Genomic DNA, 56,673 nt, shown 5'->3' with positions numbered 1-56,673 from the left:
GACGCAGGCCCGCCATGACGGTGTCGGCGAGCGAACATGCACCGGTGCTGCCGACAGACGGACACACGCCCGCCCTGCCGACAGACGGACACAGGCCCACGCGGCCGGCGAGCCGACGCAGGCCCGCCATGACGGTGTCGGCGAGCGAACATGCACCGGTGCTGCCGACAGACGGACACACGCCCGCCCTGCCGACAGACGGACACAGGCCCACGCGGCCGGCGGGGCGACACGGGCCCGTCGGCGGCGCGGGCCGGTGCGGTCATCGTTTCGCCTCGGTCCGCCAGGACGGCGCGGGCGCCGGAACACGGTCCCGGTCGCGGGGCTCGTCGGCGGTCACCGCCGGGTGCCAGCCGTCACGGTGCAGGGCGCGGACCAGCGCGGCGACCATCCGGGGGTCGAACTGCGCCCCGGCGCACCGCCGGAGCTCCTCCAGCGCGACCTCGACGGGGCGTGCCCGGCGGTAGGAGCGGGTGGACGTCATCGCGTCGAAGGCGTCCGCGACGGCGACGACCCGCGCGGACTCCGGTATCTGGCTGCCGGCGAGCCCGTAGGGGTAGCCGCTGCCGTCCAGCCGTTCGTGATGGTGGAGCACGGCGGCGCGGGCCTCGCCGAGGAAGGAGATGCCCCGCACCATCTCGTGCCCGTACTCGGGGTGCAGCTCGATCACCCGGCGCTCCTCGGGCGTGAGGGGCCCGTCCTTGCGCAGCAGCCGGGTCGGGACGCCGAGCTTGCCGACGTCGTGCAGGATGCCGGCGAACCGCAGGACCTCCACCCGGTCGTCGTCCAGGCCCAGCTCGCGGGCGATCATCATGGACGCCTGTCCGACGCGTTCGCTGTGGCCGCGGGTGTAGCCGTCCTTGATGTCGACGGCCTGGACCAGGGCCCGGATGGTGGCGTGATGGGCGGCGCGCTCGCGGTGGTACTGGGCGAACGCCCACCAGGACACGCCCATCGGCAGCAGCACGAGCAGCGCGGCGACGGGACCGCAGGGGCTGCGCCACAGTACGGCCATCATGAGCCCCGCCAGTCCGTGCACGCACAGCGGCGCCAGCGACCGCCCGAACAGGCCCCGCCACGCCCGCCGTACCGGCACCCGCTCGGCCAGCGCCAGGATGCCGCCGTCGAGCAGGGTGAGCACGGCGCAGAAGGCCAGGACCGCGGCGCCCGCGGGCAGCAGGACCCGGGGGAAGTCGGCGGCGACGACCGCGTCCCGTCCGCCGAGCGTCCAGAACACCCTCCCCGCGCCCCAGACGGCGAGCATCAGTTCGGCCGCCCGCCACACCCGGCGCAGCCGCACCGGCCGCTCCTCGACCGGCGAGGTCAGCGCCCCCGGCAGCGCCACCAGCGCGGCGGCGGGCGGGGGCAGCAGGAACGCGGCGGCCAGCAGGACGGGGTAGAAGGTGCCGGGGAAGCGCCTGCGGGCGAGCAGCTCGCCGCCGGCGTACACGGCGGCCAGCAGCGCGGTCGCCCACCAGGGCGTGCGCAGGTCGGGCAGCGGGGTCAGGCACAGCAGCGCGCCGAGGACGGCGCAGGCGACGTAGACGCGTGCCCGTCCCGGAACCGCCTCCATGCCGACGCCCTCCCCGGTCCCCCGACCTGCTTCCAGGCTCCGGAGCCTAGGCGCGCGTGGGGGAGGGAGTGGACCGTAGTCCGCCGATTAGCACGTTCGGGTGAAAACGGACCCGAGGCCGGCGGCGGGTCAGGTCTCCTGGTGGGTGACCGGCGCGGCGGTCACGTCGTGCTCGGGCACCGACTGTCCGGAACGGATCAGGTCGATCCGGCCCATCACCTTGGCGCGCAGGTCGGTCGGCACGTCGTCATGTCCGCAGCACCGCTTCACCAGCTTCTTCACGGCCTGCTCCAGGCCGTACTTCTCCAGGCACGGCGAGCATTCCTCGAAGTGGTGCCGGAACTTGTCGCGGTCGCCTTCGGGCATCTCGCTGTCGAGGAATTCGTACAGATGGTCCAGGACCTCACTGCAGTCCGTCTCGTGCGGCTCTCCGCAGCTCATGAGCCCGAGCCTTTCGCTTCGTTCGACTCTCCGGCGCCGGCCGGGACCAGCCCGCGCTCTCGGGCGTAGTCCTCGAGCATGCCGCGCAGTTGACGGCGGCCCCGGTGCAGCCGGGACATCACCGTTCCGATGGGTGTCCCCATGATGTCCGCGATCTCCTTGTACGCAAAGCCCTCGACATCGGCGAGGTACACGGCGATGCGGAATTCCTCGGGGATCGCCTGCAGCGCTTCCTTCACGTCCGAGTCGGGCAGGTGGTCGAGCGCCTGCGACTCGGCGGAGCGCAGACCCGTCGACATGTGCGACTCGGCGCGGGCGAGCTGCCAGTCCTCGATCTCCTCGGCCGCGCTGCGCTGGGGTTCGCGCTGCTTCTTGCGGTACGAGTTGATGAACGTGTTGGTGAGGATGCGGTACAGCCACGCCTTGAGGTTGGTGCCTTCACGGAACTGGTGGAAGGACGCGTACGCCTTGGCGTAGGTCTCCTGCACCAGGTCCTCGGCGTCGGCCGGGTTGCGCGTCATGCGCAGCGCGGCCGAGTACATCTGGTCGAGGAATTCGAGCGCGTCCCGTTCGAAGCGCGCGCTGCGCTCCGCGGTCGACTCCGCGCCCGTGCCGCCCCGGCCCTCGGGCTGCTCCGCCTGGCCGTGTTCGGTCCCTGCGTCGGTACCGGGAACCGGACCCACCTCCTCAAGCGATGTCGTGAAACCGGCTGCGGTCCCACTCGAATCGGAGGATAGACGACGATCCGGTCCGCCCGCCGCCCGAATAGGGGCCGTCTTGGCCGCGTGCAGCACCGTCCAGTCCAGGTCGGCACGGCCGCTGCGGGCGGGGCAGAAGGTCGAACCCATGGGGCGGACTTCCTCTCCTACGACGTCGGCACTGGTCACCAGTGCTTCTGTCTCGCCTCAACAGTGTCCCGCGCCGCCGCATTCCCGCCCTTCAGCCGAGTGATCCGGCCCACGCCGCCACCGCGTCCGTGATGATCGACACGGCCTCCTCCTGCCCGATCGGCGCGCGTTTCGGCACGGCGAAGCCATGATCGCCGTACGGCACCTCGACCAGCTCGTGCGCGCCCTCGGGGAACTCCTCCGGCCTGCCGAACGGGTCGTTGCCGCCCTGGACGACGAGGGTGGGCACACCGGCGCCGAGGAGTTCGGCGGCGCGGGACTTCTCGGGGCGGCCCGGCGGGTGCAGCGGGAAGCTCAGCGCGAGGACGGCCGCCGCGCCCAGCTCGGCCGCCGTGCGGCAGGCCACCCGGGCGCCGGCGCTGCGTCCGCCGGAGATCACCGGCAGCCCCGGCACCGCCACCGCCGGCCAGATCGCCCGCCAGCCGGCGTCCAGTGTCCTCGGCGCGGGCGCGACCTTCTTGCCGGCCACCCGCCAGGGCTGCTCGATCAGCGCCACGGTCACGCCGTGCCGGGGCAGCTCGGCGGCGAGGGCCTGGAGGTCGCGGGCCTCGACGCCCCCGCCGGCGCCGTGGCTCACGGCCAGCACCAGCCGCGGGCTGGGCGCCGGACGCCAGGTGATGCGGGCGGGGCCGGCCTCCGTGTCGACCAGTTCGGACGCCTCGGACATCGCCGGGGTCGCTGGGCTCGCCGGGGTCATGGACGTCTCGGAGGTCTCGGTGGCCGCGGGGGTGCCGGAAGCCTCGGGAGTCTCGGCAGTCATGTCAGAAGAGTGTGCCCTCCACCGGCCCCTCCAGCTCCTTCAGCAGCTCCGGCCCGTTGTTGCGGACGTTGCTGACGGCCGTGGTGACCGGGTACGCCCGCATCAGACCGGGCGGGGGCGGCGCGAGCAGCTCGCGCAGGTCGTCGGGGTCGGTGCGGGCGGGGTCGAGCCAGTCGTCCCAGCGGTCCGGGGTGAGCATCAGCGGCATCCGGGGGTGGATCTCCGCGAGCGTGTCGGGGCCCTCCGCGGGGGCGACCGCCAGCGGCGAGTTCTCCGCCTCCGTCGTGATCACCGAGCAGGTCGCCCACCAGGCCATCGGGTGGTCGTCGGGCAGTGTGCGGTCGCGCCAGAACTCGTACAGCCCCGCCATCGCGAACACCGAGCCGTCGGCGGGCAGCACGAAGTACGGCTGCTTGCGCGGCCGCTTCCTCCGGCCCTCGACCTCCAGGTCCCGCTCCTGCTTGCCGGTGACCCACTCGTAGTAGCCGTCGGCGGGCAGGATGCAGCGCCGGGCGGCGAAGGCGCGGCGGTAGGCGGGCTTCTCGTGCACCGTCTCGGCGCGCGCGTTGATCATCCGGGCGCCGCCCTCGGGGGTCTTGGCCCAGGACGGGACCAGTCCCCACTTCAGCCGGCGCAGCTGCCTGACCGGGCGGGGATCGCCGGTGTCCTTCAGGGGGCGGTCCAGGACCGCGTAGACCTCCTTGGTCGGGGCCACGTTGTAGTCGGGCTCCAGGGTCTCCTCGGGCTCCCACTTCTCGACCTCGAAGATTCCCGCGAGATCCTCGGGCCTGCGACTCGCTGCATACCGTCCGCACATACGTGCCACACTGCCAGACTCCGCACGGCCAGAGGGAGCCACCACCGACATGGAAGCCATCGCCGCCGCCTCGCTCGCCTCCCTGTGGGACGAGGTCTCGGGGACCCAGCCCGATCCCGACCTGTGGGTGGTGATCGCCACGCTCGTCGCCGCGCTCGCGGCGGTCGTCCCGCACGTCGCGTGGCGGCTGTCGCGCAACGCCGTCACCATCGCCCACGAGGGCGGCCACGGCCTGGTGGCGCTGCTGACGGGCCGCACGCTGACGGGGATACGGCTGCACTCGGACACCAGCGGCCTGACCGTCAGCCGGGGCAAACCGCACGGCCTCGGCATGATCCTCACCGCGGCGGCCGGCTACACCGCTCCCCCGCTGCTCGGCCTGGGCGGCGCCGCGCTGCTGGGCGCCGGGCGGATCACGCTGCTGCTGTGGCTGGCGACGGCGCTGCTGGTGGCGATGCTGGTGATGATCCGCAACGCCTACGGCGCCCTGACCGTGCTGCTGACGGGCGGCACGTTCCTGCTGGTGTCCTGGCTGTCCGGGCCCCAGGTGCAGGCGGCGTTCGCGTACGCGGTGGTGTGGTTCCTGCTGCTCGGCGGCGTCCGCCCGGCCTTCGAGCTCCAGGCGAAGCGGTCGCGGGGAGGCGCGGGCGACTCGGACGCGGACCAGCTGTCCCGGCTGACGCACGCGCCGGCGGCGCTGTGGTTCCTCCTGTTCCACGTGGTGTCGCTGTGCTCGCTGATAGGGGGAGGCAGATGGCTCCTGGGGCTGTGACGCCCGGATGGCAGGACGCTCGCCGTGCACGGGCGCGGACGGGACGGCTCGCGTGACGGCCGGCCGCCGGGAGACAGGCGCCGCGCCCTCCTCGGCGGCATCGGCGCGGCCGGCCCCGCACCCCCCGGCACCCCGGGCGCGACCAGCCCCAACGGCGCCGCACCCGAGTCCCCGCCTCCTTATAAAGTGGGCCCCATGGCCCCGAACCGCGCAGAAACCGCCCTCTGGCTTGCCCCGCACGCGAGCGGAGCCGTCGACGCGACGGTCCACGTGCCCGGGTCCAAGTCGGTCACCAACCGCGCTCTCGTGCTCGCCGCCCTCGCCTCCGAGCCGGGCTGGGTGCGCCGCCCGCTGCGCTCCCGCGACACCCTGCTGATGGCCGGGGCGCTGCGCGCGATGGGCGTGGAGATCGAGGAGGGGATCGGTCCGGACGGCACGGGCGAAGCCTGGCGCGTGCTCCCCACCGGCCTGCGCGGCCCGGCCGCGGTCGACGTCGGCAACGCCGGCACGGTCATGCGCTTCCTGCCGCCGGTCGCCGCGCTCGCCGACGGCCCCGTCCGCTTCGACGGCGACCCCCGGTCGTACGAGCGTCCGCTGCACGGCGTGATCGACGCGCTGCGCGTCCTCGGGGCCCGGATCGACGACGACGGGCGCGGCGCGCTGCCGCTGACGGTGCACGGCGGGGGTGCGCTGGACGGCGGGCCGGTGGAGATCGACGCCTCGTCGTCGTCGCAGTTCGTCAGCGCCCTGCTGCTGTCGGGACCGCGGTTCAACCAGGGCGTCGAGGTCCGGCACATCGGGGCGACGCTGCCGTCCCTGCCGCACATCCGGATGACCGTCGACATGCTGCGCGCGGTCGGCGCCCAGGTGGACACCCCGGAGTCGGGCGGCGAGCGCAACGTCTGGCGGGTCACGCCGGGAGCCCTGCTCGGGCGGGACCTGACCGTCGAGCCGGACCTGTCCAACGCCCAGCCGTTCCTGGCGGCGGCCCTGGTCACCGGCGGCCGGGTGGTGATCCCGGACTGGCCCGCGCGCACCACCCAGCCCGGCGACCGGCTCCGGGAGATCTTCGCCGAAATGGGCGGTTCCTGCGAACTGACGGAATACGGGCTGGAGTTCACCGGTTCGGGTGGCATCCACGGTATCGACGTGGACCTCGGCGACGTCGGCGAGCTGACCCCGGGCATCGCGGCGGTCGCCGCCCTGGCCGACTCCCCCTCCACGCTGCGCGGCGTCGCCCATCTGCGGCTGCACGAGACGGACCGGCTGGCCGCCCTCACCAAGGAGATCAACGAACTCGGCGGCGATGTCACGGAGACCGCGGACGGCCTCCACATCCGCCCGCGCCCGCTGCACGGCGGGATCTTCCACACGTACGAGGACCACCGCATGGCGACCGCCGGCGCGGTCATCGGCCTGGCGGTCGAGGGGGTGCGGATCGAGAACGTGGCCACGACGGCGAAGACCCTGCCCGATTTCCCCGACCTGTGGACCGGGATGCTCGGGGCGTAGGGGTTCACCATGCGCCGCTACGGCAAGCACACCGACGAGGACGACATCCGCAGCCGCCCCAACCGCAAGGGCAACCGTCCGCGCACGCACATCCGCCCCAAGCACGAGGACGCCGCCGAGGGGATGGTCCTCACCGTCGACCGGGGCCGGCTGACCTGCCTCGTCGACGACCGGGTCGTCATGGCGATGAAGGCCCGCGAGCTGGGCCGCAAGGCCGCGGTGGTCGGCGACCGGGTGGCCCTGGTCGGCGATCTGTCCGGCAAGAAGGACACCCTGGCCCGGATCGTCCGCATCGCCGAGCGCACCTCGGTGCTGCGCCGCACCGCGGACGACGACGATCCCTACGAGCGCGTGGTCGTCGCCAACGCCGACCAGCTGGCCGTCGTCACCGCCCTCGCCGACCCCGAGCCCCGCCCGCGCCTGATCGACCGCTGCCTGGTCGCGGCCTACGACGGCGGTCTCACCCCGCTGCTGGTGCTGACCAAGTCGGACCTGGCCCCGCCGGACAAGCTGCTGGAGCTCTACGGCGACCTGGACATCCCCTACGTCGTGACCAGCCGCGAGGAACTGGAGAACGGCGACGCGGCGGACCGGGTGCGCGCCCAGTTGGAGGGCCGGGTCACCGCGTTCGTCGGTCACTCCGGCGTCGGCAAGACGACCCTGGTCAACGCGCTCGTGCCGGAGGAGCGGCGGCGTACGACGGGACATGTCAACGCCGTGACGGGCCGGGGCCGGCACACCACCACGTCGGCGCTGGCCCTGCCGCTGGCCGGCGCGGGCGGCTGGGTGGTCGACACTCCGGGCGTGCGGTCCTTCGGTCTCGCGCACATCGACCCGTCGCGGGTGATCAACGCCTTCCCCGACCTGGTGCCGGGCACGGAGGGCTGCCCGCGCGCGTGCAGTCACGACGAGCCGGACTGTGCGCTGGACCAGTGGGCGGCCGACGGCCACGCCGACCCCGCGCGCCTTTACTCGCTGCGCCGGCTGCTGTCCACGCGGGAGCGCACGGAGGAGGACTGACCTTCGGGTGGGTGACTGGCCTTCATGTGTTCGTCGACGCGTTGTTCGTCACCGCCCGGGGCAGGTAAGGGCATAATCGCTGGCGGCCCGGACGAGCGGCGAGCGGTCACCGGAACGCGGGGTACGGGGAGGACGACACATGGCGTGGCTGCTGGTCATCGTGGCCGGGTTGCTCGAGACCGGGTTCGCCGTCTGCCTGAAGCTGTCCCACGGGTTCACCCGGCTGTGGCCGACGATCGCCTTCTGCGTCTTCGCCCTCGGCAGCTTCGGCCTGCTGACGCTGGCCCTGAAGAAGCTCGACGTGGGCCCGGCCTACGCGGTGTGGACGGGCATCGGCGCGACCGGGACGGCGATCTACGGGATGATCTTCCTGGGGGACATCGTCTCGACGCTGAAGATCGTGTCGATCAGTCTGGTGATCATCGGGATCATCGGGTTGCAGTTGTCGGGGTCGGCGCACTGAGGTGGGCTCGAAGGGGCGGTCCTCCGGAAGCGCGCCTTGATGGGGCGGTCCGACCGGGCGGCCGTGCACCGACGCTCGGATGATCAGAGCTCCCGCCCGGCGAGTGCGCCCCGTACGAGGTCCGCGACGCCGTCCTTCCCGGGCGGAGGGGCCGCCACGCAGGACAGGGCGAGCCGGACGACCAGTTCGCAGCAGCGGACCAGCTCGGCGGACGCGGCCGGCTCCCCGGAGCGGGCCGGCTCGGCGGACCGGACCGGTTCCCCCGGCCTGGCGTGCGCCGCGGCACGGATCCGCTCCGCGGTCGTGAACGGCTCGGCCGCAGCGGACGTCCGCCCGCCGGGCGCCGTCAGGGCCGCCACCGCGCGGTCGCGCACGAGCGTCACGAAGTCGCCGGGCGAGGGCAGCGGGCCGTCGGCGCGGCGCTGGGCGGGCACGACGGAGGAGGAGGGCACCGCCGCGAGGACGGGCGCGGGCACGCGGTCGTTCCAGCAGCCGGTGAGCAGGGCCCGTACCAGCGCGTTCTCCCGGGCGGCCGACACCGTCCACTCGGCGGCGGCCACCAGCCGGTCACGGGGGTCGTCGTACGCGGTGAGGGCGCGGTCGACCCCGGCGAGACAGCCGTCGGCCGCCCGGCGGACCAGCGCGCGGGCGAGGCCGTCCTTGCTGCCGAACTCGTTGTAGAGGGTCTGCCGCGACACCCCGGCCGCCGCGGCCACGTCCACCATCCGCACCGCGGACCAGGGGCGGCGCGCGAGCGCCGTGTGGGCGGCGTCCAGCAGGGACTCCCGCGCTGCGGACATCATCGCCTCCCTCGGGGCGACCGACTCTGCGCCCAGGTTTGACGTGTACCGGAGCACTGTCAAGGGTTGGCGCAAGCCGCCGCGGTCCGCCGCCCGGCACGCCCCGCGGCATCCTGCGCCAACCGACCGCCCCCCTCAGCGCCTTGCGGCGACCGTCCGCTCGCCTCGGCACCCTGCGGCGACCGTCCGCCCTCGCGGCAACCCGCGGTGGCATCGCACCGACCCCGCCGGATACCGTTCCCACATGCCCGACTATCTCGACGACCTGCGTCTCGCCCACGTCCTCGCGGACGCCGCCGACGCCGCGACGACCGCCCGGTTCAAGGCCCTCGACCTCAAGGTGGAGACCAAACCGGACATGACGCCGGTGAGCGAGGCCGACCGGGCGGCGGAGGAGCTGATCCGCGGCCAGCTCCAGCGCGCCCGCCCCCGCGACGCCATCCTCGGCGAGGAGTACGGCATCGAGGGCACCGGCCCGCGCCGCTGGGTCGTCGACCCGATCGACGGCACCAAGAACTACGTCCGCGGCGTCCCCGTGTGGGCCACGCTGATCTCCCTGATGGAGGCGGCGGAGGGCGGCTACCAGCCGGTCGTCGGCGTCGTCTCCGCCCCCGCCCTGGGCCGCCGCTGGTGGGCGGCGAAGGGCCACGGCGCCTTCACGGGCCGCAGCCTGTCCTCCTCGACCCGGCTCCAGGTCTCCCGGGTCGCCAAGCTGTCCGACGCCTCCTTCGCGTACTCCTCGCTGTCCGGCTGGGAGGAGCAGCACCGGCTGAACGGCTTCCTGGACCTGAGCCGCGAGGTGTGGCGCACGCGTGCGTACGGCGACTTCTGGCCGTACATGATGGTCGCCGAGGGCTCGGTCGACATGTGCGCCGAGCCGGAGCTGTCGCTCTGGGACATGGCCGCGAACGCGATCATCGTCACGGAGGCGGGCGGCACCTTCACGGGCCTCGACGGCCGCCCCGGCCCGCACAGCGGCAACGCGGCGGCGTCGAACGGCCTGCTCCACGACGAGCTGCTCGGCTACCTCAACCAGCGCTACTGACCCGCCTCGCCCAATCGCTGCCGCTCCGTCTCAACCAGCGCATTCGACACGGTGGGCGCGCCCGCAACACGCCTCGCGCGCCCTCTTGTTGACCCCCTCTTCGCCTGCCACTCTGAGGGTCCCCCCACTTGTGAACTTGTGAACCTCCGGACTGTCCCGGGCGTTCTCAGGGCACACCCTTCAGGAGGTGGCACCCCACCATGCTCGTCCGCGACGCCATGAGCTCCGTGGTCCTCACCATCGGCCCCGCCCACACCCTCCGTCAGGCCGCCGCACTGATGTCCGCCCGCAGCGTCGGCGCGGCCGTGGTGTACGACCCCGATGCCGGCGGCATCGGCATCCTGACCGAGCGCGACATCCTCAACTCCGTCGGCCTCGGCCAGGATCCGGACGCGGAGCGCGCCCACGCCCACACCACCACCGACGTGGTGTTCGCCGCCCCGTCCTGGACCCTGGAGGAGGCGGCGACCGCCATGACGCACGGAGGTTTCCGGCATCTGATCGTCCTCGAACGCGACGAGCCGGCCGGCATCGTCTCGGTGCGCGACATCATCCGCTGCTGGGCGCCCGTCCGGCAGGCTTCGGTGCGCCGGCAGGTCCCCGCCTGAGCCGACGGCCCGCCGCGCCGACGGCGTACACGAACGGGCCGGGTCCCTGGACAGGGAGCCCGGCCCGTCGCCTCGGCAGGCGATCCAGTGCTGGTGTCAGCCGCGCAGGGCCTGGACCGCGGCGTCCAGCCGCTTGCCGAAGTCGGCGTCGGCCTGACGGAAGTTGTTGATCGCGCGCTCGACGATGTCCTCGCGCGAGACCTGCGAGAGGGAGCCCGCCAGGTTGTTCACCAGGCGCTCCTTCTCGTCCTCCGTCATCAGCCGGTAGAGGTTGCCCGCCTGCACGAAGTCGTTGTCCTCGGCGTGCACGGGGGCCTCGGTGTTGCCGGTGAGGCCGGTGACGGCGACCGGCTGCCACAGCGGACGGTCCGTCTGGGACGGGCCGCCGAAGCTGTTCGGCTCGTAGTTCTTCGCGCCCTTGTGGCGGCCGTCGTACAGGTAGCCGTCACGCGAGTTGGTGCGCGCCTCGGTGGCGTGCGGGCGGTTCACCGGCAGGTGGTCGGCGTTGATGCCGACGCGGTAGCGGTGGGCGTCGCCGTACGCGAAGAGGCGGCCCTGGAGCATCTTGTCCGGGGACGGGCCGATGCCCGGCACGAAGTGGGCGGGGCTGAAGATCGACTGCTCGACCTCGGCGAAGATGTTCTCCGGGTTGCGGTTGAGCTCCAGCTTGCCGAACCAGACCACCGGGTAGTCGGCGTGCGGCCACACCTTGGTCAGGTCGAACGGGTTGAAGCGGTACGTCGCCGCCTCGGCCACCGGCATGATCTGCACGCCGACGGTCCAGGTCGGGAACTCGCCCCGCTCGATGGCCTCGCGCAGGTCGCGCTGGTGGGAGTCGGGGTCCTTGCCCGCGAGGATCTCGGCCTCCTCGGCGGTCAGGTTCTTGATCCCCTGGTCCGTCTTGAAGTGGTACTTCACCCAGAAGGCCTCGCCGGCCTCGTTGTTCCACTGGAAGGTGTGGGAGCCGAAGCCGTCCATGTGGCGGTACGAGGCGGGGATGCCGCGGTCGCCGAACAGCCAGGTCACCTGGTGCGTGGACTCGGGCGACAGGCTCCAGAAGTCCCAGACGTTGTCCGCCTCCTGGGAGCCGGTGTACGGGTCGCGCTTCTGGGTGTGGATGAAGTCGGGGAACTTGATGGCGTCCTTGATGAAGAACACCGGGGTGTTGTTGCCGACGAGGTCGTAGTTGCCCTCCTCGGTGTAGAACTTCACCGCGAAACCGCGCGGGTCGCGGACGGCGTCCGCCGCGCCCAGGTTGCCGGCCACGGTCGAGAAGCGCAGGAAGACCTCGGTCTGCTTGCCCACCTCGGACAGGAACCCGGCGCGCGTGTACGGGGTGACGTCGGCGGTGACCGTGAAGGTGCCGTAGGCGCCGGCGCCGCGGGCGTGCACGACACGCTCCGGGATGCGCTCACGGTTGAAGTGAGCCAGCTTCTCCAGGAGCAGCTGGTCCTGGACGAGCACGGGGCCGCCGACGCCCGCGGTCTCGCTGTTCTGGTTGTCGGCGACCGGCGCGCCGGCCTCCGTCGTGAGCGGTCCCTGGGTCACGTGCGCCTCCTGCGTCATCACTGCCTGTGTTGAACCTCGGCCAAAGCCAGGCTCGATCCTACAATGGACTTTGTCTAAGTCAAGCAAGACTCCAAAGTGACATCGGTTCGGGAAATAGTCCTCCCCTGCTGCTAGGCTGGTTTTCATGAGCGACCTTCTGGAACGGCTGCGCGGCCGCGGATGGCGGATGACCGCGCAGCGGCGCGTCGTGGCGGAGGTCCTCGACGGCGAACACGTCCATCTGACGGCCGACGAGGTCCACGCACGAGCCGTGGCCAAGCTGCCGGAGATCTCCCGGGCGACCGTCTACAACACGCTCGGGGAGCTGGTCTCCCTGGGCGAGGTGCTCGAGGTCAGCACGGACAGGCGCGCCAAGCGCTACGACCCGAACGCCCACCGGCCCCACCACCACCTGGTCTGCGCCCAGTGCGGCGCCATCCGGGACGTCCACCCCGGCGGCAACCCGCTGGCCGACCTCCCCGACTCGGAGCGCTACGGCTTCACGGTGTCGGACGTCGAGGTGACGTACCGCGGCCTGTGCCCGAGCTGCGCGACGGCGGCCTGACACGTCACGAGCGGCCCCCGGCATCCAGTGGATGCCGGGGGCCGCTCGCTGCGGGTACCGGCCAGTCCCGCTTCGCTGTTCACTGACTGAAACACCGAGGGCCGGAACCCTCTGGGGGTTCCGGCCCTCGGCCTTGAGTAGCGGGGACAGGATTTGAACCTGCGACCTCTGGGTTATGAGCCCAGCGAGCTACCGAGCTGCTCCACCCCGCGTCGGTAAACGCAACATTACGTCAACGACGCGAACAAAGGCAAATCCGTTGTCGCGGGTGCGCGGGCGCGGTGCCCCGCCGGGTTTCCGGCCCGCCGCGGCACCCCGTACGACCCGGGTCCGCGCCGATCATCGTCGGTCTGCCCGAACCGAGCGCGAGCGGCGCACGGTCGCCCGAGCCTCTCAGCCGCCCGGACGGCGGACTCCGCCCCCGGATTCACCGGCTCGCCATTCACCGGCCCGACCGGAGGCCGCGCGCCCGCCGAAGACCGAGGGCCCCACACCCGGAGGAGCCACGCCCCCGCAGGCCCCACCCCCCGCCGAATACCGGAGGCCGCGCGCCCTCGGAGGCACCTAGCCGCTGAGGGCTCGCGGTCAGCAGCTCCGGGGCGACCGCCGGGGAGCGTACCGGCAGCGGCCTGAGCCGGGTGACGGCCGGCGGAGTCGGCCGTCACCCGGCTCAGGCCGTCAGTTCCTCGCGGAGCGCGTCGCTCAGCCGGGCCGCGCGTTCGGCGACCTCCGCCGGGCCCAGGGCCACCGCCCGGTCGGCCCAGCGCTGTCCTTCCGCCAGCTCCCCGCGGCGCGCGTAGACGAGAGCGAGCCGCAGCGCGGCCCGTCCGTGGCCGGCGTCGGCCGCGCGGGTCCACCACACCGCCGCCTCGGGCTCGCTGCCCTCCCGGGCCAGCAGGAGCCCCAGGTTGAACGCCCCGTTGCGGGACCCGGCCTCGGCCGCCGCCCGGTACCACCGGGCCGCCTCGACCACGTCGCCCCGCGCCGCGGCGAGCATCCCGACCCGCACCTGGGCCCGCCGGTGCCCCTGGGCGGCAGCCCGCTCGTACCATTCCTCGCACTCGGCCTTCTGGTGCACCGCCTCCCCCAACTCGTGCTGGGGCGCCGGAGGCCGCCGGGCGTCGAGCACGGCCGCCAGCCGGTACGCCGCCTCCGCGCTTCCCCCGCCCGCCGCGCACCGCAGATGCCGCTCGGCCTCCAGCTCGTCCCCCTCGCGCAGCCGGGCGATGCCGACCTGGAGCGCGGCCTCGGTGTGACCGGCCGCCGCCGCCCGCTCGTACCAGCGCAGCGCGTCCCGGTCCTCGCCCCTCCCGGCGTAGAGGATGCCCAGGTTGAAGGCGGCGTCGACGCTGCCGGCCTCGGCGGCCTTGGAGAACCACGGCTCGGCGCCGGTCTCGTCCCCGCCCTGGAGCAGCAGGATCGCCAACGCGTTGGCCGCCTCCCGGTGGCCCGCGTAGGCGGCCGTCCGGTACCACTGCTCGGCCTGCGTGGTGCGCCCCTGCTCGGCGCAGAGCAGCCCCAGGTTGTACGCGCCGTTGACGTCACCGGCGTCCAACGCCGCCCGGTACCACCGCTCGGCGGTCTGGGTCTGGCCGCGCTCGGCGTGCAGGGCGCCGAGCGCGTTGGCCGCGTTGCCGTCGCCCTCCTGGGCGGCCCGCAGCCACCACACGGCGGCGCTCTCCTCGTCGCCGGCGTCGCGCAGCAGGAACCCCAGCGCGCAGGCGGCGCGCGGCTCGCCGTCCTTGGCGGACGTCAGATACCAGCGCCCCGCCTCCTTCAGTTCGCCCCGCTTCTCCAGGATGGCGCCGAGGTGCAGCGCGGCCCGCCGGTGCCCGCGCGCGGCGGCCTGGCGGTACCACTGCTCGGCCTCCTCCTCGGCGGAGGACCCCGCGGAGGTCCCGCCGCCGTCGCCGCCGCTCTCGTGCGCGTCCGCGGCCCTGCGGTCGAGGGCGCGCGCCAGCCGGTACGCCGCCTCCCGGTGTCCCCGCTCGGCCGCGACCCGCATCCAGTGTTCGGCCCCGGCGTCGGCGCGGTGTTCGAGCAGGTCGGCGAGGGCGTAGGCGCCCAGGACATGGCCCTGCTCGGCGGACTGTCGCAGCCAGTACTCGGCGGCCGGCTCGTCACCGCGCTCCCGGTGGTGCCGTCCGAGGGCGTGCGCGGCGGCGGCCGATCCGGCGACGGCGGCGATCCGCCACCACCCGGCGGCCTCGTCGGCGTACCCGCGCTGGTGCAGCAGGACTCCGAGGTTGTTGGCGGCGGCGCGGTCGCCGGCTGCGGTCGCGGCGCGCAGATGGGGTTCGGCTCCGTCGAGATCACCGCGGCGCAGCAGCATGGCCCCCAGAACGCTCATCGCCTCGACGTCGCCGGCCTCGGCGGCGAGCCGCTGACGTGCCTCCTCGGCCGCTTCGCCGGTTTCGTCCCGGGTCTCCTCCTGGCCGGAAGGCTGCACAAATCGCCCTGTCTCGAACAGAGTTACTTTGTCCCCCATAACGTCCATCGTCGCACCACCCGCAACCCGGGTACACCTGGTATACCGCAGCCAGTGAGGTCACTTCAGCGTTTTGTCGACATGCCCACAGAGAGACAAGTCAAACACAGATCGGTCAACTCCCCACGGCGGCACGGCGATCCCACACATCGGCACATGCGTTCGTCACAGGCACGCGCACATCACGAAGGCCCGGATCCTCGAAAGGATCCGGGCCTTCGTGTTCAGTAGCGGGGACAGGATTTGAACCTGCGACCTCTGGGTTATGAGCCCAGCGAGCTACCGAGCTGCTCCACCCCGCGCCGTTGTTCTGCAACCGTACCACGGCGCGGGGGGAGCTTTTCGATCAGCTGCCCGGACTGCTGCTGGGACTCCCGCTCGGCCTCGGACTGCCGCTCGGCTTGGGATCACCGGCGTCCCCGCCGCCCGCGCCGCCACCGCCTCCGGAGGCCTTGGACTGAGCCTCCTCGGCCCGCTGCAGTGCCTTCTCCAGGTCCTCCTGGGCGCGGCCGTACGCCTCCCAGTCGCCGTTCTTCAGCGCCTCCTGGCCGGCCTCGAACGCCTTCTGCGCGTCGTCCAGGGCCTGCTGCACGGTCGGGTCGTCGGTCGTCGGCGGCGGAGGCGGCGTGTCCCCGTCGCCCTCGCCCTCGCCCTCGCCCGGCGGCTGGGTGGTCGACCCCTTCGCGCCGAACACCTTGTCGAGGGCCTCGTCCAGCGTGTCCTCGAAGGCCGTGTTGCCGCCGTAGCTCACCAACACCTTGCGCAGCAGCGGGTACTGCAGGCCGCCGCCGCGGACGTACACCGGCTCGACGTACAGCAGTCCGCCGTCGAGCGGCACCGTCAGCAGGTTGCCGTACTCCACCTCCGAGTCGCCGCCTCTCAGCAGCCTGATGGACTCGGCGATGTCCTGTTCGGAGTTGAACTGGCTCTGGACCTGCTTGGGTCCGTTGACCGTCGTGCTCGTCGGCAGTTTCAGGATTCTGATCTTGCCGTAGTCGCTCTTGCCCGCCTCGGCGTCGACCGCCATGAAGGCGCTGAGGTTGTCGCGCCCGTTGGGCGTGAACGTCGTCGTCAGCGAGAACGCCTGTTCCTTCTGGTCGGGCATCCTCATGCTGAGGTAATACGGCGGCACCGCGTCGCCCGACTTGTTGGTCGGGTCGTCCGGCACCTGCCACACCTCGCTGCCGCTGAGGAAGGTGTTGGCGTCCTTGACGTGGTAGCGGGTCAGCAGCTCGCGCTGGACCTTGAACAGGTCCTGCGGGTAGCGCAGATGGTCCATCAGCGACTGGTTGATCGCGCTGCGCGGCTCGACCGTGCCGGGGAACGCCTTCATCCACGTCTTGAGAACCGGGTCCTTGGTGTCCCACTCGTAGAGCTTGACCTCACCGGTGTACGCGTCGACGGTCGCCTTCACCGAGTTGCGGATGTAGTTGACCTGGTTCTGCTGCGCCACGACCGCGCGCTGGTTGTTGGTCGCGGTCAGCGAGTCGGCCGTGGTGTCGCCGAGGGTGGTGCGCGAGGCGTACGGGTAGCCGTTCGTCGTCGTGTAGGCGTCGACGATCCACTGGATCCGCCCGTCGACGACCGCCGGGTAGGCGTCACCGTCGATGGTCAGCCACGGCGCGACCGCCTCGACGCGCTCCTTGGGGACGCGGTTGTAGAGGATCCTCGAACCCTCGCCGATGGCCCCGGAGTACATGATCTGCGGCTCGTTGAACGCCACCGCGTACGCCGCCCGGTTGATCGGGTTGGAGAGGTTGACCCCGCTGTCGCCCTCGTAGCTGTAGGTCTTCTCGCCGCTGTCGTCGGAGTAGTCGATCTCCTTCTGGGGACCGCCGACGATCGAGTACGTGCTGGTCTTCTCGCCGTAGTAGATCCGCTGCTCGTACTTGGGCAGGTCGCCCTTGGACGGCAGGTCGGACTCGGTGAAGACCGGGCGGCCCTCGGAGTCGACGGATGTGCCCTCGGCGGCGACCACGCCGTAGCCGTGGGTGTAGCGGAAGTGGTTGTTGATCCAGTTCTGCTTGTCGATGCCCGCGTAGTTCAGCTCGCGCAGACCGATGACCGTGTCCTGGTCCTTGCCGTTCGCGCTGTAGCGGTCGACGTCCAGGTTGGTCGGGAACGCGTAGTACTTCCGCATCTGCTGGAGCTGCTGGAAGGTCGGCGAGATGATGTTCGGGTCCATGATGCGGATGCTCGCCGTGCGGTCGACGTCGCTGCGCAGCTTGCTCGGCTCGGCGCCCTTGCCGGTGCCCGAGTACTCGGTGACCTGGGTGCCGTCGATGCCGTAGGCCTCACGCGTCGCCGCGAGGTTCTTCTCGACGTACGGCGCCTCCTTGGCCTGCTCGTTCGGCTGGACCTGGAACTTCTGCACGATCGCCGGGTACAGGCCGCCGATGAGGATCGCGGAGAGCACCATCAGACCGAAGCCGATCAGCGGGAGCTGCCAGGTGCGCCGCCAGATGGTGGCGAAGAACAGCAGGGCGCAGATGACCGCGATGCAGAACAGGATCGTCTTGGCCGGCAGATAGGCGTTGGCGTCGACGTAGCGCAGACCGGTCCAGTTGTCGGTGGCCTTGAAGTCGCTGGACTTGACCGCCAGCCCGTACCGGTCGAGCCAGTAGGCGACCGCCTTGAGCGCGACGAAGACGCCGATGAGCACCGACAGGTGACCGGTCGCGGCGGCCGTCGCCCGCGCGCCCGGGCTGGTGACCCGCAGGCCGCCGTACAGGTAGTGGGTGAGCGAGGCGGCGATCACCGAGAGGATCACGGCGGCGAAGCCGAAGCCCAGCAGGAACCGGTACCAGGGCAGGTCGAAGGCGTAGAACGAGACGTCCAGCTGGAACTGCGGGTCCTTCTGGCCGAACGACACGCCGTTGACCCACATCAGCCAGGTGCGCCACTGGCCGGAGGCGGAGGCGCCGGCGATCAGGCCCACCAGGGACGTGATCCCGAGCAGCAGCCACTTCTTGTAGGGCGCGACGCCCATGCGGTAGCGGTCCAGGCTCTGCTGCTCCATGGACATCGCGCTCAGCGGCGGGCGCAGCCGGTGGGCCAGCCAGATGTTGAAGCCGACGGAGAGCGCCATCAGCAGGCCGAAGACGAAGAACAGGCCGATCTTCGTCCACAGGGTGGTGGTGAAGACCGACGAGTAGTTCACCGACCGGTACCAGAGCCAGTCCGTCCAGAACCCGGCGAACATCGTGAACGCCATGGCGAGCACGGCGAGCACGCCCAGGGTCATGAGCAGGGTCCGGACGCGCCGGGACGGGCGGCCCACTCTGATCCGTGGCCCCGTCGGGCCTCCGCCGCGGTCCGGCATCTGGAAAGCCAAGGTGGCACCTCGAAGTTCGCTGTTGGTCCGTCAGGCCCCCGGGTGTTCGCGGGCCGTGCGGAGGGCCATGTGATCGTAGGCCCTCACCTATGCAACTTACTCACGCTTTACTCGGTTCCCGATTCCGGGCCTGAACGAGGCAGGATTGTGACCATGTCCAACACTCCCATGGCGGCGAACCCGCTCACCCGGGCCGTACTCGAGATCGACGAGTACGTCTCCGGCCTCGGCTGGGACCAGCCCGCCCGCCTTTTCGCCCTGGTAGACACCGCTCGGCTGCGGGCCCAGGAACCCGCCCTCGCGCAGCAGCTCGGTCTGGGCGACGAGCCGGAGGCCACCGGTCTCACCCCGATCGAGCAGGACGAGGTTTCCACGGACAAGGCGCTCGACGAGTTCCTCGGCACGATCGCCTGGCCCGACGCCGTGGCCGGCTGCGCCCTGACGGTGGAGCGGCTGATGCTGCCGCCGTCCGCGGAGGCGCAGGTCCCGCAGGACCTGGACGAGGCGGCGCTGACGCAGTGGGTGGCGCGGCACCCGGAGCGCCAGGAGGTGCGGATGACGGTGGCGGTGCTGCGGGACGGCTCGCGCGAGTCGGCGCTGCGGCTGCGGGAGAAGGACTCGCCGACGGAGGTCCTCACCGGTTCGGACCTGGTGCCGGGACTGGCCCAGGCGCTGGCGGCGACGTTCGAGGACTGAGGGGCCGAGGGCCCGGTGCGCGGCGACGGAGGGCGCCCTCCGTCGCCGCGAGGTCGTTTCGGCCGCGCGGTCTTTCTAGCTGTCGGTGGTGCAGCGGGGCAGGTCGTCGGTGTCGCCCGCGCGGATGTCCTGCAGGGCGGCGAGGGCGTCGTCGATGGTGCCGACCTTCACGAGCCGCAGGCCCTCGGGGGTGTCCTTGGCTGCGGCGGCGCAGTTGTCGGAGGGCGTGAGGAAGTACTCGGCGCCCTTGTCTCGCGCGCCGACGGTCTTCATCTCGATGCCGCCGATGGGGCCGACCGTGCCGTCGTCGTCGATGGTGCCGGTGCCGGCGACGAAGCTGCCGCCGGTGAGGCTGCCCGGGGTGAGCTTGTCGTAGATGCCGAGGGCGAACATCAGTCCGGCGCTGGGGCCGCCGACGTCGGCGAGCTTGATGTCGATGTCGAACGGGAACGTGTGGTCGGTCCCGGCGGAGATGCCGACGATGGCGCGCTTCTCGCCGCCGTCCTCGGAGGCGGCGGTCGTGATGGTCACCTTCTCCGTCCTGTTCGTGGCCCGCTTCTCCTTCTCGGCGGCGGCCTGCTCCTTGGCGGGCACGATGGTGAAGACGACGTCCTCGCCGGGCTGGTGCTTGGTCACCAGTTCGGCGACGTCCGTGGGCTCGTGCACGGCGGTGCCGTCGACGGCCTTGATCACGTCACCGGCGTGCAGCCGTCCCTCGGCCGGGGAGTCCTTGACCACCGTGGAGACGATCACCCAGGACTCGACCGGAATGTCCAGCTCCTTCAGGGCGGCGACCTTGGCGCTCTCCTGGGACTGGCTGAACTCCTCGGCGTTCTCCTGGGTCGACTCCTCCTCCGTCTTGCCGTCCGGATAGAGGGTGTCGTGCGGGACGACCTTGTTGTCGTGCGCCAGCCAGCCGTAGACCGCCTCGACGAGGTTCATCCGGTACTCGGCGCTGGTCACGCGGACGGTCGTCATGTTGAGGTGACCGTCCGTCGGATACGTCCTGCGTCCGGAGATCTGCAGCACCGGGTCGCCGTCGTGGTCCCCCAGCGTGTTCACCGTCGGCCCCGGGGACATCTCCGCGTACGGCACGGGGATGAGCACTCCCGCGCACAGGAGCGCGATCAGCATCAGGGTGGAGGCGAGCATCGTCGCGGTGCGGCGTGGCATGACTCGACATTACGGGACGCCGCTGACGGCGCACTGTCAGGGCCGCTCTGCACGCACCCGTCAGCGGCCGGTGTGCGACTTCTCCATGGCCGCGCGGAAGCGGGCGTATCCGTCGAGCTCGGGTCCGTCGCTCCGGATCCTGCGGGTCCTGTTGGCCCACGTGCCCCACAGTCCGGCGCCGATCGCAGCCACAAGCGGAATCAGCAACCAGGCGAGTGCCGCCATGCCGACCTCCCAACCCCTTGAGCGTCCGCAACTGACTGATCAGCAGATTAACCATCCGCACTGACAACGCTCACGTCAGGGGTGCGGTTACGCAACCGGAGGGCCGGGCGGGCTCGGGTGAACGGCGGGCGCGCGCCGGTCCGCCCGGTCGGCAGGCCGTCTCACTCGGTTGGCAGGCGCCCACCACCGCTCGACGGCGGCGCTACGCGCCGACCCATTCCTCCGTGCCGTCCGAGAAGGTCTGGTGCTTCCAGATCGGCACCTCGTGCTTGAGGTCGTCGATCAGCTTCCGGCACGCCTCGAAGGCCTCGCCGCGGTGCGGGCAGGAGACGGCGACGATGACGGCCAGGTCCCCGACGCTCAGGTCGCCCACACGGTGGACGGCGGCCAGCGCGCGCACCGGGAAGTCGGCCACGACCTTCTCGGCGACCCGTCGCATCTCGGCCTCGGCGGTCGGATGGCAGGAGTACCCCAGCCGGTCGACGTCGGCGCCGCCGTCGTGGTTGCGCACGGTGCCCACGAAGAGCGCGGTCCCGCCGGCCGCGTCGTCCCCGACGGCCCGGAAGACCTCGTCCAGGGAGAGCGCGGTGTCCCGGACGGCGATGAGCTTCACGGGGTCCTGCGCGCCCTGCTCACCGGGATGATCGTTGGTGGCTGCCATGGCTCCATCGTGCCCTACGCGCGCAGGGAGGCGAAATGGCGTCGTCGTCGGCCACGCGCGCGTGCGCGGCGGGGCTACTTCAGGGGCACCCATGGGGACGCGCCGGTCGTCCGCGAGCGGTACGCGGGTCGGGACCGCGCCGGTCAGATGCGCCGCCGGGCCTTGCGCGCCCGCCGTACCACCGCGGCGGCGCCCAGCAGGGCGACCGTCGCGCCCGCCGCGCCCGCGGCCGTCGCGTCCTTGCGGCCGAGCCGCCGGCCGGCCACGGTGTGCCGCCCGGAGACCTCCTCCAGCAGTTCCGCGAGGACCTCCTCGTTCGTCCACCGGGGCCGCCAGCCGGCGTCGTGCAGCCGGCTGCCGCTGACCACCCACGGGTACATCGTGTAGGCCAGGTCGCCCGCCGGGGACGGGGTGAGCCCGATCCGGTGCAGCCGGGCGGCGGCGCCGAGCGCGACCGCCGACGGCAGCTCCATGCGCCGGATCCCGCTCAGCTCCTCCACCTCCTCCTGCTCCAGCCATCCGTCGCACCCCACGACCAGCTCGCCGTCGACCTTCTCCAGGACGGCGTACTCCAGGGCGCTGCACAGGTCCTCGACGTGGCAGAACTGCCAGGCCGGCCGCGAGCCCGCCACCACCAGCAGCCGGGGAGACTCGAAGTACCTGGTCAGCGCGGTGTCGGTGCCGCCGACCAGCACGGCCGGGCGCACCACGGTGACGTTGAGGCCGGGGTGCGCGCGGGGGGCGCGCCGGCCGAGCCGCTCGACCTCCAGGAGGTCGCCGACTCCGGTGGCCTCCGCGGTGGCCCGCAGTTCGGCGTCCTCCGACAGCGGCAGTTCGTTGTCGGGCAGCGCGCCGTAGACCATGGCCGAGGTGCACAGCACCACCCGGTGGACGCCTGCCGCGGCGGCCGCGGTGAGCACGGTCTGGGTGCCGCGGACGTTGTACGCCGTCCGGGCGGCGGCGTCGGTCTCCAGGTCGAGGTCGAGCGCCAGGTGCACGACCACGTCGGCGCCGCGGAGCTTCTCCGCGATGGCCGGGTCGCGCACGTCGAGGATGTGCCAGCGGGCCTCCTGGCACTCGCCGCGCCGCTCGTCGATGGCGATGACCTGCCTGATCTCCTCCGACGCGGCCAGCCGCGCGGTGAGCAGCGCGCCGACGCCGGTCGCGGCGCCGGTGACCGCGACGACGGGCCCGCGCGGCACCGGCGGGGTTGAGTGGTTTCGCGCTGCGCGAACCTGCGGATCTGGGGAACTCACCGGGCGTCTCCAGCGGTTGTCTTCACATACGAGCGCGAGTGACGCGTACGTACCAGGTGGCATCCATCCTGCCGCAGACGCTGTGTCGGCGAAGCACCGAGGCCCGAACCGCCCCGGGTGTCTACGCTGGGTGGTGTTGTCGGGCAGTCGTGCCGCCGGAAAGAACCGGTGGCCTTACCAGCCGAGGAATCCCGTGAGTGACACCCCATTCGGATTCGGCCTTCCGCCGGAGGAGCCGGAGAACGGCGACGAGGGCAAGAAGAAGGACCAGCAGAGCGGTGGTGGGCAGGGACCGGCCAACCCGTTCGGTTTCGGGTCGCTGCCCGGCGCCGGAGGCCTGGGTGGCCCCGGTGCGGACAATCCGTTCGCTGCCATGTTCGGTTCGCTGAACCCCACCGACCTGGGCGCCGCCTTCCAGCAGCTGGGCCAGATGCTCTCCTACGAGGGCGGCCCGGTGAACTGGGACATGGCCAAGCAGATCGCCCGCCAGACGGTCGCCCAGGGCACCCAGGACGGCACCAAGGACGCGAGCGTCGGCCCCGCCGAGCGCAACGCCGTCCAGGAGGCCGTCCGCCTGGCCGACCTGTGGCTCGACGACGCCACGTCGCTGCCGTCCGGCGCCGGCTCCGCGGTGGCCTGGAGCCGCGCGGAGTGGGTCGAGGCGACCCTGCCCGCGTGGCAGGAACTCGTCGACCCGGTCGCCGAGCGGGTCGGCGCCGCCATGGGCGACGTCCTGCCGGAGGAGATGCAGGCCATGGCCGGCCCGCTGATCGGCATGATGCGCTCGATGGGCGGCGCCATGTTCGGCACGCAGATCGGGCAGGCCGTGGGCGTGCTCGCGGGCGAGGTGGTCGGTTCGACCGACATCGGCCTGCCGCTCGGACCGGCCGGGCGGGCCGCGCTGCTGCCGGTGAACATCGAGGCCTTCGGCAAGGACCTCGGCGTGCCGAAGGACGAGGTGCGGCTGTATCTCGCGCTGCGCGAGGCCGCCCACCAGCGCCTGTTCGCGCATGTGCCGTGGCTGCGCTCTCACCTGTTCGGCGCCGTCGACGGCTACGCGCGCGGGATCAAGGTGGACACGGCCAAGCTGGAGGACGTGGTCGGCCAGTTCGACCCGCAGAACCCCGAGCAGCTGCAGGACGCCCTCCAGCAGGGCATGTTCCAGCCGGAGGACACACCCGAGCAGAAGGCGGCCCTCGCCCGCCTGGAGACGGCCCTGGCGCTGGTCGAGGGCTGGGTGGACGCGGTCGTGCACGCGGCGGCGAAGCCCCGGCTGTCGTCGGCGGACGCGCTGCGCGAGACGCTGCGCCGCCGCCGCGCGTCGGGCGGCCCGGCCGAGCAGACGTTCGCCACGCTGATCGGCCTGGAGTTGCGCCCGCGCCGGCTGCGGGACGCCTCCCGCCTGTGGGCGTCCCTGACGGACGCGCGCGGCGTCGACGGCCGCGACGCCCTGTGGGCGCACCCCGACATGCTGCCGACGGCGCACGACCTGGACGATCCGGACGGCTTCGTCCACCGCGAGCAGCTGGACTTCTCCGAGCTGGACAAGATGCTCGGCGAGGCGGCCGGCGGCGCGAGCGGAAAGCCGGCCGACAAGCCGGACCCGGCCAAGAAGCAGGAGGACGACGCGGAGGGCGACGGCGCCGAGTGAGCCTCCACGACGACGCGGTCCTCGTGCTCAAGGAGTACGAGGACCAGCCCGAGCTGCGCCAGACCTATCTGGACCATTTGGCGGCCCATCCGGACGGCATGTGGAAGTCCTGCGTGGACGGGCACATCACGGCGAGCGCGCTGGTGATCGACCCCGAGCGGGAGCGCGTGCTGCTCACCCTGCACCGCAAGCTCCGCATGTGGCTGCAGATGGGCGGCCACTGCGAGCCCGCGGACGCGACGCTCGCGTCGGCGGCCCTGCGCGAGGGGACAGAGGAGTCCGGCATCCCGGGGCTCGCCCTGCTGCCCGGCGGCCCGGTGCGGCTGGACCGGCACCTGACGCCCTGCGCCTGGCACCTGGACGTGCAGTACGCGGCGCTCGCCCCCGTCGGCGCGGTGGAGGCGATCAGCGACGAGTCCCTCGACCTGCGCTGGTTTGCCTACGGGCAGGTCGCCGACGTCGCCGACGACTCGGTCGTACGGCTGCTGGAGGCCGCCCGCGCGAGGCTCGGCTGCTGAGGCGGACGCCCCCTCGGACGGCTCCGCCAGGACCGGCGAGGACGGATGCATGCAGGAAGAAGTAAGGGGCGGTCGCCATGTCGGCCGCCCCTTACCCGTTGCCCGCGCGCGACGTCAGCTGCGGCTGCCGCCCAGCGAGTTGCCGCTCAGCCCGCCCGAGCCCATGCCGAACTGCCCGAGCACGCCCGACGTGCGCAGATGCTGCGGCGGAAGCAGCTCGCTCGGCTGCACCAGGACATGGCCGGTGCCTCCGAAGTGCATCTCCCAGCCCTCGCCGGTGGAGCCCCGGCGCCGCCACACGGCAGAAGTGGACGTGGGGGCCTGGAGCTGGGTGCGCAGGGACGTCGACCAGGCGATGACCGCGTCCGCGTCGCAGCAGATGTTCTTCTCCGGCGTCACCTCCAGGACCAGCGGCTCGCCCGAGGTCATCAGAACGACCTGCCCGGACCCGGACAGCTCCAGGTTGTACTGCCCCGCCGAGGCCACCTCGACGGCGCTGTCGACGGCGACGATGCCGACGCCCAGCGACCCGTCGAAGGCCAGCACCGCCGAGGAGTCGACGGTGATGCCGCGGCCGACGTCCATGATGTGCAGGTACTGCGCGAAGTTGGCGAGGTACACGATCCCGTTGCCCTTGCAGCGCATCAGCTCCAAGTGCTCACCGGTCAGCCGTTCGACGTTGCGCCAGCTGCGGCTGCGGTACTGGCTGTCGAACTCGATCTGACCCTCGAAGGCGACCATCGCGCCCTGCCGGGCCAGGACCGGGCTGCCGCCCCGGGTCACGTCGGTCTTGAGCAGCTGCGGGTTCTGCAGTGTGTAGCGCTCGGTGGACTCCACCGGGATGTGCGCGAAGAGTGTGCTGTGCATGTGTGCTGGTCCTCTCAGCCCCGGTCAGCCACGGATCTTGAAGCGGTCGCCGGTGTCCTCGCTGGGCTGGACGACCACGAAGCCCTGTCCCTTGAAGCCGATCTGGAAGGCCTCGCCGCTGCCGCGCCCGATCAGGGCGCTCGCCTTGATGGTCCGCCGGGCCTTCATGTCGAGTCCGTCGGTCCAGGCGATCAGCGCGTCCGGGTCGACGTAGGTCTCCCGCTCGGCGCAGTCCAGCGAGATCGGCACGCCGCGGCAGACCAGGGCGACCCAGCCGGTGCCGCGGACGACGAGGTTGGTCAGGCCGGAGCCGGAGAGCTTGGCCAGGCCCTTGACGGGTTCGATGCTCAGCTGGAGCGAGGCGTCGCAGGCCAGCAGAGTGGGCCCGTTGACGGAGATGGCCTCGTTGTCGAGGTGGACGACGAGGATGTCGCCGCCGTAGTCGGCGAGGTACAGCTCGCCGTCGCCGCGGCACAGCATCAGCTTGCCGCCCTCGCCGGTGACCATCTCCTCCGCCGTGCGGCGCAGGCTGCCGGGCGGCGCCTCGAACTGCACGTACCCGTCGTAGGCGATCATCGAGCCGGCCTTGGCGTACAGGTCCTGGCCGCTGACCATGGTGACCTTGAGGGTCTTGGAGCTGTGCACGCTCATCCGGACGCCGGTGGCCGCGGAGCGCTGCGCGTGGAGTGTCTGGAGGTCCATGTGCTGCCTCACACCTCGAAGGGCTGGACGACGACGAAGTTGCCGGGCGCGCCGCGGAACTGGAGGTTGACGGCCTCCGAGCTGTGCCGGGCGTATCCGGAGCGGCGCAGCCGCAGCGAGGTCGTGGTGACGGCCTGCGCGCCCGCCGACCAGGCGATCACGGCATTGCCGTCCACGTAGGTCGCCGGTCCCACGGGCAGCACGACGGGCACGCCGCGCGTCTTGACGACGACCGCGCCGGTGCCCGAGAAGAGCATGCTGAACAGGCCGCCGCCGGGCAGGCCCGCGCCCTCGATGCGCCGGATCTCGGTGTCCAGGGCCTCGTCGAAGGCGAGCACCCCGCGCGCGCTGGTGTAGAGCTGGTCCCCCTGGAGGCGGATGACGAACAGCCGGCTGCCCTCGTCCGCGAGGAAGACCTCGCCGTCACCCGAACAGCGCATCAGGGACATGCCCTGGCCGGTGAGCTGGCCGGTGAGCTTGCCGAGCAGCCCGGAGCCCTTGTGGGCGAAGTCGATGTCGCCCTGGTAGGCGACCATGCTGCCCTGCTTGGCGAGGATGTTGGCGCCCTTGGTGAGGGTGGCCCGCACCAGCTGCGGGTTCTGCTCGGTCCAGCGGTCGCCCACGGGGGCCTCGGCGTACTTCGTGAGGACGACGCGCAGGCCCGCCTCCGGGGGTACGGGTGCGAGGCCCGTCCCGCCGCCGAAGGGCTGGCCCTGACCGGGGAAGGCCGGTGCGCCGGGCGGGGCGAACTGGCCGCCGGGGGGCGGCACGGAGCCCGGCGGCGGTACCGATCCGGGCGGAGGCACGGAGCCAGGGGGAGGCACGGAGCCGGGGGGTGTAAAGGGGCCACCCGAGGGCGGCGTCGCTCCGGGCGGCGTGAAGGGGGCGCCTTGGGGGGCGGGTGCCGCAGGAGGCGGGGTGGTTCCGGCGGGCGGGGTGGCCAGGGGCGCGGCGACCGTCGGGGCCGCGTACACGGAGGGCGACGGGGCGGCCGGGGGCGGTGCGAAGCCCGGCGCCGGCTGGGGCGCGGGGGCAGCAGGCGCGGGGGCGGCCGGGGGCGCGAAGGCGGGCGGCGCGAAACCGGGTGCGGCGCCGGCCTGCGGCTGCTGGGGCTGCGGCTCGGCGGGCTGCTCCTCGGCGACCTCGCCGCCGAAGTTCTTCAGCAGCGCCTCCAGCCCGCCGTCGAAGCCCTGCCCGACGGCGGCGAAACGCCACACGTCCTTGAGGTAGAAGTCGCCGAGCATCACCGCGCGCTCGGTGGAGAACTCCGAGCCGTCGAACGCGTACCGCGCGACTTCCTCGCCACCCGCCACGATGCGGATGCACCCGGGGTTGATCTGCGACATCCGACCGTCGCCGTCGATCGTCGCGGTGAACGACAGCTTCTGGATCTGCGGCGGGATCCGGTCGAGGGTGACCCGGAAGGACTCGGTGTCGCCCGCCTGCGGGCCGAGGAGCTGAATGGCTTCCTCGGGTGACTTCGGCTGGTTGAAGAAGACGAAGTACCGGTCGTCGGAGAGCCGTTCGTCGGCGTCCAGTCCGAAGCAACTGATGTCGAAGGTCAGTCCGGGGGCGGAGATCTGCACGCCTATGTACAGATCCGTGCCCGCGGTGAGGTCACTGATCCTGGCCTTGTGGCCGCGTTGGAAGTCCCTGGCCATGCGTTACGACCGTCCCCCATCCCGAGTGCGAGTGCGTCGCGTCAGGCTAACCGCAAACCTGGAGAACGGATGAAGTCGGTACAGACCCGGTACACAAGCCCCGTCACTCGGCGCGCGCGCCGGGCAGGTGGGGCAGCCGGTCGGCGGCGACGACCCCCTCCAGGTAGCCGCGGGCCCGCTCGGTGCGCGGATAGGCCTCCAGCAGCCGCCAGAAGCGGGGGCCGTGGCCCGGCACCAGCAGATGTGCCAGCTCGTGCAGGAGAACGTAGTCGACGACGTACTCGGGCATGCCCTGAAGCCGGTGCGAGAGCCGGATGCTGCCCTCGGCCGGGGTGCACGAGCCCCAGCGCGTGTTCTGGTTGGTGACCCAGCGAACCGAGGCCGGCCGGGCACGCCCGCCGAAGTACTGTGCCGACAGCCGCTCGGCTCGCTCCGCGAGTTCGGCGTCGCCGAGCACCCGCTTGCTCTCCTGGGCGGCCAGCTTGTCGAGCATGACGGTCACCCAGCGCTGTTCCTCGGCCTCGGACATCCGGGCCGGGATGAGCACGACGGTGCGATCGCCCTCGCGGTACGCGGAGACCGTCCGGCGGCGCCGGGCGCTCCTGCGCACCTCGATCGCGCTCGCCCCCGGGCCGCCCGGCGGCTGGCTCGTCGTGCTGCGCTGTGTCTTTCCGGCGCTGTGCAGTGGGTCGGCGGGCACGCCACGACGTTACCCGGTGCGCGGGCGGGAAGTCCCGGCTCCGAGTCGGTTCCGCCATGATCCCCCACCGACCGTTTGATTCGTACGACTGATCCTCACCGCCTGTGGACAACTTCCGACGCCCCGCAACCGGCCCGGGCATGCTGGAGTTCGCCGGCGCAACGCGAACGGGCAGGACCGACCCGGACATTTCGCAGCTCTCCGGCATCACCGCACGTTCACGATCCTCTCCGACCACGGCAATACGGGGGCCTGGCATGCATCCGATGGTGAAACCCGCGCTCCGGCGCGGCTGGCGCGACCTGAACACGGTGCAGTTCGGAATGACACCGGCGCACGCGATGACACTCGGCCCGATGGACACCGCCACGGGCAGCTTCCTCGACCTGCTCAACGGCACCCGCGGACTGCCCCTGCTGCGGGAGGAGGCCCGCAGCATGGACCTGCCCGACGGCCATGTCGACACCCTGGTGCGGCGACTGGCCAGGGCCGGACTCGTCGACGACGCCAGGGGCGGCGGACCGGAGGCGGACGCCCTGCGCGAGAAGCAGGCCGTCCTCGACCGGCTCGGCCCCGACCTCGCCACCCTCTCGGTCACCACCTCGGAGCCGGGCGACGCGATGGGACGCCTGGCCGCCCGCCGCTCCCTGCGGGTGCAGGTGCGCGGCGCCGGCCGGGTCGGCGCGACGGTGGCCGCCCTCCTGTCGGGCGCGGGCGTCGGCGAGGTGGACGTGCGCGACAGCGGCACCGTGGAGCCGTGGGACGTCTGCCCCGGCGGCCTGCCCGCCGAGTCCGTCGGTGAACGCCGGGACGCGGCGGCCCGGCGGGCGGTGCGCGCCGCCGCCCCCGACCGCCCGCCCCGCGGGCCCGACCGGACCGCGTCCCCGCCGACGGATCCCGGCTTCTCCCTGGTGATCCTCGCCCCGCGCGACGACGTCGCCGTGCACGCGCCCGCCCCGGAGACCGCGGAGTCCCTCGTCGCCTCGGGTACGCCGCATCTGTACGCCGGGGTCGTGGAGGCCACCGGCATCGTCGGCCCGCTGGTCCTGCCGGGCGAGACGGGCTGCGCCCGCTGTCTGCACGAGGACCGGACCGACCGGGACCCGGTCTGGCCACGTCTGGTCGCCCAGTGGCGCTCGGGCAGGCAGCGGTCCGTCCGCCCCTGCGACGTGACACTGGCCACCGTGGTCGCCGGCCTCACGGCCGCGCACGCGCTCACCTTCCTCGACGGCCGGTCGCCCTCCACCGCGGGCGCCCGCTGGGAGGTGTCGCTGCCCGCTCTGCAGTGGCATCCGCGGCCGGTCTGGCCGCATCCCGCATGTCCGTGCGGGGCGGCGGAGAGAGGAAAGGGGGAACAGGCCGTCGAGGAAGCGGACGCACACGCGACAATGGCGGTGGAACGGTCGCCGAACGAGTTATGCCGTACGGCAGGCGCGGCGCGGCCGGCTGGGACTTGGAGGGCGCATGTCTGATCTTCCCCGCAAGGCGGTCACCCGGACCGCCAAGCTCGCCGCGCTCCCGCTCGGGATCGCCGGGCGGGCCACCTGGGGCCTCGGCAAGCGGATCGTCGGCGAGTCGGCGGACATCGTCGGCCGCGAGTTGCAGCAGCGCACGGCGGAGCAGCTGTTCAAGGTGCTCGGCGAGCTCAAGGGCGGTGCGATGAAGTTCGGGCAGGCCCTGTCCGTCTTCGAGTCGGCGCTGCCCGAGGAGGTCGCCGGTCCCTACCGCGCGGCCCTGACCAAGCTCCAGGACGCGGCGCCGCCGATGCCGACGCGCACGGTGCACCAGGTCCTCGCCGAGCGGCTCGGCGAGGACTGGCGTGAGCTGTTCCTGGAGTTCGAGGAGAAGCCGGCCGCGGCGGCCTCGATCGGTCAGGTGCACCGGGCGGTGTGGCACGACGGCCGGGAGGTCGCGGTCAAGGTGCAGTACCCGGGAGCGGGCGAGGCCCTGCTTTCCGACCTGGGCCAACTCAGCCGCTTCGCCCGCCTGCTGGGCCCCCTGATCCCGGGGATGGACATCAAGCCCCTGATCTCGGAGCTGCGGGACCGCGTCTCCGAGGAACTGGACTACGGCCTGGAGGCCCAGGCCCAGCAGACCCACGCCGAGGAGTTCGCAGGCGATCCCGACGTCGTGGTGCCCGCCGTGGTCCACCAGTGCGACGAGGTGCTGGTGACCGAGTGGATCGACGGCATCCCGATGTCGGAGATCATCACGGACGGCACCCAGGAGCAGCGCGACCGGGCCGGTCAGCTCCTCGCCCGCTTCCTGTTCTCCGGCCCGGCCCGCACCGGCCTGCTGCACGCCGACCCGCATCCCGGCAACTTCCGTCTGCTGCCCGGCACCGCGGACGGCGAGGAGGAGTGGCGCCTCGGCGTCCTGGACTTCGGCACGGTCGACCGGTTGCCGGGCGGCCTGCCGACGCCGATCGGCGACTCCCTGCGGATGACCCTGGACGGCGACGCGGAGGCGGTCTACGACCTGCTGAGGGCTGAGGGCTTCGTCAAGGAGACCATAGAGCTGGACCCGGACGCCGTGCTCGACTATCTGCTGCCGATCATCGAACCGGCCCAGGCCGACGAGTTCACCTTCACCCGGGGCTGGATGCGCAGCCAGGCGGCCCGGGTGGCCGACCCTCGCTCCCCCGCCCACCAGCTCGGCAAGCAGCTCAACCTGCCGCCGGCGTATCTCCTGATCCATCGCGTGACCCTCAGCACCATCGGCGTCCTGTGCCAGCTGGGCGCGACGGTCCGCCTCCGCGACGAACTCGAGGCATGGCTGCCCGGCTTCGTGGCGGAGGACGAGGACGAGGACTACGCGGCCGGCCCCGGCGGTCTCGCCGAGGACGAGACGGCGGCGGAGGGGTGACACGCCGAACGCGGCGCGGGGGCCGGCCCGTTCGGACGGGCCGGCCCCCGCGGGGAGCCTTCGGTGTGAGGGCGTGAGCGTTACTGCATGACCGCGATGGCGAGCGCGCGCCGGGCGCGCCGTGAGGCGCGCTCGGCCCGGCGCTGCATCCGGCGGGCGGCCACCAGACTCACGGCCCGGCGCTCCTGCCGGGCGTCGTGCAGCCGGTCGTGCATATGCGCACGAGCCAGGGCTTCTTGGATGAGTTGCATCTCGCGGTTCCTGTTCTGACGCGAGTCGTTCGCGCCGGTGGTGATGACGTCTGAGGTCGCGGAGCCGGTGGGCTCATGGGTGGACGGCTTCATCGGGGCCTGCTTCTGGGGGTCGTGCGTGAGGGGGCTGTCGATCGTGCCTGCGGTGTTCATGCTGTGACCGGGTTCTTGCGCGGGCGGCCACGCGGCCGCTTCCGGGCGACGACGACACCCTGGACGAACAGCTCTCCGCCCCAGACGCCCCAGGGCTCACGCCGCTCCTTGGCGCCGGCGAGGCAGGCCTCCATCAGCGGGCAGGTGCGGCACAGGGACTTGGCGTACTCCACGTCCGCGGGCGACTCGGCGAAGAAGACCTCCGGGTCGTAGGAGCGGCAGGGGACGGGTACGCCGAGGTTCTCGATGGCGTCGTCGAGCGCGGTGAGCGCGGTGAGGGGGGTCAAGGCGGAGTCCTCCGTGAGGCCGGGCGGGGGGATCGTCTCGGAAGGCGGTACGGACGGGGCGTGCGCTTCGAGTTGCACGGGGTCGTCTTCCTCGTCTGGTCGTTCCGGTCGGGGTCGACCGGGTGGCGGCTGGTACCGGGTTCTTTTCTTGTCCCGAGGCCCCTTCGCTCTGCCGTCCCGTTCGGGACAAACAGAAGGGCCGCGGATCCCGGATGGGGTTCCGCGGCCCTGAAGGCGCCGGCCTGATCGCGTCAGGCTGGATCACTCCAGGGTTCTGGCCCACGGAAGGCCCACATCAGGTGGTGCTGCGTCGTCTGCTTCCGGAATCCGGCACCGGCCGCCGCAAAGGCATAGGCCTGGGCCTGTGCCACTACTGCCGCTTCCAGTGCCTTGGTCGGTCGCTCGTCGCGCTCGCGGACGGGAAGGCCCGCGAGAGCAACGGAGGACGCCGGACGGACGGCACGAATGCCGGACAGACCGGTGCCCGGGTTGGAGACGCCGAGCATGCACAGGGAGACGGTCGAGCGATCGGTCATTTTGGCCGCGCTGCTGAAGCTGGTGTTGATGCTGATCACTGGACTCGCCTCCTCTCGGCGTCTAGGGGGACCGGGGTGAAGCCGGTCCGACGGATATGCAAGTACAACACGGAGTCAGGGCCTCAGAGAAGGCCGCCGTCCCCGTGGCTAAGAACCTATGGGGATTGCCGGGGCATGCGCAAACTATTTTTTCGACGAGTTGGCATCAGTCGCCGCCTTCTTCCGCCCCGACCTCTTGGCCTGCGCAGATGGCCAGGACGTCGGCTCCGTAGCGGTTGAGCTTGCGCGCTCCGACGCCCGGGATACGGGCCAGTTCCCCCGCGTCGTCGGGGACGCTCTCGGCGATCGCCATGAGCGTCTTGTCGGTGAAGACGCAGAAGGCGGGCTGGCCGCTGCGCCGCGCCTGGACCGCGCGCCACTCGCGCAGCCGCTCGTAGACACCCTCGTCCATGTCGGAGGGGCAGTCCTCGCAGCGCATCAGCTTCATCTCGCCGGCGTCGGTGAGGGTGCGCCCGCAGACCCGGCAGCGCGCCGGGGTGCGCTGGGTCCGCCGCCGCGCACCCGCGCCCGTGCCGCCGCCGGCCCCGAGGACTCCTCCGTGGCCGCGCTCGATGCCTCCCGCGGCACCGGCCGTGCCGGTGCGGCCCGTGGCCGTCCCGGAGCCGGGACGCAGTCCGTCGAGGAAGCGGCTGGGGCGTCTGCTGGGGCGCCCGCCGGGCGAGCGGGACAGCGCCCAGGAGACATGGAGGTGCGAGCGGGCGCGGGTGACGCCGACGTAGAGGAGTCTGCGCTCCTCCTCGATCTGTTCGTCGGTCCTGGCGTAGGTGATCGGCATCATGCCCTCGGCGACCCCGACCAGGAAGACGGCGTCCCACTCCAGGCCCTTGGCGGAGTGCAGGGAGGCGAGGGTGACGCCCTGCACGGTCGGCGGGTGCTGGGCACTGGCCCGCTCGTCCAGTTCCGCGACGAGGTCGGCGAGGGTGGCGCCGGGCTGGGCCGCGGCGAAGTCCTCGGCGAGGCGGACGAGCGCGGCCAGGGACTCCCAGCGTTCGCGCACCGCACCGGAGCCGGCCGGGGGCGAGGTCGTCCATCCCTCTCCGGAGAGCACCGCGCGGACCTGGGAGGGCAGGTCGACTGCCTGCTCGAGGAGGGCGTCGTTGCCGCCGAAGCGGGCCGCCGCGCGCAGCGCGATGCCGGCCTTGCGCACCTCGGGGCGGTCGAAGAACCGCTCGGCGCCTCGCAACTGGTAGGGGATGCCGGCGTCGGCGAGGGCCTGTTCGTAGGTCTCGGACTGGGCGTTGGTGCGGAACAGGACGGCGATCCCCCCGGCCGGGAAGCCCGCGTCGAGGAGTTCGCGGATGCGGTGGGCGGCGCCTTCGGCCTCGGCGGGCTCGTCGGCGTACTCGGTGTAGACCGGCTCGGGGCCGGCGGGGCGCTGGGAGACCAGTTCCAGCCGGTGATCGGCGGCGCGGCCGCGGGCCTGGCCGAGGAGTCCGTTGGCGAGATGGACGATCTGCGGGGTGGAGCGGTAGTCGCGGACCAGCTTGACGACGGTGGCGCCGGGGTGGCGGACGCGGAAGTCGAGCAGGTGGTCGGGGGTCGCTCCGGTGAACGAGTAGATCGTCTGGCTGGCGTCGCCGACCACGCACAGGTTGTCCCGGTCGCCGAGCCAGAGCTCCAGCAGCCGCTGCTGCAGGGGGCTGACGTCCTGGTACTCGTCGACGACGAAGTGCTGGTACTGGGCGCGGACCTGCTCGGCGATGTCGTTGCGGTCCTGGAGGACGGCGACGGTCAGCAGCAGCACGTCCTCGAAGTCGATGACGCCGCGGTCCCGCTTGACGTCCTCGTAGGCGGAGTAGATCGCCACGATCTCCGCCGCGTCACGGGGCGTCTCACGGCGGGCCTTCGCCGCGGCGAGCGGGTAGTCGGCCGGAATGGTCTGGGTGACCTTGGACCACTCGATCTCCCCGGTGACGTCCCGCAGCTCTCCCCGGTCGAGACGGATGCGGCACGCGGCGGCCGCGTCGGCGACGAGCTGGATCTTGCGGTCGACCAGCCGGGGCATGGAGCCGCCGACGGCCTTCGGCCAGAAGTACTGGAGCTGGCGCAGTGCGGCGGAGTGGAAGGTGCGGGCCTGCACGCCGGTGGCGCCGAGCTGGCGCAGCCGGCCGCGCATCTCACCGGCGGCACGGTTGGTGAAGGTGACGGCGAGCACGCTGGAAGGCTGCAGGATTCCGGCGCGCACGCCATAGGCGATGCGGTGGGTGATCGCGCGGGTCTTGCCGGTGCCCGCGCCGGCCAGTACGCACACCGGGCCGTGCAGCGCGGTGGCGACCTCGCGCTGTTCGGGGTCGAGCCCTTCGAGCACCGCGTCGGCCGAGTCCGGTACGGGCGGGATGAGGGTGGTGTGCGTTGCTGCTGTCACACGGCCATGCTGCCAGGTCGCCCGGGACGGCTGAGCCCGTTGTCCACAGGGAGCCCCTCGCGGTCGTACTAATGCGACAGGAGTCACGCGGTCACCCTCGGGAATGGTGGTGCACTCCCGTATGTTGCAGGAGTCGACGACCCCGACCCGGGCACCGCGAAGGAGCGAGAAGACATGCTGGGGACTGTGACGATGTACAGCACCACCTGGTGCGGCTACTGCCGGCGGCTGAAGAGCCAGCTGGACCGCGAGGGCATCGCGTACACCGAGATCAACATCGAGCAGGACCCGGAGTCCGCCGCCTTCGTCGAGAAGGCCAACGGCGGGAACCAGACCGTTCCCACGGTGCAGGTGGTCCCCTCCGCGGGCGGAGACGCGGTCGTGATGACCAACCCGAGCCTCGCCCAGGTGAAGCAGGCCCTCGGCGTCTGATCCACCCCGCGCACGACGCGACGGCCCCGGCCGGCGACACCGCCGACCGGGGCCGTTGTCAGTGCCGGTGCCCAGGGTGTCCGCATGGACATGGACGATCCCCGGGAAGTGGGCGCCGCCTTCGGCGCCATGATGCTCGGCGGCACCGTGAGCGAGGGCCCGCCGCCTCCCGACTCACCGCTCGGCCGGGTGATGGCCTTCGCCGCGGAGTACGGCGAGGACGCGGTCCGGCCGGAGCACATCGCCGCCGCCGGGGAGGGCCGGCCGCTGCTGCCCTGACCGGCGGCGCCGGGCCGTCCCCGTCAGACGCCGCGCGTCGGCAGCGGCCTGCCGTACCAGAGCTCGATCAGCCGGGCCGCGATGGAGATGCCGTACGGGGGCAGCACCTCGCCGGACTCGAAGGCCGCGCCGAGTTCGTCGCGGGAGAACCAGCGGGCCTCGTGGATCTCGTCGCCGTCGACGTCGATGTCGGTGGAGGTGGCGCGGGCCATGAAGCCGAGCATCAGGCTTGACGGGAACGGCCAGGGCTGGCTGGCCACGTACTCGACGGAGCCGATCGTGACGCCGGCCTCCTCGTAGACCTCGCGGCGCACCGACTGCTCGACGGACTCGCCCGGTTCGACGAAGCCGGCGAGCGTGGAGAAGCGGCCCTCGGGCCAGTGGACCTGGCGGCCGAGCAGGATGCGGTCCTTCTCGTCGATCACGGCCATGATCACGGCGGGGTCGGTGCGCGGGTAGTGCTCGGCGCCGCACGCGGGGCAGCGGCGGATGTGCCCGGCCGCGGCGATGACGGTGCGTTCACCGCAGCGGGAGCAGAAGCGGTGGGTGCGCTGCCAGTTCTCCAGCCCCACCGCGTGCACCATCAGGCCCGCGTCGCGGGGGGAGAGCAGCAGTCCGGCCTCGCGCAGTCCGGCGGGGCGCGCGGACTGGTCGATACGGCCGGGCAGCGCGTCCTTCTGGAGGGCGAAGTAACTGACGCCGTCCTCGTCGATGCCGAGGAAGTAGCGGTGCGCCTCGGTGAGGGGGGCTTCGAAGGACGGGGTCATGACGAGTTCGGTGCGCCCGTCGGGCGTCTCGTCGATGAGGACCTGGCCGCCGGAAACCACGAAGCAGCGGGTCGTGGGGTGGCTCCACGCCGCCGCGAGCCAGGCCTCGTCGAGCCGGTGGTGCGCGGCACGGTCGATGCCGCTCGGGGCGGTGAGCGAGATGGGGCGGTCGGCGGTGTGGTCGGTCCAGGTGGTCACGGGTGCTTCCAACTCCCCCGGTGGAACGGTTGATTCGACGGCGGTTCGGAGGGACGAGGGCGTGAGGCGGCCGGAGCGGCCGGGGCCGGGCGGTTCGACGGGGTTCTTCCAGTGTGCCCCGGCCGGTAGGCCGCCCCGGACGGCGTGCGGCGGTCAGCTCCCACGACGCCAGTGCTCGGCGAGGTCGCCCCACAGGTACGCGGCGGCTTCCGCGCCCTTGAGGAGGAGGTCGACCTCCGCCTTCTCGTTGGGGGCGTGCCAGCCGTCGGAGGGAACGGAGACGCCGAGGAACAGGACGGGTGCGCCGAGGACCTCCTGGAGGTCGGCGGCGGGTCCGGAGCCGCCCTCGCGGGTGTAGCGGACGGGTTTTCCGAAGGCGCGGCCCATCGCGCGGGCCACCGACTGCAGGGCCGGGTGGTCCAGCGGGGTCAGGCAGGGCCGCGTGGCTGGGGAGAACTCGGTCTCGTACCGGATTCCGGCGGGCGCCCGGTCCGCGATCCAGGCCTCGACGGCCTTGCGGACGTGGTCGGGGTCCTGGCCGGCGACCAGCCGGAAGGACAGCTTCACCATCGCCGAGGAAGGAATGATCGTCTTGCTGCCGGGGCCCTGGTAGCCACCGCCGATGCCGTTGACCTCCGCCGTCGGGCGGGCCCACACCCGCTCCAGGGTGGTGTAGCCGGCCTCTCCGTGGGTGGCGCGGGACTGCGCGGTGCGCAGCCACCGCTCCTCGTCGAAGGGCAGTTCGGCGAAGAGTTCGCGCTCGCGGTCGGTGAGGTCGACGACGCCGTCGTAGAAGCCGGGGATCGCCACGCGCGCGTGCTCGTCGTGCAGGGCGGCGACGAGGCGCGCCGCGGCGGTCGCCGGGTTGGGGACGGCGCCGCCGAAGGAGCCGGAGTGGATGTCCTGGTCGGGGCCGTACAGGCGGATCTCGCAGTCGACCAGGCCGCGCATGCCGGTGCACACGGTGGGGGTGTCCTCGGACCACATGCCGGTGTCGGAGACGATCACGGCGTCGGCGGCGAGCCGGTCGGCCCGCTCCTCGACCAGCGCGCGGAAGTGCGGGGAGCTGGACTCCTCCTCGCCCTCGATCAGCAGCTTGAGGTGGACGGCGGGGGCGGTGCGGCCGGTCGCGGCGAGGTGGGCGCGGACGCCGAGGGTGTGGAAGAGGACCTGGCCCTTGTCGTCGGCGGCCCCGCGCGCGTAGAGGCGGTTCTCCCGGATCACCGGCTCGAAGGGGTCGCTGTCCCAGCCGTCCTCGCGGGCGGCGGGCTGGACGTCGTGGTGGCCGTAGACCAGGACGGTGGGCGCCTCGGGGTCGGCGGAGGGCCACTCGGCGTAGACGGCGGGGGCGCCCGGGGTCGACCAGACCTCGGCGACGGGGAACCCGGTCTCCCTGAGCTTTCCGGCGAGCCAGTCGGCGCTGCGCCGCACGTCGGGTGCGTGGTGGGGCTGGGCGGACACCGAGGGGATGCGCAGCCATGCGGCGAGGTCGTCGAGGAAGGCGGCGCGGTGCTGGTCGATGTACGCGCGGACGGCGCTGTCCGGGGTCTGGCTCATGGTCACGAGCCTATCGGCCCGCGGTGACCGCCCGGTCGTGCGATTCGTCACCGGGCGGCTCCTCGCCCAGCAGCAGCCGCTCCAATTCGGCTCGTCCGGGCAGCCCTTCGGGCCGGACGACCTCGCCGGTGCGCACGTACACGAACGCGGCCGTGACCGATTCCACGGGCACGCCCCGCTGCTCGGCCCAGGCGAGCCGGTACACGGCGAGCTGGAGGGGGTCGGCGTCGCGGGTGCGGCCGGTCTTCCAGTCGACGATCTCGTACGTGGTCCGCTCGCCGTCGACGTCCCGGTAGACGGCGTCGATACGGCCCCGTACGACGCGGCCCGCTACGGCGAGCTGGAACGGCGCCTCGACGCGGTAGGGCGTGCGGCGGGCGTACTCGGTGCGTTCGAAGGCGTCCTTGAGCGCTTCGAGATCCTGTTCGTCGGCGATCTCTGCGTCGCCGCCGGGCAGCTCGTCCGGTTCCAGCATGGGCAGGGTCAGCTCTTCGAAACGGGACTCCACCCAGGCGTGGAAGCGGGTGCCGCGGCGGGCGGCGGGCTGCGGCGGCCGGGGCATGGGGCGGGCCAGCTCCTGGGCGAAACCGTCCGGGTCGGCGGCGAGGGCGATCAGCTGGGAGGCGGTCAGCGACGCGGGCAGCGGGACCTCGGTGACGGACTGCCGGGCCCGCAGCAGCTCCCCGGTCAGGGCGTCGAGGTCGCGGTCCCAGGAGGCGACGGTGCGGGTCTCCTCCGGGCTGAGGCGTCCGGGGCGGTCCATGGCGTCGTGCGGGGCCGTGGCCTGGTGCGGGACGGCCGGGCCGGCTCGGTCCCAGGCATCCGGGCCGACCGGGTCGGGTGTGCCCTCCGGCTCGTCGTACGGGTCGTGGCCGTCGTCGTCCTCGGGACCGTGTCCGCCGCCGTCCTCCGGGAAGTCCTCGTCGTCGGGCGGCGGTGGCCAGTCGGGATCCTCGTACGCGCCGGGGTCGGGTACGGCGGCGCCGTGGCCGTCCTCGTGGGAGCCGAGGGCGTCGAGATGGGCGAGGACGGTCTCGGCGGCGGCGCGGCGGCGGGCCAGGGCGGCGTCGTCCAGGGGCAGCGGCCAGCGCTGCTCGGCGGTCGCCGCGTGCAGGGCGGGGTTGTCCGCGTCCTCGGCGGGCTCGTCGGCCCAGGCCTCGATCTCGCCGTGGCCGGCGACGCAGTGGTCGTACAGCGCCCGGAGGAAGTCGGAGGGCCCGCGCGGCTTCTTCTGGGTGGGGCCCCACCAGTGGCCGGAGCCGAGGAGCAGGGAGCGCGGGCGGGTGAAGGTGACGTAGCCGAGGCGGAGTTCCTCGGTGTGCTGGTGGTCCTTCATGGCCTCGTGGAACGCCTTCATGCCGCGCGAGTCCCACTCCTGGACGTCGGGGAGGGTGTCGGCGTCACCGCGCAGTTCGTGAGGCAGCACCTTGGCCTGCGCGGTCCACTTCTCGCGGCCCTGCCCGCTGGGGAAGGCGCCGGCGACCAGGCCGGGGACGGCGACGACGTCCCACTCCAGGCCCTTGGAGCGGTGGGCGGTGAGCACCTTGACGGTGTTCTCGCCGCCGGGCAGGGCGTTGTCGAGGCCCTTCTCGTACTGGGCGGCGGTGCGCAGGAAACCCAGGAAGGCGAGGAGGGAGGCCTCGTTCTCATTGGCGGCGAAGGAGGCGGCGATGTCGAGGAAGTTGGACAGGGTCTCGCGGCGCCGGGCGGCGAGGGCGTGCGGGGACGCCGACAGCTCCACCTCCAGGCCGGTGACGGCGAGGACGCGGTGCAGGACGTCCATGAGCGGGTCGGACAGGGAGCGGCGCAGGTCGCGCAGCTCGGCGGCGAGGCGGGCGAAGCGCACGCGCGCGTCCGGTGAGAAGGGCAGGCCGTCGTCGTCCCCGCCGCCCCCCAGCGGGGTCTCCAGGAAGGTGTCGAGGGCGTCGGCGAGGGAGATCACCTCGGCCGGGTCGACGCCCTCGACGGCCTGGGCGAGCCTGCGGTCGGGGTCGTCGTCGGCGCCGGTGCGCGCGTGGGACACCAGAAGCCGCGCGCGCCGGCCGAGGAGGGCGAGGTCGCGCGGGCCGATCCGCCAGCGGGGGCCGGTGAGCAGGCGGACCAGGGAGGCGTTGGCGCCGGGGTCCTGGAGGACCTCGCAGACGGCGACGAGGTCGGCGACCTCGGGCAGGTGCAGCAGCCCGGACAGGCCGACGACCTCGACGGGGACGTCGCGGGCGACGAGCGCGCCCTGGATCTCGGCGAAGTCGGTGGCCGTGCGGCACAGCACGGCGATCTCGCCGGGCGCCTTCCCGGTGCGCACCAGGTGGGCGATGGAGTCGGCGAGCCAGTCCATCTCCTCGGCGTGGGTGGGCAGCAGCGCGCAGCGGACCAGGCCGTCGCGTTCGGCGCCGGGGGCCGGGCGGAGGGCCTCCACGCCCGCGTGCATGGCGCGCAGGGGCTCGGCGAGGCGGTTGGCGAGGTCGAGGAGGCGGCCGCCGCTGCGGCGGTTCTCGCTGAGCGCCTGGCGGGTGGCGGGGCGGCCGTCTGCGTGGGCGAAGTGCTCGGGGAAGTCGTCGAGGTTGGCGACGGAGGCGCCGCGCCAGCCGTAGATGGCCTGGCAGGGGTCGCCGACCGCGGTCACGGGGTGGCCGGTGCCGCCGCCGAAGAGGCCGGCGAGCAGGACGCGCTGGGCGACGGAGGTGTCCTGGTACTCGTCCAGGAGGACGACGCGGAACTCCTCGCGCAGCAGGCGGCCGACCTCGGGCAGCCGGGCGAGCCGGGCGGCGAGGGCGATCTGGTCGCCGAAGTCGAGCAGGTCCCGCTCGCGCTTGGCGGCCCGGTAGCGCAGGACCAGCTCGGTCAGTTCCCGGCGGGCGGCGGCCGTCTCGGGGACCTTGCGCAGGTCGGCGTTGGTGAGCTTCGCGCTCTCCAGGGTGCGCAGCAGCCCGGCGTCCCAGGCGCGCAGGTCCTCCGGGCGTACGAGGTGTTCGGCGAGTTCGGAGTCGAGGGTCAGGAGGTCGCCGACCAGGTCGGGGAAGGAGCGGGTGAGCGCCGGGTAGGGGCCGGGGGCTTCGCGCAGGACGCGTGCGGCCAGCTGGTAGCGGGTGGCGTCGGCGAGGAGGCGGGACGTGGGCTCCAGGCCGATGCGCAGGCCGTGGTCGGTCAGCAGGCGGCCGGCGAAGGAGTGGTAGGTGGAGATCACCGGTTCGCCGGGGGGGTTGTCCGGATCGATGACGTCGGGGTCGGTGACGCCGGCCCGGACGAGGGCCTTGCGGACACGTTCGGCGAGTTCGCCCGCGGCCTTGTTGGTGAAGGTGAGGCCCAGCACCTGTTCGGGGGCGACCTGCCCGGTGCCGACCAGCCAGACCACGCGTGCCGCCATCACCGTGGTCTTGCCGGACCCGGCTCCGGCCACGATCACCTGCGGGGCGGGCGGCGCGGTGATGCAGGCCGTCTGCTCCGGGGTGAACGGGATGCCGAGGAGCTCCTTGAGCTGCTCGGGATCGGTGATGCGTGCGGACACCCGAGAGAGGCTAGCGGCGACCACTGACAGCGGGTGCCGGATCGCTCCCCGCGCCGGTGAAAGCGCAGGTGGGCGCGTGGGGTGCGACTGGTCACACGGGCGTCACTCGACCACGTGCCGGCCCTCGGGGCGGGCGCTGCAGGACGCGCGGAACGCGCAGTGCGTGCAGTGCTGGCCCGCCGTCGGGGTGAACCGTTCGTCCAGCACCTTGCCCGCCGCGGTGGCCAGCAGCTCGCCGGCCCACTCCCCCTCCAGCGGCTCCTGGGTCTGCACCTTGGGCAGGCTCTCGCCGCCGTCGCGCTTGGCGGCGCCCTGGCGCAGCTGCACGAGTTCGGCGCCGCCGGGCTCGGGGCGCACACCGTCGAAGACCTCGTCGACGGCGCCCTCGCGCACGGCGAGCTGGTAGACGGCCAGCTGCGGGTGGCGTGCCACGTCGGCGGCGCTGGGCGCCTGTTTGCCGGTCTTGAAGTCGACGACGTAGGCGCGTCCCTGGCCGTCCGCCTCGACGCGGTCCATGGAGCCGCGGATGCGCACCTCGTACTCGCCCGCGCCGAGGGTGACGTCGAATTCGTGTTCGCCGGCGACCGCCGTGCGTCCGCCACGGTCCGTGACGTGCCATTTCAGGAAGCGTTCGAGCGCCACGCGCGCGTGCTCCTTCTCCTGCGCCGACTTCCAGGGCGCGTCGAAGGCGAGCGCGTCCCACACCGAGTCGAGGCGCTCCATGAGCACGGCGAGGTCGGCCGGGGTGCGCCCGGAGGCGACCTCGTCGGCGAGGACGTGCACCACGTTGCCGAAGCCCTGGGCGGCCGTGGCGGGCGCGTCGGCCTTCACCTCGCGCCCGAGGAACCACTGCAGGGCGCAGGTGTTGGCGAGCTGGTCCAGGGCGCTGCCGGACAGGACGACGGGCTGGTCGCGGTCGCGCAGCGGCACCTTGGACTCGGTGGGTTCGAACATGCCCCACCACCGGTAGGGGTGCGCGGAGGGGACCAGCGGGCGGCCGTCCTCGTCGGACAGGGCGGCGAGCCGGGCCAGCCGGCGGGCCGCGGCCTGCCTGAGCGCCTCCGAGACGCGCGGGTCGACCGTGGTGGCGCGCAGTTCGGCGACGAGCGCGGCGACGGACAGCGGACGGCGCGGGCGGCCCGTGACGTCCCTGGGTTCGACGCCGAGTTCGGTCAGGAAGCGGGAGGGCTGGTCGCCGTCGTCGGCGGGCGCCTTCACAGCGGTGACGACGAGGCGCTCGCGCGCGCGGGTGGCGGCGACGTAGAAAAGGCGGCGTTCCTCGGCGAGCAGCGCCCCTGGGGTGAGCGGTTCGGCGAGCCCGTCGCGGCCGATGCGGTCGGCCTCCAGCAGGGAGCCGCGGCGGCGCAGGTCCGGCCACAGCCCCTCCTGCACGCCCGCCACCACGACCAGCCGCCATTCGAGGCCCTTGGCGCGGTGGGCGGTCATCAGCCGGACCGCGTCGGGGCGTACGGAGCGCCGCGTGAGGGTGTCGGCGGCGATGTCCTCGGCCGCCAGTTCCTCCAGGAAGTTCAGCGCGCCGCGGCCGCCGGTGCGTGCCTCCGCGCGGGCGGCGGTGGCGAACAGCGCGCACACGGCGTCCAGGTCGCGGTCGGCGTTGCGACCGGCCGCGCCGCCGCGCCGGGCGGCGCGTTCCAGACGCGCGGGCCAGGGCGTGCCCTCCCACAGGTCCCACAGAGCCTCCTCGGCGGTGCCGCCGCCCGCGAGGCGTTCACGGGCCTTGCGCAGCAGCGCGCCTAGCCGCTGGGCGCCGCGCGCGTACGCCGGGTCGTGCGCCACCAGGCGCTCGGGTTCGGCGAGCGCCCGCGCGAGCAGCGTGTCCGAGGGCGGGGGTACGGGGTTGCCCGCGGCGCGTTCCTCGTCCCGCAGGGCGCGCCCGAGCCGGCGCAGGTCGGCGGCGTCCATGCCGGCGAGGGGGGAGGTGAGCAGGGTGAGGGCGGTCTCGGTGTCGAGCCAGACGGACTCCGGTTCGCAACCCTCGGAGGTGTCTCGTTCGGGCCCGGGGGACGGGTCCTGTTCGGGCCCGGGGGACGGGTCCTGTTCGGGCTCATCGGACGGGTCACGTTCGGAACGCGCGCCGTCTTCGGGTCGCTCGCCGTCTTCGGGACCCGCGCCGTCACCGGGACCGCCTTCACCGGGACCGCCGTCACCGTCGGACCGCGGTCGCCGGCCCGCCTCCGCGGTGGCCACCGCGCGGAGCGCCGTCAGCAGCGGGGCGACCGCGGGTTCGTGGCGCAGCGGCAGGTCGTCTCCGTCGATGTCCAGGGGGACGCCGGCCGCGGTCAGGGCGCGGCGGACCGTCGGGATGGTGCGGGCGCCGGCCCGGACCAGGACCGCCATCTCGCTCCAGGGAACGCCGTCCTCCAGGTGGGCGCGACGGAGGATGTCGGCGACGTTGTCCAGTTCGGTGCCGGGCGTCGGGTACGTGTACGCCTCGACGCGTCCGCCGTCCCTGACCGGGTTCAGCTCCCGGTGGGCGCGCACCTTGTCGGCCGGCAGGCGGGTCAGCGGCATGCGCTGGGTCAGCAGCCGGGTGGCGGCCAGCAGGGCGGCGGAGGAGCGGCGGGAGGTGCGCAGGACCTCGACGGGGGCCGGGCGGCCGTCCGCGCGCGGGAAGGTCCGCGGGAAGTCGAGGATGCCGTTCACGTCGGCGCCGCGGAAGGCGTAGATCGACTGGTCGGGGTCGCCGAAGGCCACGAGGGTGCGGCCGTCGCCGGCGAGGGCGTGCAGCAGCCGTACCTGGGCGGGGTCGGTGTCCTGGTACTCGTCCACGTAGACGGCGTCGTACTGGGCGGTGAGGCGCGCGGCGACCTCGGGGCGGCGGGCGAGCAGGACCGCGCGGTGGACGAGTTCGGCGTAGTCGAGGACGCCCTGCAGGTCGAGGACGTCGAGGTACTCGGCGAGGAAGGCGGCGGCGGCGCGCCAGTCGGGGCGGCCGATGCGGCGGGCGAAGGCGTCCAGCGCGTCGGGGCCGAGGCCCAGCTCGCGGCTGCGGGCGAGCACCGCGCGGACCTCGTCGGCGAAGCCCCGGGTGGTCAGGCAGGCGCGCAGTTCGTCGGGCCAGCGCACGTGCGCGAGGCCGAGCCGTTCCAGGTCCGGCTCGCCCTCCAGCAGGGAACGCACGGTGACGTCCTGCTCGGGGCCGGACAGCAGCCGCAGCGGTTCGACGAACAGGTCGCTGTCCTGGTGGGCGCGGACGAGGGCGTAGCAGAACGAGTGGAAGGTGGTCGCACGGGGCGCGCGGGCCGCCCCTATGCGCAGGGCCATGCGGTCGCGCAGTGCGACGGCCGCCTTGCGGCTGAAGGTGACGACCAGGATGCGTTCGGGGTCGGCTCCGCGCTCGATCCGGGCCGCGACGGACTCCACGAGCGTGGTGGTCTTTCCGGTGCCGGGGCCCGCGAGGACGAGCAGTGGGCCGGCGCGGTGGTCAACCACGGCGCGCTGCGCGGCGTCCAGACGAGGGGGATCCACTTCCGCCGGCGGCGTTCGGACCAGCCGGTAAGCGCCACGGTTCCCCTGGCGCACCTGGGGGTGCGACAGGCGACGGGTGGAGGAAGAGGAGCTCACGTGGTTCGCCGGTCCTGGTGGGTTTGCTGGTCGGCCGACCGTCGCGTGCGGGCGGCGGTGGCGGGATGGTGAAGGGGGTCCGTGCGGCCGACGGTACGCCGACGGAGGGGTCGGAAGCGGAGCTTCCGGTTGTTCCCTCGCGGCTCACCGGACCCGCGCGTCCCTTGCCCCTCGAACGTACGTCATGCCGGGGGCGTGCCCTGTTTCCCCCGTACGGATCACGCGGTGCCCGCGCGGGCGTCCGATGGCGGAAGCTGTCAGGTGTGACCCTTCGCGCGTTCGCCGTCCCACCGCGCGCGTCTCATGTCGAGGCGCGGCAGGTGGCCGTCGGCGGCCCGGCCGGCCTCCTTCAGGGGCGTGCCCTCCGCGCGGTAGCGGCCGAGCGCCTCCAGCTCGTGCCCCGGGAGCAGGAGACCGTCCGCGCGGACGACCCGCCACCAGGGGACACCGCCGCCGTAGAGGGACATCACCCGGCCGACCTGACGCGGGCCGCCCTCGTCGAGCCACTCGGCGACGTCGCCGTACGTCATCACGCGTCCGGCCGGGATCATCTCCGCGACGTCGAGGACCCGCTCGGCGTACTCCGGCAGCTCGTCGGCGTACTCCGCGCGGGCGTCGTCAGGAAGGCTCTCCTCGCTCATTCGCCCCATACTGCCCCACCCCACCGACAATGCGACGTGCCCGCCGTCACGGGACGCCCTCGCCACCGGGAGGCGCTTCCGGCAGACTGTGCGCCCCCGCGTTCGCACCCTGCCGCCCCCGGGTGCCGGTGGGGCATGCCACCATCGTGCGGGCGGTGACCGGTGATACGAGACCAAGAAGAGACGATGAAGCAGCAGGGCGTGCACCCCGAGGACGCGGAGGGCGCCTCTGCCGCCTCGTCGCGCCCGGACGCCGCCGAAGGGGACGACACACCGGTGACGAGAGCCGACGAGGTCGAGGGCGACGAACCGCTGCTCCCCGCGCGCGTGCACCGTCCCTCCGATCTGATGCGGCTCCTGGTGGGCGTGCTCGCCGTCGCCGTGCTGCTGGCGATCGCCGCGTTCGCGCACGGCACCACCTCGGGCCTCGAACAGGACATCACCAAGGGCACCGGGCAGGCTCCCGACCTGCTCATCAAGATCGCCGGGCTCGCGTCCAGCATCGCCATCCTGCTGGTGCCGGTCGCGTTCGCGATCGAGCGGCTGATCAAGCGCGACGGGCTGCGCATCGCCGACGGCGTGCTCGCGGCGGTCCTCGCGCACGGCGTGACGCTCGCCACCGATCTGTGGGTCGCCAGGGCGGCGCCCGACTCCATCCAGGAGGCGCTGACCCAGCCCTCCCCCGGCGAGATCAACGCCCTCACCGACCCGGTCCACGGCTATCTCGCCCCCGTCATCGCGTACATGACGGCCGTCGGCATGTCCCGCAGACCACGCTGGCGGGCGGTCCTGTGGATCGTGCTGCTGCTGGACGCCTTCTCGATGCTGGTGACCGGCTACACCACGCCCTTCTCGATCATCCTGACGGTGCTGATCGGCTGGACCGTCGCCTACGGCACCCTGTACGCGGTCGGCTCGCCCAACGTCCGCCCCACCGGCCGCACCCTCATGGCGGGCCTGAGAACGGTCGGTTTCCGCCCCGTGAGCGCCGCCCGCGAGGAGACCCCGGACGCGGCGGACGGCGGCGACCGGGGCCGGCGCTACTTCGTCACCCTGGAGGACGGCCCACCGCTGGACGTGACGGTGGTCGACCGCGAGCAGCAGGCGCAGGGTTTCTTCTACCGGGTGTGGCGCAATCTGACGCTGCGCGGCTTCGCCACCCGCCGCAGCCTCCAGTCGCTGCGCCAGGCCCTGGAGCAGGAGGCGCTGTTGGCGTACGCGGCCATCGCGGCCGGCGCCAACGCGCCCAAGCTGATCGCGACCTCCGAGCTCGGCCCCGACGCCGTGATGCTCGTCTACGAGCACACCGGCGGACGCACCCTCGACTCGCTGGACGACGACGAGATCACCGACGAGCTGCTGCGCAGCACCTGGCACCAGGTGCGCGCCCTGCAGTCCCGGCGGATCGCGCACCGCAGGCTGGCCGGCGACGCGATCCTGGTGGATCGTTCCGGCACGGTGATCCTCACCGATCTGCGCGGCGGCGAGATCGCGGCCGGCGATCTGCTGCTGCGCATGGACGTCGCCCAGCTGATGACGACGCTCGCGCTGCGGGTGGGCGCGGAGCGCGCGGTGGCCTGCGCGGTGGAGGTGCTGGGCCCGGACGCCGTCGCGAACTGTCTGCCGATGCTCCAGCCGATCGCGCTCACGCGCAGCACGCGCGCGACCCTGCGGCGGCTGGCCCGCGAGCGGGCCGACCGCGAGCGCGAGGCGGTCCTGGAGGCGTCCCGGCAGGCGAAGCTGGCCCGCGCGGAGGCGGCCGGGGACGGCGGCAGCACGGCGGTGGTCCTCGACAAGCCCGACAAGAAGGCCGTACGCGCGCAGGCCAGGGCCGAGAAGCGGGCGCTGGACGAGGCCCTGGACGAGGCGCGCGAGGACGATCTGCTGACCCAGATCCGCCACCAGGTGCTGCTCATCCGACCGCAGGCCCCGGTCGAGCCGGCCCGCCTGGAGCGTGTCCGGCCGCGCACACTGATCAGCTTCATCGCCGGCGCCATTGGCGCCTACTTCCTGCTGACCCAGCTCACGCACATCGAGTTCGGCCCCCTGATCGCCAACGCCGAGTGGGGCTGGGTCGTCGCGGCGGCGCTGTTCTCGGCGCTGAGCTATGTCGCCGCCGCGATGAGTCTGCTGGGCTTCGTGCCCGAGCGGGTGCCGTTCCCGAGGACCGTGGCGGCTCAGGTCGCCGGATCCTTCGTGAAGATCGTGGCGCCGGCCGCGGTGGGCGGCGTGGCCCTCAACACACGGTTCCTCCAGCGGGCCGGGGTCCGTCCGGGGCTCGCGGTGGCCAGTGTGGGCGCGTCGCAGTTGTTCGGCCTGGGCTGCCACATCCTGATGCTGCTGTCCTTCGGCTACCTCACCGGCACCGAGAAGACGCCGTCGCTGTCGCCGTCCCGGACGGTCATCGCCGGTCTGCTGACGGTGGCGGTGCTGATGCTGGTGGTGACCTCGGTGCCGTTCCTGCGCAAGTTCGTCGTCACGCGCGTGCGGTCGCTGTTCGCCGGGGTCGTGCCGCGCATGCTGGACGTGCTGCAACGGCCGCAGAAGCTGGTCACCGGCATCGGCGGCATGCTGCTGCTGACCGCCTGCTTCGTGATGTGCCTGGACGCCTCGATCCGCGCCTTCGGCGACGAGACGACGTCGATCAGCCTCGCCAGCGTCGCCGTGGTCTTCCTGGCCGGCAACGCCCTCGGCTCGGCCGCCCCGACGCCCGGCGGCGTGGGCGCCGTCGAGGCCACCCTGACGGTCGGTCTGATCGCCGTCGGCCTGCCCAGCGAGGTCGCCGCTCCGGCCGTGCTGCTGTTCCGGCTGCTGACGCTGTGGCTGCCGGTGCTGCCCGGCTGGCTGGCCTTCAACCACCTCACCCGCAAGGGAGCCCTGTAGGCGGCCGGTACGCGCGCGTGCCGGCCACCGTCCGCGCGGCGTACCTCGTACGGCCCGTGCCCCGAGCGGCCGGACGGGCGCGACCGCAGGATGAGTGCATGCCGAACCCGTCCCGGCTGCGCGCCGCCGCCCTGACCGCCGCCGTCCTGCTGCTGTCCTCCGCCCTGGCGGCCTGCGGCGTCGACGACACCACCGAGGACGAGGACCTCACGGCGCAGAAACTGAGCTGGGAGGACTGCCCCGCCCCTTCCGCGGCCCAGGGCGGCGGCAACGAACCCTCTCCCCTGCCGGGCGGCGACGACTGGCGCTGCGCCACCATGAAGGCGCCCCTGGACTGGGACGACCCCAAGGGCGACACCATTGATCTCGCGCTGATCCGCGCGCGGGCCAGTGGCGACGCGGACAGCCGCATCGGCTCGCTCGTCTTCAACTTCGGCGGTCCCGGCGGCTCGGGCGTGAGCACGCTGCCCGCCTTCGGCACGGACTACGAGAAACTGCGCACCCGCTACGACCTGGTCGCCTTCGACCCGCGCGGCGTCGGCCGCAGCGCCGGCGTGCGCTGCCTGAACGACCAGCAGCTCGACGCCTACTTCCAGCAGGACGCCACCCCCGACGACGCCGCCGAGCGGGCCGAGCTGCTGGAGGACGCCGAGAGGTTCAACGCGGCCTGCGAGAAGAACTCCGGGCGGATCCTGCCGCACGTACGCACCACCGACGCGGCCCGCGACCTGGACCTCGTGCGCCAGGTGCTCGGCGACGACAAACTGCACTACTTCGGTCTCTCCTACGGCACCGAACTCGGCGGCGTCTACGCCCACCTGTTCCCGCGGAACGTGGGCCGGGCCGTGTTCGACGCGGTCGTCGACCCGACGCAGACCCCAGAACAGGGCTCGCTCGGCCAGGCGAAGGGCTTCCAGAGGGCGCTGGACAACTTCGCCGAGGACTGCGCGTCGCGACAGCCGCAGTGCCCGATCGGCGACAGCGCCCAGGACGTCAAGGACCGCATGGCCGCACTGCTCGAGAAGCTCGACGCCGAGCCGATCCCCGGGGTCTTCCCGCGTGAGCTGACCCAGAGCGCCGCGACCGGCGGCATCGCGCAGGCCCTGTACTCCCGGGACTTCTGGGAGTACCTCACCGAAGGCCTCGACCAGGCCTACGACGGCGACGGCAGGACGCTGCTGCTGCTCTCGGACTCGTTGAACGGGCGCAGCCCCAACGGCCGGTACAGCAACCTCACCGCTGCGAACGTCTCCATCAACTGCGCCGACGACAGGCCCCGTTACTCCGTCGAGCACGTCGAGCGCAGGCTGCCCGAGTTCCGAAAGGCGTCACCCCTGTTCGGCGACTACCTGGCCTGGGGCCTGGTCGGGTGCACCGGCTGGGCGACCCCGGGCGAGGCGGACCGTCCCGACGTGAGCGCGCCCGGCTCGGCGCCGATCCTCGTGGTGGGCAACACCGGCGACCCGGCCACTCCTTACGAGGGCGCCCGTCGGATGGCGCGGGCGCTGGGCGAGGGCGTCGGCCGGGAGCTGACGTACCGGGGTCAGGGGCACGGGGCGTACGACAGCGGGAGCACGTGCGTGCAGGACGCCGTCAACGGCTACCTCCTCGACGGAAAGTTGCCGAACCCCGGCACCATCTGCTCCTGAACCCACCCTGCCCTTGCCGGAAACCGCAGGTCACAAGGTTATCCACAAGCTTCGGCGGGTTCTGCTCGCGCCGCATACGATGGCATCACCGCTGTTCGCGACCGACTGCGAACGGCTTGCGAGGGGGGATGGATCCATGGTGCGTTTCGCACGGTGGACGGCGCTGAGCGCCGCCGCCGCGTTGCTGGCGTCGGGCTGCGGCCTCGGTTCGTCGGACGGCGGACGGGAGGAGAACCGCCCGTCCTCCCCCGGTCCCACGGGGACGCCCACCTCAAAGTCCGGTCGCCCTCTGCCCGCCTCGCTCACCTCCCAGCAACTCGACTGGGGCCGCTGCGAGGGCGGCGACGGCGGCTCCGCTCCGGGCGACGACTGGCGGTGCGCGACGCTGAAGGCGCCACTGGACTGGGCGAAGCCCGACGGCGAGACCATCGACCTCGCCCTGATCCGCGCGACGGCCGAGGGCGACGACCGCATCGGCTCCCTGCTGTTCAACTTCGGCGGCCCCGGCGGCTCGGGCCTGTCGGGGCTGCCCGCGTTCGGCCCGGACTACGAGAAGCTGCGCGACCGCTACGACCTGGTCAGCTGGGACCCGCGCGGAGTCGGCGCCAGCGAAGGCGTCCGCTGCCGCGACGACAAGCGGATCCAGGCCGCCGAGGCGGTGGACGTCACCCCCGACACCCCCGCCGAGGAGACGGCGTTCTTCGCGGACGCCGCCCGCTTCGGCCAGGGCTGCCTGCGGGACGCAGGGAAGCTGCTGTCGCATGTGTCGACCACCGACACCGCCCGCGACATGGACCTGATGCGCCACGTCCTCGGCGACGCGAAGATGCACTACTTCGGCATCTCCTACGGCACGGAGCTCGGCGGCGTCTACGCTCACCTGTTCCCTCGGAACGTGGGCCGGATGGTGCTCGACGCCGTCGTCGACCCGAGCGCCGACACGATCGGCCACGCCAAGAACCAGGCCCTGGGCTTCCAGCGCGCCCTCGACGACTACCTGGAGGCGACGGGCCAGGACCCGGCGGAGGGCACCCGGAAGATCGCGGACATGCTGGAGGAGATCGACGCCCGGCCGCTGCCGACGTCCTCCGGGCGGAAACTGACCCAGACCCTCGCGGTGCTGGGCGTCGTCGTGCCGCTCTACAGCAAGTCCGGCTGGCCGGTCCTGACCAGCGCCCTGAAGGAGGCCGAACGGGGCGACGGCTCCGGTCTCCTGGCACTCGCCGACAGCTACAACGACCGTGACGCCTCGGGGCGCTACGGCACGGGGACCCACTCCCAACGCGTCATATCGTGCCTGGACGACAGGCAGCGGCCGACCCCGGAGGAGGCGAAGAAGCGGCTGCCGGAGTTCGAGAAGCTCTCGCCCGTGTTCGGGCGCTTCCTGGGCTGGGACACGGCGGGCTGGTGCCACGAGTGGCCGGTGCCCGGGCAGTTCGACACCCCGGAGGTGAGCGCCCCGGGCGCCCCGCCGATCCTCGTCGTGGGCAACACCGGCGACCCGGCGACGCCCTACGAGGGCGCCCGCAGGATGGCGGACGAGCTGGGCGAGGGAGTCGGTGTGGTGCTCACCTGGAAGGGCGAGGGCCACGGCGCCTACCGGAGCGGCAGCGACTGCGTCGACTCCACGGTGAACGCCTACGTCCTGGACGGCTCGGTGCCCAAGGACGGCAAGGTCTGCTCATGACGCCGGCGGTGGCTGCCCGCACACCTGGCGCGCGCAGCCACCGCCGGACGGAGAGCACGGTGGGCCGTGGTTCAGTACACCGGCTTGTGCGGCTCGATCTGGTTGACCCAGCCGATCACGCCGCCGCCCACGTGAACCGCGTCGGCGAAGCCGGCGGACTTGAGGACCGCGAGGACTTCCGCACTGCGGACACCCGTCTTGCAGTGCAGGACGATCTTCTTGTCCTGCGGGAGGGTCTCCAGCGCCGTGCCCATGAGGAACTCGTTCTTCGGGATCAGCCGGGCGCCCGGAATGGAGACGATCTCGTACTCGTTCGTCTCGCGGACGTCGATGATCTCGATGTTCTCGCCGTCGTCGATCCACTCCTTGAGCTGCTTGGGAGTGATCGTCGAGTCGGCGGCCGCCGCCTGGGCCTCCTCGGAGACGACGCCGCAGAAGGCCTCGTAGTCGATGAGCTCGGTGACGGTCGGGTTCTCGCCGCAGACCGCGCAGTCGGGGTCCTTGCGGACCTTGACCTGGCGGTACTGCATCTCCAGGGCGTCGTAGATCATCAGACGGCCGACGAGCGGCTCGCCGACGCCGGCGAGCAGCTTGATGGCCTCGGTGACCTGGATGGAGCCGATCGACGCGCACAGCACGCCCAGCACGCCGCCCTCGGCGCAGGAGGGGACCATGCCGGGGGGCGGGGGCTCCGGGTAGAGGCAGCGGTAGCAGGGGCCGTGCTCGGACCAGAACACCGAGGCCTGGCCGTCGAAGCGGTAGATCGAACCCCACACGTACGGCTTGTTCAGCAGCACGCACGCGTCGTTGACCAGGTAGCGGGTCGCGAAGTTGTCCGTACCGTCGACGATCAGGTCGTACTGGCTGAAGATGTCCATCACGTTGTCGGCCTCAAGCCGCTCTTCGTGCAGGACGACGTTGACGTACGGGTTGATGCCGAGCACGCTGTCGCGGGCCGACTCGGCCTTGGAGCGGCCGATGTCGGACTGGCTGTGGATGATCTGGCGCTGCAGGTTCGACTCGTCGACCTCGTCGAACTCCACGATGCCCAGCGTGCCCACGCCTGCCGCGGCGAGGTACATCAGGGCCGGCGAGCCCAGGCCGCCGGCACCGACGCAGAGCACCTTGGCGTTCTTGAGCCGCTTCTGCCCGTCCATCCCCACATCGGGGATGATCAGGTGGCGGGAGTACCTGCGAACCTCGTCTACGGTGAGCTCGTCAGCCGGCTCGACCAGGGGTGGCAGCGACACGGGGACTCCGTTGGTCGGTTAATCAATGAGGGTCCCCCCGCCCGACCGAGGTCGGGAGTGGGGGACGTTGTTCAGTCCGTAACACTGCCACGGCCTTTTTCATTCCGAGACACCAGGTCCGATACGCGAGACGATTTCGTCCCAGTAGCCGGGCATGGTCTCCCACGGGCCGGCCCGGCCGCGGCCGTCCGTACGGTCGGTGAAGTAGATCGTCGCCGCGCCCTGCCAGCGGGCGATCCGCAGCGCCTCCTCCAGGTGTCCCCGGGGCACGCCGTGGACGAAGTGGCAGAAACGCTCGGGCGGATGGTCCGCGGTCCACTCCGCCGCCTGCGACCAGCGGTAGTCGCTCCAGGGCCCGGAGAAGGTGACGAGCTGGTCGGCGCAGTCGGCGTACCCCGGGTCGGGGTGGACCCCGTGGCCGAGGACGATGTGGGGATCGTCACGCAGCGCGCGCAGCGCGGTGGTGGCGCGGCGGATGTCCGGGAGGACCGCGCGTTCGGCGGGGCAGCGGTCCAGGAAGAAGCCGTCGACGCGGTACCAGTCGAGATAGCGGTGCGCGTCGGAGATCACCTCGCTGAAGACCCGGGCGCCGTACGCCGCGTCCAGGTGGCCGAGGACGCGGACGCCCGCGTTGCGCAGCCGCCCGGCCGCTTCCAGGCAGTGCGGGTCGGGCCGGGCGCCGGGGCCGTCGGCGACGTTCAGGACGACCCAGTGCAGGGGCAGGCCGGGTCGGGTGAGCTCGCCCCATTCGGTCGGTGCCACCAGGGGATGCGCATAGCCGGGGATGCCCAGGGCGGAGCCTAGCGCCGTGCTCGCCGCCGTCGCTGCGGGGCTGGTCAGATGCGGCATGCCGCCTCCATCCAGATGTCGGCGAGGGACTCCTCCAGGTTGATCCGGGGACGCCAGCCGAGCCGGTCGCGGGCGGTGCGGATGTCGGCCTGCTGCCAGCTGCCGCAGCCGTCCGGGTACGGGTAGGCGGCCGGGGAGACGTGGGCCGCGTGCGCCGGGGGGCCTCCGTTGGGGCCGTGGGCGAGGTGGGCCGGCTGGTCGGGATCGCGCTGGCCCAGGGCGTGGGCGAGCGGTTCGGGACGGGGGTGACCGATGGTGGGGCGCAGGCCCGGCGGAGCGTCGAGTTCGTGCAGGGCGCCGCCGTAACCCGCGACGCGGGCGAGGATCGCGGCGGCCTCGCGGAGCCGCACCGCGCGGCCGGAGCCGATGTTGATGACGCCCTGCGCGGCGGAGAGCGAGGCCGCGTGCACGGCGCGGGCCACGTCCCGGACGTCGACGAAGTCGCGCTGGGCTCCGAGACCGGCGAGTTTGAGTTCGCCGTCGCCGGTCTGCAGGGCGCGCCGCATGGCCTCGGCGAGGCGGCCGAGCGGGGAGCCCGCAGGGGTGCCGGGGCCGGCCGGTGAGAAGACGCGGAGCACGACCGCGTCCAGGCCGGAGCCGAGGACGAGTTCGGTGGCGGCGAGCTTGCTGACGCCGTAGGGGCCGCCGGGACGGGGGACGGCGTCCTCGGCCGTGGACGATCCCGGCTGGCTGGGCCCGTACTCGGCGGCGCAGCCGAGCTGGACGAGGCGGGCTCCGCAGCCGCTGCGGCGCAGTGCCTCGCAGACGGTGGCGACGGCGACGGTGTTGTGCCGGGTGAGCTCGCGGGCCCCGCCGCGGGTGGCGCCGGCGCAGTTGATGACGACGCCGGGGTGGACCGCGTCGAGGAAGCGGGTGAGGGCGCCGGGGCTGCCGGACGCGAGGTCGAAACGGACGTCGGCGTCGTCGCCGCGGCCGAGCGCGGTGAGCTGGACGGCCGGGTCGGCGAGCAGGCGGTCGGCGACGAAGCGGCCGAGGTAGCCGTTGGCTCCGATCAGCAGGACTCTCATCGGGCGGCTCCCGGGGCGGCCGAGGCGGCGGGTCGGGAGGTGGTCATCTCGTGTTCTCCTTCGGCGGGGGTGGTGCGAATGCCTCCGGCGGACGGGCCGTCGGGTGCCTGCGGCGGGGGTGGTCCGTGGTGGGGGGTGGCAGGCGGGGAGGTGAGGAGGGCGCGTTCACCATGGGCGCTCCGGCGGGGCGTGGGCCGAGGCGCGGGTGAGGGTGCGGTTCGCGTGGACCAGGAGGGTCAGCGCCGCCGCACCGCAGGCGAGGACCTGTACGCCGCCCGGGCCCCAGGCGTCCAGGAGGGTTTGGACGGGGGTGGCGAGGGCGTCGCAGTGCGGGAGGCGGGCGGCGAAGACCGAGGCGAGGACGACGGCCTGGGCGCCGGCCGCCGCGGTGAGGACGACGCCGGGTGCGTGGGTGAAGCCCTGGACGGTGAGGAGGCGGGCCAGCAGGAGCAGCCCGCCCAGGGTGAGGACCTCGGCGTGGGCGGGCTGCTCGTCGAGTGCGGTCGCGGTGAGTGCGGCGAGTCCGGCGAGGGCGGCCAGGAAGAGCGTGCACGTGCCGAGGAGCAGGGGGCGTACGGAGGTGGCGAACTCCGCGAGGGCTCTGCTGTCGGCGAGTCTGCGCCGGGCGCCGGCGGTGAAGAGGTGGGCGCACCAGGCGGCGGGGGCCACGGCCAGGGTGAGTGTGAGGAGGGGGGCGGTGTCGAGGGGCCACGGGGCGTCCGGGGCCGTGCCGGGGAGGCCGTCGGGACCTCCGGTGACGGCGCAGTGCAGGAGTCCGTCGCCCAGGACGGCGTAGGCGACGAGCCAGCAGGCCGCGGGCAGGGTGCGGCGGGGCGTGGGTGGGCCCGTCCTCGGCGTCCGTGGGCTCAGCGGGCCGCGGGAGAGGGCCGCGCGCAGGGCGAGGGCCACGGCCGGCAGACCCGTGACGGCGACGAGGAGGCGCGTTCGGCCGTGGGCGAGTGGAAGGGCGGCGAGGACGGCGGCGCAGAGGGCGCCGGGGAGGAGGGTGCGGAGGATCCAGCCGGCGTGACGGCGGGCGGCGGACAGGGGAGGCACGGCGGGGGAGGGAGGTGCGGGACGCC

Annotated in this window: 47 protein-coding genes and 2 tRNA genes (1 of these 49 only partly in view); 17 read left to right on the top strand and 32 right to left on the bottom strand. The window is 72.8% G+C overall.

All coding sequences use genetic code 11. From position 1 onward, the window contains the following. Nucleotides 1-262: 262 nt before the first annotated feature. From ABZY13_RS00770 to ABZY13_RS00750, 5 genes are all read right to left on the bottom strand, one after another. Nucleotides 263-1,573 (bottom strand): HD-GYP domain-containing protein, encoded by a 1,311-nt coding sequence (locus ABZY13_RS00770; protein WP_356626507.1) that lies wholly within the window; start codon nt 1,571-1,573, stop codon nt 263-265. Nucleotides 1,574-1,702: 129 nt separating this feature from the next. Further along, nucleotides 1,703-2,014, bottom strand: a complete 312-nt coding sequence (rsrA, locus tag ABZY13_RS00765) for a mycothiol system anti-sigma-R factor (RefSeq protein ID WP_356626506.1) — start codon at nt 2,012-2,014, stop codon at nt 1,703-1,705. Further along, on the bottom strand, nt 2,011-2,697 hold the full coding sequence (gene sigR / locus ABZY13_RS00760) for an RNA polymerase sigma factor SigR (protein ID WP_190161734.1): 687 nt from the start codon (nt 2,695-2,697) through the stop codon (nt 2,011-2,013). Before sigR ends, rsrA begins: the two co-directional genes overlap by 4 nt. A 256-nt stretch (nt 2,698-2,953) precedes the next feature. Continuing rightward, entirely contained in the window at nt 2,954-3,619 is a 666-nt protein-coding gene (locus ABZY13_RS00755) for an alpha/beta family hydrolase (protein ID WP_356626806.1), read from the bottom strand. A 64-nt stretch (nt 3,620-3,683) separates the two neighbouring features. Then, nucleotides 3,684-4,499, bottom strand: a complete 816-nt coding sequence (locus tag ABZY13_RS00750) for an SOS response-associated peptidase (RefSeq protein ID WP_356626504.1) — start codon at nt 4,497-4,499, stop codon at nt 3,684-3,686. Between the two features lie 49 nt (nt 4,500-4,548). On the opposite strand from ABZY13_RS00750, the gene ABZY13_RS00745 reads away from it, so the two are divergent. From ABZY13_RS00745 to ABZY13_RS00730, 4 genes are all read left to right on the top strand, one after another. Next, the gene (locus ABZY13_RS00745; RefSeq protein WP_356626502.1) at nt 4,549-5,271 is read left to right on the top strand and encodes a M50 family metallopeptidase; all 723 of its coding nucleotides are present in this window, start codon (nt 4,549-4,551) and stop codon (nt 5,269-5,271) included. 195 nt (nt 5,272-5,466) lie between these two features. Further along, nucleotides 5,467-6,783: a 3-phosphoshikimate 1-carboxyvinyltransferase gene (gene aroA / locus ABZY13_RS00740; protein ID WP_356626501.1), complete on the top strand. Its 1,317-nt coding sequence runs from the start codon at nt 5,467-5,469 to the stop codon at nt 6,781-6,783. Between the two features lie 9 nt (nt 6,784-6,792). After that, entirely contained in the window at nt 6,793-7,803 is a 1,011-nt protein-coding gene (gene rsgA, locus ABZY13_RS00735; RefSeq protein ID WP_356626500.1) for a ribosome small subunit-dependent GTPase A, read from the top strand. A 139-nt stretch (nt 7,804-7,942) separates the two neighbouring features. Further along, complete coding sequence (locus ABZY13_RS00730) at nt 7,943-8,266, top strand: multidrug efflux SMR transporter (protein ID WP_356626498.1); 324 nt, start codon at nt 7,943-7,945, stop codon at nt 8,264-8,266. An 83-nt stretch (nt 8,267-8,349) separates the two neighbouring features. On the opposite strand, the gene ABZY13_RS00725 is transcribed toward ABZY13_RS00730, so the two are convergent. Beyond that, nucleotides 8,350-9,066 (bottom strand): helix-turn-helix domain-containing protein, encoded by a 717-nt coding sequence (locus ABZY13_RS00725; RefSeq protein ID WP_356626497.1) that lies wholly within the window; start codon nt 9,064-9,066, stop codon nt 8,350-8,352. A 244-nt stretch (nt 9,067-9,310) separates the two neighbouring features. On the opposite strand from ABZY13_RS00725, the gene hisN reads away from it, so the two are divergent. After that, nucleotides 9,311-10,111: a histidinol-phosphatase gene (hisN, locus tag ABZY13_RS00720; RefSeq protein ID WP_356626495.1), complete on the top strand. Its 801-nt coding sequence runs from the start codon at nt 9,311-9,313 to the stop codon at nt 10,109-10,111. 200 nt (nt 10,112-10,311) lie between these two features. After that, nucleotides 10,312-10,719, top strand: a complete 408-nt coding sequence (locus tag ABZY13_RS00715; RefSeq protein WP_356626494.1) for a CBS domain-containing protein — start codon at nt 10,312-10,314, stop codon at nt 10,717-10,719. A 96-nt stretch (nt 10,720-10,815) separates the two neighbouring features. Here ABZY13_RS00715 and ABZY13_RS00710 read toward each other — a convergent pair whose 3' ends face one another. Then, nucleotides 10,816-12,267 carry a catalase gene (locus ABZY13_RS00710; protein WP_356626493.1) on the bottom strand — a complete coding sequence of 484 codons (1,452 nt, stop codon included), beginning with the start codon at nt 12,265-12,267 and terminating at the stop codon, nt 10,816-10,818. A gap of 145 nt (nt 12,268-12,412) precedes the next feature. On the opposite strand from ABZY13_RS00710, the gene ABZY13_RS00705 reads away from it, so the two are divergent. Beyond that, nucleotides 12,413-12,832 carry a Fur family transcriptional regulator gene (locus tag ABZY13_RS00705; RefSeq protein WP_356626491.1) on the top strand — a complete coding sequence of 140 codons (420 nt, stop codon included), beginning with the start codon at nt 12,413-12,415 and terminating at the stop codon, nt 12,830-12,832. Between the two features lie 138 nt (nt 12,833-12,970). Here ABZY13_RS00705 and ABZY13_RS00700 read toward each other — a convergent pair. From ABZY13_RS00700 to ABZY13_RS00685, 4 genes are all read right to left on the bottom strand, one after another. Further along, nucleotides 12,971-13,044, bottom strand: a tRNA-Met gene (locus ABZY13_RS00700). A gap of 458 nt (nt 13,045-13,502) precedes the next feature. Next, a complete protein-coding gene (locus ABZY13_RS00695; RefSeq protein ID WP_356626489.1) occupies nt 13,503-15,329 on the bottom strand; it encodes a sel1 repeat family protein in 1,827 nt (608 codons plus the stop codon). A gap of 219 nt (nt 15,330-15,548) precedes the next feature. Then, a tRNA-Met gene (locus tag ABZY13_RS00690) sits at nt 15,549-15,622 on the bottom strand. A gap of 44 nt (nt 15,623-15,666) precedes the next feature. Beyond that, on the bottom strand, nt 15,667-18,642 hold the full coding sequence (locus ABZY13_RS00685) for a UPF0182 family protein (RefSeq protein ID WP_356626804.1): 2,976 nt from the start codon (nt 18,640-18,642) through the stop codon (nt 15,667-15,669). Between the two features lie 165 nt (nt 18,643-18,807). Here ABZY13_RS00685 and ABZY13_RS00680 point away from each other — a divergent pair, with 165 nt between their 5' ends. Continuing rightward, nucleotides 18,808-19,350: a PPA1309 family protein gene (locus ABZY13_RS00680; RefSeq protein ID WP_356626488.1), complete on the top strand. Its 543-nt coding sequence runs from the start codon at nt 18,808-18,810 to the stop codon at nt 19,348-19,350. Between the two features lie 75 nt (nt 19,351-19,425). Here ABZY13_RS00680 and ABZY13_RS00675 read toward each other — a convergent pair whose 3' ends face one another. The 4 genes from ABZY13_RS00675 to ABZY13_RS00660 form a co-directional block, all read right to left on the bottom strand. Beyond that, nucleotides 19,426-20,523: a PDZ domain-containing protein gene (locus tag ABZY13_RS00675; protein ID WP_356626486.1), complete on the bottom strand. Its 1,098-nt coding sequence runs from the start codon at nt 20,521-20,523 to the stop codon at nt 19,426-19,428. Nucleotides 20,524-20,583: 60 nt separating this feature from the next. Continuing rightward, nucleotides 20,584-20,748, bottom strand: a complete 165-nt coding sequence (locus ABZY13_RS00670) for a hypothetical protein (RefSeq protein ID WP_356626484.1) — start codon at nt 20,746-20,748, stop codon at nt 20,584-20,586. 202 nt (nt 20,749-20,950) lie between these two features. Continuing rightward, entirely contained in the window at nt 20,951-21,409 is a 459-nt protein-coding gene (locus ABZY13_RS00665) for a molybdenum cofactor biosynthesis protein MoaE (protein ID WP_356626483.1), read from the bottom strand. A gap of 143 nt (nt 21,410-21,552) precedes the next feature. Beyond that, nucleotides 21,553-22,665, bottom strand: a complete 1,113-nt coding sequence (locus ABZY13_RS00660) for an SDR family oxidoreductase (protein WP_356626482.1) — start codon at nt 22,663-22,665, stop codon at nt 21,553-21,555. Nucleotides 22,666-22,858: 193 nt separating this feature from the next. On the opposite strand from ABZY13_RS00660, the gene ABZY13_RS00655 reads away from it, so the two are divergent. Together ABZY13_RS00655 and ABZY13_RS00650 are read left to right on the top strand one after the other, a co-directional pair. Continuing rightward, the gene (locus tag ABZY13_RS00655) at nt 22,859-24,316 is read left to right on the top strand and encodes a zinc-dependent metalloprotease (protein WP_356626481.1); all 1,458 of its coding nucleotides are present in this window, start codon (nt 22,859-22,861) and stop codon (nt 24,314-24,316) included. After that, nucleotides 24,313-24,834, top strand: coding sequence for an NUDIX hydrolase (locus ABZY13_RS00650; RefSeq protein WP_356626480.1), 522 nt, complete (start codon nt 24,313-24,315; stop codon nt 24,832-24,834). Before ABZY13_RS00655 ends, ABZY13_RS00650 begins: the two co-directional genes overlap by 4 nt. A 114-nt stretch (nt 24,835-24,948) precedes the next feature. On the opposite strand, the gene ABZY13_RS00645 is transcribed toward ABZY13_RS00650, so the two are convergent. From ABZY13_RS00645 to ABZY13_RS00630, 4 genes are all read right to left on the bottom strand, one after another. Next, nucleotides 24,949-25,701, bottom strand: a complete 753-nt coding sequence (locus tag ABZY13_RS00645; protein ID WP_356626478.1) for an AIM24 family protein — start codon at nt 25,699-25,701, stop codon at nt 24,949-24,951. A gap of 24 nt (nt 25,702-25,725) precedes the next feature. Continuing rightward, nucleotides 25,726-26,403: an AIM24 family protein gene (locus tag ABZY13_RS00640; RefSeq protein WP_356626476.1), complete on the bottom strand. Its 678-nt coding sequence runs from the start codon at nt 26,401-26,403 to the stop codon at nt 25,726-25,728. 8 nt (nt 26,404-26,411) lie between these two features. Then, complete coding sequence (locus ABZY13_RS00635) at nt 26,412-28,064, bottom strand: TerD family protein (RefSeq protein ID WP_356626474.1); 1,653 nt, start codon at nt 28,062-28,064, stop codon at nt 26,412-26,414. 103 nt (nt 28,065-28,167) lie between these two features. Next, a complete protein-coding gene (locus ABZY13_RS00630; protein ID WP_356626472.1) occupies nt 28,168-28,764 on the bottom strand; it encodes a M48 family metallopeptidase in 597 nt (198 codons plus the stop codon). Nucleotides 28,765-29,021: 257 nt separating this feature from the next. Between ABZY13_RS00630 and ABZY13_RS00625 the strand changes: the two genes are divergently transcribed. Both ABZY13_RS00625 and ABZY13_RS00620 read left to right on the top strand, forming a co-directional pair. After that, entirely contained in the window at nt 29,022-30,236 is a 1,215-nt protein-coding gene (locus tag ABZY13_RS00625; protein ID WP_356626470.1) for a TOMM precursor leader peptide-binding protein, read from the top strand. Beyond that, on the top strand, nt 30,229-31,629 hold the full coding sequence (locus ABZY13_RS00620; RefSeq protein ID WP_356626468.1) for an AarF/ABC1/UbiB kinase family protein: 1,401 nt from the start codon (nt 30,229-30,231) through the stop codon (nt 31,627-31,629). Before ABZY13_RS00625 ends, ABZY13_RS00620 begins: the two co-directional genes overlap by 8 nt. An 80-nt stretch (nt 31,630-31,709) precedes the next feature. Here the strand turns inward: ABZY13_RS00620 and ABZY13_RS00615 are convergent, their stop codons facing one another. The 4 genes from ABZY13_RS00615 to ABZY13_RS00600 form a co-directional block, all read right to left on the bottom strand. Continuing rightward, a complete protein-coding gene (locus ABZY13_RS00615; RefSeq protein WP_356626467.1) occupies nt 31,710-32,033 on the bottom strand; it encodes a hypothetical protein in 324 nt (107 codons plus the stop codon). Further along, a complete protein-coding gene (locus ABZY13_RS00610) occupies nt 32,030-32,398 on the bottom strand; it encodes a WhiB family transcriptional regulator (RefSeq protein WP_030784068.1) in 369 nt (122 codons plus the stop codon). The genes ABZY13_RS00615 and ABZY13_RS00610 overlap by 4 nt, the downstream gene beginning before the upstream one ends. A gap of 173 nt (nt 32,399-32,571) precedes the next feature. Next, nucleotides 32,572-32,895, bottom strand: a complete 324-nt coding sequence (locus tag ABZY13_RS00605; protein WP_356626466.1) for a hypothetical protein — start codon at nt 32,893-32,895, stop codon at nt 32,572-32,574. 166 nt (nt 32,896-33,061) lie between these two features. Beyond that, the gene (locus tag ABZY13_RS00600; protein ID WP_356626465.1) at nt 33,062-35,281 is read right to left on the bottom strand and encodes an ATP-dependent DNA helicase UvrD2; all 2,220 of its coding nucleotides are present in this window, start codon (nt 35,279-35,281) and stop codon (nt 33,062-33,064) included. Between the two features lie 174 nt (nt 35,282-35,455). Between ABZY13_RS00600 and ABZY13_RS00595 the strand changes: the two genes are divergently transcribed. Both ABZY13_RS00595 and ABZY13_RS00590 read left to right on the top strand, forming a co-directional pair. Continuing rightward, nucleotides 35,456-35,713, top strand: a complete 258-nt coding sequence (locus tag ABZY13_RS00595) for a mycoredoxin (RefSeq protein WP_356626463.1) — start codon at nt 35,456-35,458, stop codon at nt 35,711-35,713. Nucleotides 35,714-35,797: 84 nt separating this feature from the next. After that, nucleotides 35,798-35,992, top strand: a complete 195-nt coding sequence (locus ABZY13_RS00590; protein ID WP_356626461.1) for a hypothetical protein — start codon at nt 35,798-35,800, stop codon at nt 35,990-35,992. 23 nt (nt 35,993-36,015) lie between these two features. Here the strand turns inward: ABZY13_RS00590 and nudC are convergent, their stop codons facing one another. The 5 genes from nudC to ABZY13_RS00565 form a co-directional block, all read right to left on the bottom strand. Next, nucleotides 36,016-36,957 (bottom strand): NAD(+) diphosphatase, encoded by a 942-nt coding sequence (nudC, locus tag ABZY13_RS00585; protein WP_356626460.1) that lies wholly within the window; start codon nt 36,955-36,957, stop codon nt 36,016-36,018. A 153-nt stretch (nt 36,958-37,110) separates the two neighbouring features. After that, nucleotides 37,111-38,514: a dipeptidase gene (locus tag ABZY13_RS00580; RefSeq protein WP_356626458.1), complete on the bottom strand. Its 1,404-nt coding sequence runs from the start codon at nt 38,512-38,514 to the stop codon at nt 37,111-37,113. Nucleotides 38,515-38,524: 10 nt separating this feature from the next. Next, entirely contained in the window at nt 38,525-42,019 is a 3,495-nt protein-coding gene (locus ABZY13_RS00575; RefSeq protein ID WP_356626457.1) for an ATP-dependent DNA helicase, read from the bottom strand. Between the two features lie 102 nt (nt 42,020-42,121). Continuing rightward, nucleotides 42,122-45,604 (bottom strand): UvrD-helicase domain-containing protein, encoded by a 3,483-nt coding sequence (locus ABZY13_RS00570; RefSeq protein WP_356626456.1) that lies wholly within the window; start codon nt 45,602-45,604, stop codon nt 42,122-42,124. A 257-nt stretch (nt 45,605-45,861) separates the two neighbouring features. Continuing rightward, entirely contained in the window at nt 45,862-46,245 is a 384-nt protein-coding gene (locus ABZY13_RS00565) for an MGMT family protein (protein ID WP_356626454.1), read from the bottom strand. Nucleotides 46,246-46,431: 186 nt separating this feature from the next. Here ABZY13_RS00565 and ABZY13_RS00560 point away from each other — a divergent pair, with 186 nt between their 5' ends. The 3 genes from ABZY13_RS00560 to ABZY13_RS00550 all read left to right on the top strand — a co-directional run bounded on the left by ABZY13_RS00560 (nt 46,432) and on the right by ABZY13_RS00550 (nt 52,464). After that, nucleotides 46,432-49,128: a lysylphosphatidylglycerol synthase transmembrane domain-containing protein gene (locus ABZY13_RS00560; protein WP_356626453.1), complete on the top strand. Its 2,697-nt coding sequence runs from the start codon at nt 46,432-46,434 to the stop codon at nt 49,126-49,128. Nucleotides 49,129-49,226: 98 nt separating this feature from the next. Continuing rightward, a complete protein-coding gene (locus ABZY13_RS00555) occupies nt 49,227-50,777 on the top strand; it encodes an alpha/beta fold hydrolase (RefSeq protein WP_356626451.1) in 1,551 nt (516 codons plus the stop codon). A gap of 136 nt (nt 50,778-50,913) precedes the next feature. Next, nucleotides 50,914-52,464 carry an alpha/beta hydrolase gene (locus tag ABZY13_RS00550; RefSeq protein WP_356626449.1) on the top strand — a complete coding sequence of 517 codons (1,551 nt, stop codon included), beginning with the start codon at nt 50,914-50,916 and terminating at the stop codon, nt 52,462-52,464. A 71-nt stretch (nt 52,465-52,535) separates the two neighbouring features. Here the strand turns inward: ABZY13_RS00550 and moeZ are convergent, their stop codons facing one another. The 4 genes from moeZ to ABZY13_RS00530 form a co-directional block, all read right to left on the bottom strand. Further along, nucleotides 52,536-53,714 carry an adenylyltransferase/sulfurtransferase MoeZ gene (gene moeZ, locus ABZY13_RS00545; RefSeq protein WP_356626448.1) on the bottom strand — a complete coding sequence of 393 codons (1,179 nt, stop codon included), beginning with the start codon at nt 53,712-53,714 and terminating at the stop codon, nt 52,536-52,538. A 99-nt stretch (nt 53,715-53,813) separates the two neighbouring features. Continuing rightward, complete coding sequence (locus ABZY13_RS00540) at nt 53,814-54,563, bottom strand: spherulation-specific family 4 protein (protein ID WP_356626446.1); 750 nt, start codon at nt 54,561-54,563, stop codon at nt 53,814-53,816. Continuing rightward, nucleotides 54,551-55,591 carry an NAD-dependent epimerase/dehydratase gene (locus ABZY13_RS00535; RefSeq protein WP_356626444.1) on the bottom strand — a complete coding sequence of 347 codons (1,041 nt, stop codon included), beginning with the start codon at nt 55,589-55,591 and terminating at the stop codon, nt 54,551-54,553. Before ABZY13_RS00535 ends, ABZY13_RS00540 begins: the two co-directional genes overlap by 13 nt. 165 nt (nt 55,592-55,756) lie before the next feature. Continuing rightward, on the bottom strand, nt 55,757-56,673 hold the 3' portion of the coding sequence (locus ABZY13_RS00530) for a hypothetical protein (protein ID WP_356626442.1). The gene runs 253 nt beyond the window's last position; only the last 917 of its 1,170 coding nucleotides appear in the window; its start codon lies off the right edge, out of view; it ends in the stop codon at nt 55,757-55,759.

The sequence above is a fragment of the Streptomyces sp. NPDC006610 genome (genome assembly GCF_040611575.1).
Taxonomy (GTDB): Bacteria; Actinomycetota; Actinomycetes; order Streptomycetales; family Streptomycetaceae; genus Streptomyces.
This window is presented reverse-complemented; position numbering and strand designations above follow the sequence as displayed.

Bases quoted from the DNA above. Each gene is read 5' to 3' on its own strand.
- ABZY13_RS00770 (WP_356626507.1), bottom strand. From the start codon at position 1,573: ATGGAGGCGGTTCCGGGACGGGCACGCGTCTACGTCGCCTGCGCCGTC.
- rsrA (WP_356626506.1), bottom strand. From the start codon at position 2,014: ATGAGCTGCGGAGAGCCGCACGAGACGGACTGCAGTGAGGTCCTGGAC.
- ABZY13_RS00755 (WP_356626806.1), bottom strand. From the start codon at position 3,619: ATGACCCCGGCGAGCCCAGCGACCCCGGCGATGTCCGAGGCGTCCGAA.
- ABZY13_RS00750 (WP_356626504.1), bottom strand. From the start codon at position 4,499: ATGTGCGGACGGTATGCAGCGAGTCGCAGGCCCGAGGATCTCGCGGGA.
- ABZY13_RS00745 (WP_356626502.1), top strand. From the start codon at position 4,549: ATGGAAGCCATCGCCGCCGCCTCGCTCGCCTCCCTGTGGGACGAGGTC.
- aroA (WP_356626501.1), top strand. From the start codon at position 5,467: ATGGCCCCGAACCGCGCAGAAACCGCCCTCTGGCTTGCCCCGCACGCG.
- rsgA (WP_356626500.1), top strand. From the start codon at position 6,793: ATGCGCCGCTACGGCAAGCACACCGACGAGGACGACATCCGCAGCCGC.
- ABZY13_RS00730 (WP_356626498.1), top strand. From the start codon at position 7,943: ATGGCGTGGCTGCTGGTCATCGTGGCCGGGTTGCTCGAGACCGGGTTC.
- ABZY13_RS00725 (WP_356626497.1), bottom strand. From the start codon at position 9,066: ATGTCCGCAGCGCGGGAGTCCCTGCTGGACGCCGCCCACACGGCGCTC.
- hisN (WP_356626495.1), top strand. From the start codon at position 9,311: ATGCCCGACTATCTCGACGACCTGCGTCTCGCCCACGTCCTCGCGGAC.
- ABZY13_RS00715 (WP_356626494.1), top strand. From the start codon at position 10,312: ATGCTCGTCCGCGACGCCATGAGCTCCGTGGTCCTCACCATCGGCCCC.
- ABZY13_RS00705 (WP_356626491.1), top strand. From the start codon at position 12,413: ATGAGCGACCTTCTGGAACGGCTGCGCGGCCGCGGATGGCGGATGACC.
- ABZY13_RS00695 (WP_356626489.1), bottom strand. From the start codon at position 15,329: ATGGACGTTATGGGGGACAAAGTAACTCTGTTCGAGACAGGGCGATTT.
- ABZY13_RS00685 (WP_356626804.1), bottom strand. From the start codon at position 18,642: ATGCCGGACCGCGGCGGAGGCCCGACGGGGCCACGGATCAGAGTGGGC.
- ABZY13_RS00680 (WP_356626488.1), top strand. From the start codon at position 18,808: ATGTCCAACACTCCCATGGCGGCGAACCCGCTCACCCGGGCCGTACTC.
- ABZY13_RS00675 (WP_356626486.1), bottom strand. From the start codon at position 20,523: ATGCCACGCCGCACCGCGACGATGCTCGCCTCCACCCTGATGCTGATC.
- ABZY13_RS00670 (WP_356626484.1), bottom strand. From the start codon at position 20,748: ATGGCGGCACTCGCCTGGTTGCTGATTCCGCTTGTGGCTGCGATCGGC.
- ABZY13_RS00665 (WP_356626483.1), bottom strand. From the start codon at position 21,409: ATGGCAGCCACCAACGATCATCCCGGTGAGCAGGGCGCGCAGGACCCC.
- ABZY13_RS00645 (WP_356626478.1), bottom strand. From the start codon at position 25,701: ATGCACAGCACACTCTTCGCGCACATCCCGGTGGAGTCCACCGAGCGC.
- ABZY13_RS00640 (WP_356626476.1), bottom strand. From the start codon at position 26,403: ATGGACCTCCAGACACTCCACGCGCAGCGCTCCGCGGCCACCGGCGTC.
- ABZY13_RS00635 (WP_356626474.1), bottom strand. From the start codon at position 28,064: ATGGCCAGGGACTTCCAACGCGGCCACAAGGCCAGGATCAGTGACCTC.
- ABZY13_RS00625 (WP_356626470.1), top strand. From the start codon at position 29,022: ATGCATCCGATGGTGAAACCCGCGCTCCGGCGCGGCTGGCGCGACCTG.
- ABZY13_RS00620 (WP_356626468.1), top strand. From the start codon at position 30,229: ATGTCTGATCTTCCCCGCAAGGCGGTCACCCGGACCGCCAAGCTCGCC.
- ABZY13_RS00615 (WP_356626467.1), bottom strand. From the start codon at position 32,033: ATGAACACCGCAGGCACGATCGACAGCCCCCTCACGCACGACCCCCAG.
- ABZY13_RS00595 (WP_356626463.1), top strand. From the start codon at position 35,456: ATGCTGGGGACTGTGACGATGTACAGCACCACCTGGTGCGGCTACTGC.
- ABZY13_RS00590 (WP_356626461.1), top strand. From the start codon at position 35,798: ATGGACATGGACGATCCCCGGGAAGTGGGCGCCGCCTTCGGCGCCATG.
- ABZY13_RS00580 (WP_356626458.1), bottom strand. From the start codon at position 38,514: ATGAGCCAGACCCCGGACAGCGCCGTCCGCGCGTACATCGACCAGCAC.
- ABZY13_RS00565 (WP_356626454.1), bottom strand. From the start codon at position 46,245: ATGAGCGAGGAGAGCCTTCCTGACGACGCCCGCGCGGAGTACGCCGAC.
- ABZY13_RS00560 (WP_356626453.1), top strand. From the start codon at position 46,432: ATGAAGCAGCAGGGCGTGCACCCCGAGGACGCGGAGGGCGCCTCTGCC.
- ABZY13_RS00555 (WP_356626451.1), top strand. From the start codon at position 49,227: ATGCCGAACCCGTCCCGGCTGCGCGCCGCCGCCCTGACCGCCGCCGTC.
- ABZY13_RS00550 (WP_356626449.1), top strand. From the start codon at position 50,914: ATGGTGCGTTTCGCACGGTGGACGGCGCTGAGCGCCGCCGCCGCGTTG.
- ABZY13_RS00540 (WP_356626446.1), bottom strand. From the start codon at position 54,563: ATGCCGCATCTGACCAGCCCCGCAGCGACGGCGGCGAGCACGGCGCTA.
- ABZY13_RS00535 (WP_356626444.1), bottom strand. From the start codon at position 55,591: ATGAGAGTCCTGCTGATCGGAGCCAACGGCTACCTCGGCCGCTTCGTC.